The organism is Myxococcus sp. CA023, assembly GCF_010998615.1.
Classification (GTDB): Bacteria; Myxococcota; Myxococcia; order Myxococcales; family Myxococcaceae; genus Myxococcus.
In genome coordinates, this window is the sequence record NZ_JAAEAH010000068.1 from 1 (window position 1) to 52,915 (window position 52,915).

The 52,915-nt window shown below is 68.3% G+C and carries 38 protein-coding genes, 1 tRNA gene and 1 pseudogene; 38 read left to right on the top strand and 2 right to left on the bottom strand.

What is annotated here, in order from left to right:
- The 25 genes and pseudogenes from tuf to F8M74_RS26975 all read left to right on the top strand — a co-directional run.
- A pseudogene (gene tuf / locus F8M74_RS26855) lies at positions 1-167 on the top strand (elongation factor Tu); the annotation flags it as partial.
- Positions 168-266: 99 nt separating this feature from the next.
- The gene (gene rpmG, locus F8M74_RS26860; protein ID WP_011553120.1) at positions 267-431 is read left to right on the top strand and encodes a 50S ribosomal protein L33; all 165 of its coding nucleotides are present in this window, start codon (positions 267-269) and stop codon (positions 429-431) included.
- A gap of 23 nt (positions 432-454) precedes the next feature.
- Positions 455-530 (top strand) — tRNA-Trp (locus F8M74_RS26865).
- A gap of 100 nt (positions 531-630) precedes the next feature.
- Complete coding sequence (gene secE, locus F8M74_RS26870; RefSeq protein WP_011553121.1) at positions 631-1,074, top strand: preprotein translocase subunit SecE; 444 nt, start codon at positions 631-633, stop codon at positions 1,072-1,074.
- On the top strand, positions 1,074-1,616 hold the full coding sequence (gene nusG / locus F8M74_RS26875; RefSeq protein WP_090494984.1) for a transcription termination/antitermination protein NusG: 543 nt from the start codon (positions 1,074-1,076) through the stop codon (positions 1,614-1,616). Before secE ends, nusG begins: the two co-directional genes overlap by 1 nt.
- Before the next feature lie 146 nt (positions 1,617-1,762).
- Positions 1,763-2,209 (top strand): 50S ribosomal protein L11, encoded by a 447-nt coding sequence (gene rplK, locus F8M74_RS26880; protein ID WP_090494983.1) that lies wholly within the window; start codon positions 1,763-1,765, stop codon positions 2,207-2,209.
- Positions 2,210-2,245: 36 nt separating this feature from the next.
- Entirely contained in the window at positions 2,246-2,959 is a 714-nt protein-coding gene (gene rplA / locus F8M74_RS26885) for a 50S ribosomal protein L1 (RefSeq protein ID WP_141258435.1), read from the top strand.
- A gap of 397 nt (positions 2,960-3,356) precedes the next feature.
- Positions 3,357-3,878, top strand: a complete 522-nt coding sequence (rplJ, locus tag F8M74_RS26890; protein WP_141258436.1) for a 50S ribosomal protein L10 — start codon at positions 3,357-3,359, stop codon at positions 3,876-3,878.
- Between the two features lie 102 nt (positions 3,879-3,980).
- Positions 3,981-4,349 carry a 50S ribosomal protein L7/L12 gene (gene rplL, locus F8M74_RS26895; protein ID WP_011553126.1) on the top strand — a complete coding sequence of 123 codons (369 nt, stop codon included), beginning with the start codon at positions 3,981-3,983 and terminating at the stop codon, positions 4,347-4,349.
- Positions 4,350-4,526: 177 nt separating this feature from the next.
- Positions 4,527-8,753, top strand: a complete 4,227-nt coding sequence (gene rpoB / locus F8M74_RS26900) for a DNA-directed RNA polymerase subunit beta (protein ID WP_141258437.1) — start codon at positions 4,527-4,529, stop codon at positions 8,751-8,753.
- Between the two features lie 135 nt (positions 8,754-8,888).
- Positions 8,889-13,100, top strand: a complete 4,212-nt coding sequence (rpoC, locus tag F8M74_RS26905) for a DNA-directed RNA polymerase subunit beta' (RefSeq protein ID WP_141258438.1) — start codon at positions 8,889-8,891, stop codon at positions 13,098-13,100.
- 210 nt (positions 13,101-13,310) lie between these two features.
- Positions 13,311-13,838 carry a hypothetical protein gene (locus tag F8M74_RS26910; protein ID WP_171410530.1) on the top strand — a complete coding sequence of 176 codons (528 nt, stop codon included), beginning with the start codon at positions 13,311-13,313 and terminating at the stop codon, positions 13,836-13,838.
- A 172-nt stretch (positions 13,839-14,010) separates the two neighbouring features.
- A complete protein-coding gene (locus F8M74_RS26915; protein ID WP_140862317.1) occupies positions 14,011-14,361 on the top strand; it encodes a phasin family protein in 351 nt (116 codons plus the stop codon).
- Complete coding sequence (locus F8M74_RS26920; RefSeq protein WP_011553131.1) at positions 14,358-15,098, top strand: lytic transglycosylase domain-containing protein; 741 nt, start codon at positions 14,358-14,360, stop codon at positions 15,096-15,098. The genes F8M74_RS26915 and F8M74_RS26920 overlap by 4 nt, the downstream gene beginning before the upstream one ends.
- A 131-nt stretch (positions 15,099-15,229) precedes the next feature.
- Entirely contained in the window at positions 15,230-15,919 is a 690-nt protein-coding gene (locus F8M74_RS26925; RefSeq protein WP_194858735.1) for a hypothetical protein, read from the top strand.
- Between the two features lie 32 nt (positions 15,920-15,951).
- Positions 15,952-16,419 carry a social motility and stimulation tgl protein gene (locus F8M74_RS26930; protein WP_141257390.1) on the top strand — a complete coding sequence of 156 codons (468 nt, stop codon included), beginning with the start codon at positions 15,952-15,954 and terminating at the stop codon, positions 16,417-16,419.
- A 37-nt stretch (positions 16,420-16,456) separates the two neighbouring features.
- Positions 16,457-17,218: a social motility TPR repeat lipoprotein Tgl gene (gene tgl, locus F8M74_RS26935; protein WP_141257391.1), complete on the top strand. Its 762-nt coding sequence runs from the start codon at positions 16,457-16,459 to the stop codon at positions 17,216-17,218.
- Positions 17,219-17,240: 22 nt separating this feature from the next.
- Positions 17,241-17,627, top strand: coding sequence for a RodZ family helix-turn-helix domain-containing protein (locus F8M74_RS26940; protein ID WP_011553135.1), 387 nt, complete (start codon positions 17,241-17,243; stop codon positions 17,625-17,627).
- A gap of 9 nt (positions 17,628-17,636) precedes the next feature.
- Entirely contained in the window at positions 17,637-18,371 is a 735-nt protein-coding gene (gene recO / locus F8M74_RS26945; protein WP_090494962.1) for a DNA repair protein RecO, read from the top strand.
- Positions 18,368-19,390, top strand: a complete 1,023-nt coding sequence (locus F8M74_RS26950; protein ID WP_141257392.1) for a carbohydrate kinase — start codon at positions 18,368-18,370, stop codon at positions 19,388-19,390. The genes recO and F8M74_RS26950 overlap by 4 nt, the downstream gene beginning before the upstream one ends.
- Before the next feature lie 45 nt (positions 19,391-19,435).
- Positions 19,436-19,903: a hypothetical protein gene (locus F8M74_RS26955; protein WP_228560373.1), complete on the top strand. Its 468-nt coding sequence runs from the start codon at positions 19,436-19,438 to the stop codon at positions 19,901-19,903.
- Between the two features lie 16 nt (positions 19,904-19,919).
- Positions 19,920-21,776: an OPT family oligopeptide transporter gene (locus F8M74_RS26960; protein WP_163884579.1), complete on the top strand. Its 1,857-nt coding sequence runs from the start codon at positions 19,920-19,922 to the stop codon at positions 21,774-21,776.
- Between the two features lie 15 nt (positions 21,777-21,791).
- A complete protein-coding gene (locus tag F8M74_RS26965) occupies positions 21,792-25,616 on the top strand; it encodes a serine/threonine-protein kinase (RefSeq protein WP_141257394.1) in 3,825 nt (1,274 codons plus the stop codon).
- A gap of 161 nt (positions 25,617-25,777) precedes the next feature.
- Complete coding sequence (locus F8M74_RS26970) at positions 25,778-27,322, top strand: hypothetical protein (protein WP_141257395.1); 1,545 nt, start codon at positions 25,778-25,780, stop codon at positions 27,320-27,322.
- Between the two features lie 12 nt (positions 27,323-27,334).
- Positions 27,335-28,708 (top strand): serine/threonine-protein kinase, encoded by a 1,374-nt coding sequence (locus tag F8M74_RS26975; RefSeq protein ID WP_141257396.1) that lies wholly within the window; start codon positions 27,335-27,337, stop codon positions 28,706-28,708.
- A gap of 3 nt (positions 28,709-28,711) precedes the next feature.
- Here F8M74_RS26975 and F8M74_RS26980 read toward each other — a convergent pair whose 3' ends face one another.
- Positions 28,712-30,061 (bottom strand): sigma 54-interacting transcriptional regulator, encoded by a 1,350-nt coding sequence (locus F8M74_RS26980; protein WP_171410403.1) that lies wholly within the window; start codon positions 30,059-30,061, stop codon positions 28,712-28,714.
- A gap of 459 nt (positions 30,062-30,520) precedes the next feature.
- Here F8M74_RS26980 and F8M74_RS26985 point away from each other — a divergent pair, with 459 nt between their 5' ends.
- Both F8M74_RS26985 and F8M74_RS26990 read left to right on the top strand, forming a co-directional pair.
- Entirely contained in the window at positions 30,521-30,916 is a 396-nt protein-coding gene (locus tag F8M74_RS26985) for an MmcQ/YjbR family DNA-binding protein (protein WP_228560375.1), read from the top strand.
- Positions 30,917-31,054: 138 nt separating this feature from the next.
- Positions 31,055-32,254 (top strand): cyclic nucleotide-binding domain-containing protein, encoded by a 1,200-nt coding sequence (locus F8M74_RS26990; protein ID WP_141257398.1) that lies wholly within the window; start codon positions 31,055-31,057, stop codon positions 32,252-32,254.
- A gap of 23 nt (positions 32,255-32,277) precedes the next feature.
- Here F8M74_RS26990 and F8M74_RS26995 read toward each other — a convergent pair whose 3' ends face one another.
- Positions 32,278-33,450 (bottom strand): PAS domain-containing sensor histidine kinase, encoded by a 1,173-nt coding sequence (locus F8M74_RS26995; RefSeq protein WP_141257399.1) that lies wholly within the window; start codon positions 33,448-33,450, stop codon positions 32,278-32,280.
- A gap of 225 nt (positions 33,451-33,675) precedes the next feature.
- Between F8M74_RS26995 and F8M74_RS27000 the strand changes: the two genes are divergently transcribed.
- The 11 genes from F8M74_RS27000 to polA all read left to right on the top strand — a co-directional run bounded on the left by F8M74_RS27000 (position 33,676) and on the right by polA (position 52,825).
- Complete coding sequence (locus tag F8M74_RS27000; protein ID WP_141257406.1) at positions 33,676-35,982, top strand: serine/threonine-protein kinase; 2,307 nt, start codon at positions 33,676-33,678, stop codon at positions 35,980-35,982.
- 47 nt (positions 35,983-36,029) lie between these two features.
- The gene (glyQ, locus tag F8M74_RS27005) at positions 36,030-37,022 is read left to right on the top strand and encodes a glycine--tRNA ligase subunit alpha (protein ID WP_140862329.1); all 993 of its coding nucleotides are present in this window, start codon (positions 36,030-36,032) and stop codon (positions 37,020-37,022) included.
- Positions 37,012-39,123, top strand: a complete 2,112-nt coding sequence (glyS, locus tag F8M74_RS27010) for a glycine--tRNA ligase subunit beta (protein ID WP_141257400.1) — start codon at positions 37,012-37,014, stop codon at positions 39,121-39,123. The genes glyQ and glyS overlap by 11 nt, the downstream gene beginning before the upstream one ends.
- A 137-nt stretch (positions 39,124-39,260) precedes the next feature.
- Positions 39,261-40,739: a YncE family protein gene (locus F8M74_RS27015; RefSeq protein WP_228560377.1), complete on the top strand. Its 1,479-nt coding sequence runs from the start codon at positions 39,261-39,263 to the stop codon at positions 40,737-40,739.
- Complete coding sequence (locus tag F8M74_RS27020) at positions 40,736-42,802, top strand: hypothetical protein (protein WP_228560379.1); 2,067 nt, start codon at positions 40,736-40,738, stop codon at positions 42,800-42,802. Before F8M74_RS27015 ends, F8M74_RS27020 begins: the two co-directional genes overlap by 4 nt.
- 63 nt (positions 42,803-42,865) lie before the next feature.
- Entirely contained in the window at positions 42,866-43,732 is an 867-nt protein-coding gene (locus F8M74_RS27025) for an FHA domain-containing protein (protein WP_141257403.1), read from the top strand.
- 107 nt (positions 43,733-43,839) lie between these two features.
- Positions 43,840-44,379 carry a prepilin peptidase gene (locus tag F8M74_RS27030; RefSeq protein WP_141279633.1) on the top strand — a complete coding sequence of 180 codons (540 nt, stop codon included), beginning with the start codon at positions 43,840-43,842 and terminating at the stop codon, positions 44,377-44,379.
- Positions 44,380-44,414: 35 nt separating this feature from the next.
- Complete coding sequence (locus F8M74_RS27035) at positions 44,415-45,863, top strand: type II and III secretion system protein family protein (RefSeq protein WP_011553156.1); 1,449 nt, start codon at positions 44,415-44,417, stop codon at positions 45,861-45,863.
- Between the two features lie 163 nt (positions 45,864-46,026).
- Positions 46,027-47,814 (top strand): ATPase, T2SS/T4P/T4SS family, encoded by a 1,788-nt coding sequence (locus F8M74_RS27040; RefSeq protein ID WP_141258870.1) that lies wholly within the window; start codon positions 46,027-46,029, stop codon positions 47,812-47,814.
- A 7-nt stretch (positions 47,815-47,821) separates the two neighbouring features.
- Positions 47,822-50,053 (top strand): FHA domain-containing protein, encoded by a 2,232-nt coding sequence (locus F8M74_RS27045; protein WP_141258869.1) that lies wholly within the window; start codon positions 47,822-47,824, stop codon positions 50,051-50,053.
- 45 nt (positions 50,054-50,098) lie between these two features.
- Entirely contained in the window at positions 50,099-52,825 is a 2,727-nt protein-coding gene (gene polA, locus F8M74_RS27050) for a DNA polymerase I (RefSeq protein ID WP_141258868.1), read from the top strand.
- Positions 52,826-52,915 lie beyond the last annotated feature (90 nt).

Genomic DNA, 52,915 nt, shown 5'->3' on the forward strand with positions numbered 1-52,915 from the left:
GCTCGGTGAAGCTGCCGGAGAACGTCGAAATGGTGATGCCGGGCGACAACATCGCCATCGAGGTGGAGCTCATCACCCCCGTGGCCATGGAGAAGGAGCTGCGCTTCGCTGTTCGCGAGGGTGGCCGTACCGTGGGCGCCGGCGTCGTGGCGGAAATCATCGAGTAATGCCGGGTCGGCCGTAAGGCCGCCGGGCTCACTGTCCCGATTCCGAGGGGAGGGCTGCGTTGTGGTAGCCTTCCCCTCTCGTATCTGGTGAGGTAGGTCATGCCGAAGGGCAATCGTTCTATTATTTCGCTCGAGTGCACTGTGTGCAAAGAGCGGAACTACACGACCACGAAGAACAAGCGGAAGAGCCAGGACAAGCTCGAGCTGAGCAAGTTCTGCCCTCGTTGCCGCAAGCATCAGGACCACAAGGAAGGTAAGGTCTAGGTCGGTAGTTCAGGGAAGGTTCTAGGCCAGTAGCTCCAACGGTAGAGCAGCGGTCTCCAAATCCGCGTGTTGGGGGTTCGAATCCCTCCTGGCCTGCCAACTCTCAGTAGTCGCGGGGCCCCCGGTACCTGGAGGTGCCGGGGGTTCCTGTGTTTTCGCAGTTCCGCGAATTCGCATCCGCAGTACCTCGTGAGGCACCATGGCGACGGCATCAGAGGCCAGCCAGCAGGCTAACCGCTCGGCGATGGATCCGAAGCGGCTCGTGGTCATCTTCTATCTTCTCGTCGGCATCGTCCTGGCCCTCTTCCTGGAGCGCCTGCTCGGGTTGCTGTGGGCGCGGTTCAGCTGGAGCGACCCGGTCCTTATCGAGGGCTTGGACTGGAAGGTCTCCACCCTGGTGAGCTACGTGCTGGCCGTGGGATTGGCTGTGGGTGCGTACTTCCACCCGCGCACCCATGCGCTGTCCATCGACGTGGCTTCGGAGTTGATGAAGGTCACCTGGCCCACCTGGTCGGAGACCAAGGCGTCGACCATGGCCGTCGTCGTGGCGTCCCTGGTTGCCGCCGTCATCCTCTTCTGCATCGATACCGCCGCCTACAACCTGATGGTGGAGTGGCTGCCGGCCATGTGGGGGAAGCTGTAATGGCGATGAAATGGTACGTGGTCCACACCTACTCGAACTTCGAGAACCAGGCGAAGAAGAGCCTGGAAGAGAAGGTCCGTCTGGAGGGCCTTCAGGACCAGTTCGGTGAAATCCTGATTCCGATGGAACAGGTCGTCGAAATGGTGAAAGGCGAGAAGAAGACCTCTCGTCGCAAGTTCTTCCCCGGCTACATCTTCGTGCAGATGGAGCTGAACGACCGCACGCTCCACCTGGTGAAGAACACGCCGAAGATCACGGGGTTCCCGGGAACGGCGCAGCACCAGAATCCGTTGCCCATCTCCGATCAGGAAGTGGCGCGGCTGACGTCGCAGATCTCTGAAGGCACGCTCAAGCCGAAGCCCAAGGTGCAGTTCGACGACGGCGACACGGTGCGCGTCATCGACGGTCCGTTCGCGAACTTCAACGGGACCGTGGAAGAGGTCAATGCGGAAAAGGGCAGGGTGAAGGTGCTGGTCAGCATCTTCGGCCGTGCCACCCCGGTGGAGCTGGACTTCATGCAGGTGGAGAAGACCACCGGCTAGCAGTTGATGCCGCGCCGTGCACCCCTGTATGGCGTGCGCGGCGTTCGCATTTCTGGTCCCCGGATTGGGGCCGGACTCATGGGTGGGAGGGCTTCCCCGTCTGGTAGCCCGCTCGCACCACCCACTCGAAAGGCAGTAGTCGTTCGATGAAGAAGATCACAGGTCAGGTCAAGCTGCAGATCCCCGCCGGCAAGGCGAACCCCGCTCCGCCGATCGGCCCCGCGCTCGGTCAGCAGGGCGTGAACATCATGGAGTTCTGCAAGCAGTTCAACGCGAAGACCCAGGCGGAGGCCAAGGAAGGTCTCATCATCCCGGTGGTCATCACCGTGTATGCGGACCGCTCCTTCACCTTCATCCTGAAGACCCCGCCCGCCGCCGTCCTCATCAAGAAGGCCGCGGGTCTCCACACGGAGAAGAAGAAGGGTTCGGGCGCGAAGAAGCCGGGCAAGGAGAAGGTCGGGCAGATCACCCGCGCTCAGCTCGAGGAAATCGCGAAGAAGAAGATCCAGGACACCACCGCCGCGTCGCTCGAGGCCTGCATGAGCACCATTGCTGGCACCGCACGCTCCATGGGCATCGACGTCGTCGGCTAGGCCGCCGCGCACCCACTCACGACAAGGATTTCTGTCATGGCTAAGACTGGGAAGAAGTTCCGTGCGGCCGCCGCTCTGGTTGACCGCGATAAGCGCTACACCATCGGCGAGGGCTTTCAGCTCCTGAAGAAGACGGTGGAGGCTCGCTCCACCAAGTACGACCAGACGGTCGACGTCTCCATCAACCTGGGCGTGGACCCGAAGCACGCGGACCAGATGGTCCGTGGCGCCGTGGTGCTCCCGCACGGCACCGGCGCCACCGTGCGCGTGGCCGTGTTCGCCAAGGGCGAGAAGGCCACCGACGCGACCAACGCCGGCGCGGACGTGGTCGGCGCCGAGGACCTCCAGAAGCGCATCGAGGAGGGCTTCCTCGATTTCGACACCGTCATCGCCACCCCGGACATGATGGGTGTCGTCGGTCGCCTCGGTAAGGTGCTCGGTCCTCGTGGCCTGATGCCGAACCCGAAGGTCGGCACGGTGACCATGGATGTCGCGAAGGCCATTCGCGACGCCAAGGGCGGTAAGGTCGACTTCCGCGCCGAGAAGGCCGGTATCGTCCACGCGAAGCTGGGCAAGTCCTCCTTCGAGGTCGAGAAGCTCGAGGCCAACTTCAACGCGCTGGTGGACCTGGTGATGAAGCTGAAGCCGGCCGCCGCGAAGGGCGTGTACCTCCAGGGCATCGCCATCTCGTCCTCCATGGGGCCGGGCATCAAGCTCGACACCATGGAGATCAAGACGCGCCACGGCTAATCGCCGTCCGGCCGCACGGACAGGGGGGCGCAGCCCTGACTTCGAGTCGGGGCTGTCACCTGTCTGACGTCACAGGTTCGAAAGTTCTGGATCTTTGCTGAAGCCGGGGGTATAGGCCCCCGGCTTTTGCAATTGGGGCGCCACGTCGTGAGGCGCGGCGTCCCGACACCTGGTTCATGACAGCAGGGACCTGGGCGGAGAGGGTGCATGTTCCGTTGGCAGCCGGGCAACCGGCCGGACGGCGCCTTCGACCCCTGGTTCAAACGACCGCAAGGTCAGCCCTGCCGAGACTGGAGGTGCGGTGTGGTGCCTCTCGAAGGCTCCTCTCGCTCTGCCACTTTGGCCCAGGCATCACGCCCGTCCTGAAAAGGCGGGCCCAGTAAGGAGGTGAGTCAAAGTGCTGAAGAGCGAGAAGGAAGAGATGATCAAGGAGCTCCACGAGAAGTTCTCGAGGACGACCTCCGCCGTCGTCGCCGAGTTCACCAAGGTGGACGTGGAGACGGTGACCAAGCTCCGCAAGAAGTTCCGCGAGGGCAACGTCGAGTACAAGGTCATCAAGAACACGCTGGCGCGCCGTGCCGCGCAGGGCACGTCCGTGTCGGTCATCGCTGATGACTTCACGGGCCCCGTGGCCCTGTGCATCAGCTACGGCGACGTGGTGGCTCCCGCGAAGATCCTGGTCGAGTTCGCGAAGGACATCGAGGACAAGATCAAGATCCGCACTGCCGTTGTCGAAGGCCGCAAGGTCGACGTCGCCGGCGTGAAGGCCCTGGCGAAGCTGCCGGGTCTGCCCGAGCTTCGCGCGCAGCTGCTGGGTGTCATCAGCCAGCCCGCGAGCAAGCTGGTTCGGACCATCGCGGCTCCGGGTTCGCAGCTCGCCCGAGTCATCCAGGCCAACGCGGACAAGGCGCAGGGCTGAGAAGCCCTCATCTGTTCGAGAAGTTTTTCTACCGCAACCTCTCCGGCCGGAACTCTCCAAAGGGGAGTCGGCCGTTAGTCGAAACCAGAAGGACACATTTCAATGGCTGACCTGAACGCGATTGTTGACCAGCTCTCCTCCCTGACCGTCCTCGAGGCGGCCGAGCTCGTGAAGCAGCTCGAGAGCAAGTGGGGCGTCTCCGCCGCCGCCGTGGCCGTTGCCGCGGGCCCGGCCGCCGCCGCCGCTCCTGTCGAGGAGAAGACGGAGTTCACGGTGGTGCTGGCCAACGCCGGCGCCAACAAGATCAACGTCATCAAGGAGATCCGCGCGATCACCGGCCTGGGCCTGAAGGAGGCCAAGGACCTGGTCGAGGGCGCTCCGAAGAACGTCAAGGAAGGCGTCAACAAGGACGACGCCAAGAAGATCAAGGACCAGCTCACCGCGGCTGGTGCGACCGTCGACATCAAGTAGTTTCTACAGGGACTGTCCGGTTTTCCGGGAAATTTCGGGCAGCCTCCTGACCGGATGTGCAGGCCGGCGCTCCCTGAGTGGGGGCGCCGGCTTTGCCCATTTGACCGTTGCAAATTTCCCGGCGCCGCCGCGCGTTACTGAAGTTTGCCCGCCCGAGCAGTCGTCCCCGGAGCCAGAATGCCGACGCAGATCCAGAACAATTTCCGCGTGCGGAAGACCTTCGCGAAGATCGCGAAGATCATCGACATTCCCAATCTTATCAACATCCAGAAGCAGTCCTACGAGAAGTTCCTCCAGGCGGACATTGCCGCCGACAAGCGCGAGGACCTCGGTCTTCAGGGCGTCTTCAAGTCGGTGTTCCCCATCCGCGACTTCAACGAGACCTCCTCGCTGGAGTTCGTGAGCTACCACCTGGAGCGCCCGAAGTACGACGTGGATGAGTGCCACCAGCGTGGCATGACGTATTCGGCGCCCATCAAGGTCGTCGTGCGCCTGGTCGTGTGGGACAAGGACGAGGAGACCGGCGCCCAGTCCATTCGCGACGTGAAGGAGCAGGAGGTCTACTTCGGCGAAATCCCGCTGATGACCCAGAACGGCACCTTCATCATCAACGGTACCGAGCGCGTCGTCGTCAGCCAGCTGCACCGAAGCCCCGGCGCCTTCTTTGACCATGACAAGGGCAAGAGCCACTCGTCTGGCAAGCTGCTCTACAACGCCCGCATCATTCCCTACCGCGGTTCGTGGATCGACTTCGAGTTCGACCACAAGGACCTGCTGTACGTGCGCATCGACCGCCGCCGCAAGCTGCCGGCTACGGTGCTCATCCGCGCGCTCGGCGCCGTCTCGGACACCGCGAAGAAGAACCCGCTGGAGTTCAAGGGCTCCACCGAGGAAATCCTCAACTACTACTACGCGACGGAAACGATCTACCTCCACAGCGCGGAGGAGTTCGAGAAGAGCGTCGAGCTCGAGCTGCTGCCCGGTCAGCGCGCGACCCGCGACATCAAGGCCAAGACGGGCGAGCTGATCGTCAAGAAGAACCGCAAGTTCACCCGCGCCGCCATCAAGAAGCTCGAAGCGGCGAAGATGAAGACGCTCCCGATCGATGCGGACGAGCTCTTCACCAAGGTGTCCGCCTACGACGTGGTCGAAGAGACCAACGGCGTGGTGCTCCTCGAGTGCAACGAGGAAGTCACCCAGGAGAAGGTCGACGAGCTCCTCAAGCACGGCATCAAGGAGTTCAAGGTCCTCTTCATCGACAACCTCAACGTGGGCCCGTACCTGCGTGAGACGTTGATGCTGGACAAGCTCGAGACCCCCGAGCAGTCCATCATGGAGATCTACCGCCGCCTGCGCCCTGGCGATCCGCCGACGCCGGAGACGGCCATCAACCTGTTCACCAACCTGTTCTTCAACCCGGAGCGCTACGACCTCTCCAAGGTCGGCCGCCTCAAGCTGAACTTCAAGTTCGGCCTCGAGGAGCCGCTCGACGGGCAGATCCTCACCAAGCGGGACATCCTCGAGGTGATCCGCTACCTGATCGATCTGAAGAACGGCAAGGGGACCATCGACGACATCGACCACCTGGGCAACCGCCGCGTCCGCGCGGTGGGCGAGCTGCTGGAGAACCAGTACCGCATCGGCCTGGTGCGCATGGAGCGGGCGATCAAGGAGCGCATGAGCCTCCAGGAGATCGAGACGCTCATGCCGCACGATCTCATCAACGCCAAGCCCGTCACGGCGGTCATCAAGGAGTTCTTCGGGTCCAGCCAGCTGTCGCAGTTCATGGACCAGACGAACCCCCTGTCCGAGGTCACGCACAAGCGGCGCCTGTCGGCGCTCGGGCCCGGCGGCCTCACCCGCGAGCGCGCCGGCTTCGAGGTGCGCGACGTGCACCCGACGCACTACGGCCGCATCTGCCCCATCGAGACGCCGGAAGGTCCGAACATCGGCCTCATCGCGTCGCTGTCCACCTACGCGCGCGTCAACGAGTTCGGCTTCGTGGAGACGCCGTACCGCAAGGTTGAGGCGGGCGTGGTGACGAACGACGTGGCCTTCTACTCCGCACTCGAGGAGGAGAAGCACACGATCGCCCAGGCGAACGCGGAGACGGACAAGAAGGGCAAGTTCGCCAACGCGCTGGTGTCCAGCCGCCGGGGTGGTGAGTTCGTCCAGGCTCGCGCCGAGGACGTGGACCTGATGGACGTGTCCCCGAAGCAGCTGGTGTCGGTGGCCGCGTCGCTCATCCCGTTCCTGGAGAACGACGACGCCAACCGCGCGCTCATGGGCTCCAACATGCAGCGTCAGGCCGTTCCGCTGCTGCGCACCGCGGCGCCGCTGGTGGGCACGGGCATTGAGTCCATCGTCGCCCGCGACTCCGGCGTCACCTGCGTGGCCCGGCGCGACGGCATCGTGGAGAGCGTGGACGCCGGCCGCATCGTGGTGAAGGCGGACGTGCCGGCCTCGCTGAGCGATGTCACGAGCGAGGTCGACATCTACAACCTGCTCAAGTACCAGCGCTCCAACCAGAACACCTGCCTCAACCAGAAGCCCATCATCAGCAAGGGCGACCGGGTGATGAAGGGTGACGTCATCGCCGACGGTCCCGCCACCGAGACGGGCGAGCTGGCGCTGGGCCAGAACGTGGTCGTCGCGTTCATGCCGTGGCAGGGCTACAACTTCGAGGACTCCATCCTCATCAGCGAGCGCATCCTCAAGGACGACGTCTTCACGTCGATCCACATCGAGGAGTTCGAGTGCATCGCGCGCGACACCAAGCTGGGCAAGGAGGAGATCACCCGCGACATCCCGAACGTGGGTGAGGAGGCCCTCAAGGACCTCGACGAGAGCGGCATCATCCGCATCGGCGCCGAGGTGAAGCCCGGCGACGTGCTGGTGGGCAAGATCACCCCGAAGGGCGAGACGCAGCTGTCTCCCGAAGAGAAGCTGCTGCGCGCCATCTTCGGCGAGAAGGCCGGCGACGTGCGTGACAGCTCGCTGCGCGTCCCGCCGGGCGTGGTGGGCACCGTCATCAACGCCAAGGTGTTCAGCCGCAAGGGCGTGGAGAAGGACGAGCGCGCCAAGCAGATCGAGTCCATGGAGGAGGCGAAGCTCCTCAAGGACCAGAACGACGAGATCAAGGTCCTCCAGGACAGCGCGTTCGGCCGCATCCGCGGCCTGGTGCGCACCAAGGAGGTCCAGGGCAAGCTCGTGGACGACAAGGGGAAGATCCTCCTGAAGAAGGGGGACATCCTCGACGACGAGCTGCTGTCCACGGTGCCCTACAAGTACTGGGGTGAGATCTCCGTCGGCGACCCGCTGGACTCGCGCCTGCGCGACATCCTCCGCAACCTGGAGGAGACGAAGGAGGCCGTGAAGCTGGCCTTCGGCGAGAAGATCGCCCGCATCAAGAAGGGCGACGAGCTGCCGCCGGGCGTCATCAAGATGGTGAAGGTGTACGTCGCCATCAAGCGCAAGCTGGCCGTGGGCGACAAGATGGCCGGTCGCCACGGAAACAAGGGCGTCGTGTCCCGCATCCTCCCCGAGGAGGACATGCCGTACCTGGAGGACGGGCGTCCGGTGGACATCGTCCTCAACCCGCTGGGCGTGCCCTCGCGCATGAACATCGGGCAGATTCTTGAGACGCACCTGGGCTGGGCCGCCAAGGGCACCGGCGAAGCGCTGCAGCGCTACGTCGAGGCCAACTGGAGCTCGGACGCCATCAAGGAGCGCCTCAAGGTCATCTACAGCGACCCGGCGTTCGGCGAGTTCCTCGACAAGCTCGACGACGAGGAGATCAAGCAGCTGTGCCGCCGCTCCAAGCGGGGCATCCACGTCGCCACGCCCGTCTTCGACGGCGCACAGGAGACGGAGATCCACGCCCTGCTGGACGAGGGTCAGCTGCCCCGCACGGGCCAGATGGTGCTCTTCGACGGGCGCACCGGTGAGCCGTTCGACCAGAACGTCACCGTGGGCGTCATGTACATGCTGAAGCTGCACCACCTGGTGGACGAGAAGATCCACGCTCGCTCCATCGGGCCCTACTCGCTCGTTACGCAGCAGCCCCTGGGCGGCAAGGCGCAGTTCGGCGGTCAGCGTCTGGGCGAGATGGAAGTCTGGGCGATGGAGGCCTACGGCGCGGCGTACACGCTGCAGGAGTTCCTCACCGTCAAGTCGGACGACGTGGTGGGCCGCACGCGCATGTACGAGGCCATCGTCAAGGGCGACAACGTCCTGGAGAGCGGCCTTCCCGAGTCGTTCAACGTGCTCCTCAAGGAACTCCAGTCGCTCGCGCTCGACGTGGAGCTGCTGGAGAGCGCCCCGCCGGAGCGGCAGCGCAGCTTCGGAGGCGACTTCCTCGGCGGTGGTGACGGCGAGGAGCGCAAGACGGGAACCGAGGCCTGATTGCACGGAGCGCCCGCCTGACCGGCCGCCCGCCGTCCCGAAAGGGGCGGGCGCGGCCGGAACGGGGCGGGGGCCCGAATCAGCTGGCGGCCCCCCTTGAAAGTGGGGGGCGCCCAACGAGATTTCGGAGGCAACGTGAAGGACATTTTCAACTTCTTCGAGAAGCCGAAGGACCCGCTGTCGTTCAACGCCATCCGCATCGCCCTGGCGTCGCCCGACAAGATTCGCCAGTGGTCCCATGGCGAGGTGAAGAAGCCGGAGACGATCAACTACCGCACGTTCAAGCCGGAGCGGGACGGGCTCTTCTGCGCCCGCATCTTCGGGCCGGTGAAGGACTACGAGTGCAACTGCGGCAAGTACAAGCGCATGAAGCACCGCGGCGTGGTGTGCGAGAAGTGCGGCGTGGAGGTCATCCAGTCCAAGGTGCGCCGTGAGCGCCTGGGCCACATCACCCTGGCCACACCGGTGGCCCACATCTGGTTCCTCAAGTCGCTGCCGAGCCGCATCGGCAACCTGCTCGACATCACGCTGAAGGAGCTGGAGAAGGTCCTCTACTGCGAGAGCTACATCGTCCTCGATCCGAAGGCGACGCCGCTGCAGAAGGGCGAGCTCATCAGCGAGGACAAGATGCACCGGCTCTACCAGGAGCACGGTGAGGACTCCTTCACCACGGGCATGGGCGGCGAGGCCGTCCGCGAGATGCTCAAGTCGCTGGACGTGGAGAAGCTGTCCGAAGAGCTGCGCAAGGACATGCGCGAGACCACCAGCGAGGCGAAGCGGAAGAAGTACGCCAAGCGCCTGAAGGTGGCCGAGGCGTTCCGCGTCTCCGGCAACAAGCCAGAGTGGATGATGCTGGACGTGATTCCGGTGATTCCGCCGGACCTGCGCCCGCTCGTTCCCCTGGACGGTGGCCGCTTCGCGACCTCCGACCTGAACGACCTGTACCGCCGCGTCATCAACCGCAACAACCGTCTGAAGCGCCTCCAGGAGCTGAACGCTCCGGACATCATCATCCGCAACGAGAAGCGGATGCTGCAGGAGGCCGTGGACGCGCTGTTCGACAACGGCCGCCGCGGGAAGACCATCACGGGCCCCAACAAGCGCCCGCTGAAGTCGCTGTCCGACATGCTCAAGGGCAAGCAGGGCCGGTTCCGCCAGAACCTGCTCGGCAAGCGCGTGGACTACTCGGGCCGCTCCGTCATCGTGGTGGGCCCCGAGCTGCGCCTGCACCAGTGCGGTCTGCCGAAGATCATGGCGCTCGAGCTCTTCAAGCCGTTCATCTACAACAAGCTCGAAGAGAAGGGTTACGTCACCACCATCAAGTCCGCGAAGAAGATGGTGGAGAAGGAGCGTCCCGAGGTCTGGGACATCCTCGAGGACGTCATCCGCGAGCACCCGGTGCTCCTCAACCGCGCCCCCACGCTGCACCGTCTGGGCATGCAGGCCTTCGAGCCCGTGCTGATTGAAGGCAAGGCCATCCAGCTTCACCCGCTGGTGTGTGCCGCCTTCAACGCCGACTTCGACGGCGACCAGATGGCCGTGCACGTGCCGCTCTCCATCGAGGCTCAGATGGAGGCCCGCGTGCTGATGATGTCGACGAACAACATCCTCAGCCCCGCGAACGGCAAGCCCATCATCGTCCCGACGCAGGACATGGTGCTCGGCATCTACTACATGACCCGCGCCCGCGAGTTCGCCGGCGGCGAGGGCCGCGTGTTCGCCTCGCCCGACGAGGTGCGTGCCGCGTACGACCACGGCGAAGTGCACCTCCAGGCGAAGGTCGTCTGCCGCATCGACGGCAAGCGCAAGGAGACCACCGTCGGCCGCGTCCTCCTGTGGGAGGTCGTCCCGCGCGCGGTGGGCTTCGACGCCATCAACAAGGTGCTCGACAAGAAGTCGCTCGGCGGCCTCATCGACCTCTGCTACCGCCTCACGGGTGAGAAGGAGACGGTGCTGCTCGCGGACCGCGTGCGCAGCCTCGGCTACTACAACGCCACCCGCGCCGGTATCTCCATCGCGCTCAAGGACATGATCATCCCTGCGAAGAAGCAGGAGTTCCTGGACTTCGCGCGCAAGGAAGTGTCGGAGATCGAGAACCAGTACCTCGAGGGCCTCATCACCGACGGCGAGCGCTACAACAAGGTCATCGATATCTGGGCGGAGATCACCGAGAAGGTCGCCCAGGAGATGATGCAGCAGATCTCCCAGGAGGAGACGTCCGGGGACCGCGACGGCAAGCGCGAGACGCGCAAGCAGCCGTCCTTCAACCCCATCTACATCATGGCCGACTCGGGCGCGCGTGGTAGCGCCCAGCAGATCCGTCAGCTGGCGGGTATGCGTGGCCTGATGGCGAAGCCCTCCGGCGAAATCATCGAGACGCCCATCACGGCCAACTTCCGTGAAGGCCTCTCCGTGCTGCAGTACTTCATCTCCACGCACGGCGCCCGTAAGGGTCTGGCGGACACGGCGCTCAAGACGGCCAACTCCGGTTACCTCACCCGCCGTCTCGTGGACGTGGCGCAGGACGCCATCATCAACGAGTACGACTGCGGCACCATGGACGGCCTGTTCATCGGCGCCCTGGTGGAGGGCGGCGAGATCATCGAGCCGCTCGGCGAGCGCATCCTGGGCCGCGTGGCCCTGGATGACATCCTCGACCCTGTGACGGGCGAGGTGCTGGTGCGCGCCAACGAGGAGATCGACGAGGACCGCGTCCGCCGCATCGAGAACAGCGGCATGGACAAGGTGAAGATCCGCTCGGTGCTCACCTGCCAGGCCAAGCGCGGCATCTGCGTGGAGTGCTACGGCCGTGACCTGGCCCGCGGCCGCAAGGTGTCCGTGGGTGAGGCGGTCGGCGTCATCGCGGCGCAGTCCATCGGTGAGCCGGGTACCCAGCTCACGATGCGCACCTTCCACATCGGTGGTGCGGCGACGCGGCGCGCGGAGCAGTCCAGCCTGGAGAACCGCTACGCGGGTAGCGTGAAGTTCGCGGGCCTCACCACCGTGCAGAAGACGGACGGCACGCTGGTGGCCATGAACCGCAACGGCGAAATCGTCGTCGTGGACGACTCGGGCCGCGAGCGCGAGCGTTACCAGGTCATCTACGGTGCCCGCATCCTCGTGAAGGAAGGCCAGCGCATCGAGCCGGGCGTCCTCATGGCGGAGTGGGACCCGTTCGCGATTCCGCTGCTGACCGAGGTCGGCGGTGTCGTGCGCTACGAGGACATCATCGAAGGCGTGACGATGTCCGAGGCGCTGGACGAGGTGACCGGTCTGTCGCGTAAGACGGTCATCGAGTCCAAGGACCCGGAGGCGCGTCCGCGCGTCACGATCCGCGATGCCAACGGCAACGTGAAGGACCTGCCCAGCTCCCGCAACCCGGCGAGCTACTTCCTGCCGCAGGGCTCCATCATCACCGTCAACGACGGCGATGAGATCCACCCGGGCGAGGTCATCGCCAAGGTGCCGCGCGAGACGACGAAGACCAAGGACATCACGGGCGGTCTGCCCCGCGTGGCCGAGCTCTTCGAGGCGCGCAAGCCGAAGGACGCGGCGGCGATCGCGGAGATCGACGGCGTGGTGTCGTTCGGCAAGGACACCAAGGGCAAGCGCAAGCTCATCATCACCCCCGAGGTGAACGGCGAGCAGCGCACGGACCTGGCCAAGGAGTATTTGATCTCCAAGGGCAAGAACATCAGCGTCCACTCCGGCGACCGCGTGAAGGCCGGCGAGGCGATGATGGACGGCTCGGCCAACCCGCACGACATCCTCAAGGTGCTCGGCGAGAAGGAACTCGCGCGCTACCTGGTGGACGAAGTGCAGGAGGTCTACCGACTGCAGGGCGTGAAGATCAACGACAAGCACATCGAGACCATCGTGCGGCAGATGCTCCGCCGCGTGCGCGTCACCGATGTGGGCGACACCAACTTCCTGGTCGACGAGCAGGTCGAGAAGTGGGTGTTCGAGGAGGAGAACGAGAAGGTCATGTCGGAAGGCAAGCGTCCCGCCGTTGGCGAGCCGCTGCTGCTCGGCATCACCAAGGCCTCGCTCTCCACTGAGTCCTTCATCTCCGCGTCGTCCTTCCAGGAGACCACCAAGGTGCTCACCGAGGCCGCCATCAACGGCAAGGTGGACTACCTGCGCGGCCTCAAGGAGAACGTCATCATGGGCCGGCTCATCCCCGCCGGCACGGGTCTGCCGAACTACAAGCACCTGGACATCGCGGTGGAGAGCCCCACCGACGAGGTCAACGAGATGGAGGCCGCCCTGGCGGCCACTCACGGCGACACCGGCCCCCTGGGCGAGCCTTCCCGCCCGGTAGGCACGCAGACGACCGGCGCGGCCTAAGCCGCGCCCCAGCCGTCCTCAAAGCGTTCGCTGAAAGACAACCGCCGCTCCCAGAGCTTTCTCTGGGGCGGCGGTTTTCCTTTGTTTATGGCTAATCGCGTTATGGGCTCGTCGTTGGCTTGACGCTTATGGCGCGCTGCGTTAGCTGTTGAACGTTGTAGTGACGCACCTGGTTACCGCCCGGTGAAAGCCGGGATAGGGGAGGACGGTATGGCCACGACGAAGACCGAGACCGAGGCGACGCAGAACGAAGTTCAGAGCTCCGAGGCCGCTGCGAAGAGCGGACTGGCGCAGAATGTGGAGAGCTTTCTGAAGGCCCAGCTTTCCCAGGCGCAGAAGCGCATTGAGGAACTGGAAGGCGAAGCAGGCAAGGTCGTGAAGACCTTGGAGACCCGTGGGCAGGAGGCCGCCAAGGAGGCCCAGGCGCTGTGGGGGAAGTTCCAGGCCGGTGAGCTGCTGACGGACCCCCGCGTGCAGGAGCTGAGCAAGCGCGCCAACGAGGCCAGCACCGAGCTGAGCCGGCGCGTGGACGCCGCGGGCACCGAGCTGCGCAAGCGCTTTGACGGTATCCAGACGCGCGTCGTCGAGGCCGTGGGCGTGGCCAGCCAGGCGCAGCTGAAGGACCTCAACAAGGAGCTGGCGAAGCTGTCCCGCAAGGTGGACTCGCTGCTGAAGCCCGTCCGTCGGGTAAACGGCGCGAAGCCCGCGAGTAGCCCCGCGTCCTCGCCGCGCGCCTGAAGTCCCGCCGAATCCCGACAGGCAGTGCGACCTCTCCCTTTCTCGGAGTACGAAAGAGAAGGGGGAGGCACATCGCCGTCGTTCCCTTCACGTCGGGGGTGTGCTTATTTCGGCCGTTCCCCGACCGGGTCGGGCCTGAACGTCTGGCCTGTACACCTCCCGGAGAGACCCCATGGACAACAAGCCCGAGGCCCCCCGAGAGAAGCACTCCGTGACGGAGACGTTCGAGCGTCTCTGGAGCCAGGCCCTGCTGGCGGTGAACACGGCCGAGGAAGAAGCCTCGCGGGCCGTGCAGCGCGTGGCCGCGGTGGCGGGTTGGAGCCAGGACGAGGTGAAGCGCCAGGCCCGGGAGTTCAGTGAGCGGCTGGTGGGCCACCGCAAGGACCTGGAGCACAACGTGGAAGAGCGGGTGCGCCAGGCCCTGACGAAGATGAAGCTGCCCCGCCGCGAGGAACTGGCGGCGTTTGGAACCCGGCTGGACAAGCTGGCCGAGCGCATCCAGGCCCTGGAGCACCGGAAGTGAAAGCCCCCGCCCCTTCGGGCGGGAGGTCTTTCGGTACGCGGCTCTTCGAACGTCTCCACGCCTTCAGCTCGGGTTGTTCCCGGCTCCCGCTGCTCGCGGGGGCGGCGCTCGTCGTGTCGGCGCGGCTGGTGCCGTTGCTGGAAGAGCGGCCGGTGCAGCCCGTCGTCCCAGGCGTCGTGGCGGCGGAGGTCATCTCCCCCGAGGCGTCGCTCATCGACGCGGTGTTGGCGCGCCGAGCCCCGGACCTGGGCCTGACGCTGCGCCGGCAGCTCATCCAGGCCATCGCCGAGGAGGCCGGGCGGCTCGCGTATGATCCGCTGCTGATCCTGGCCATCATCGACGTGGAGTCGGACTTCACGGAAGATGCAGTGTCCGTGAAGGGCGCGCGTGGGTTGATGCAGATCAAACCCAGCACGCTGCACTTCCTGGCGGAGAAGGAAGGACTGCGCCTGTCCCGCGAGGAAGTGACCGCGGACACCGCGCTCTGCGTGCGGCTGGGCATCCGCTACCTGCGCTCGTTACAGGAGCGCTTCGGTGGGGACCTGGACCTGGCCCTGATGGCCTACAACGCCGGCCCCACCCGCATCCGCAACGCCATCAAGCAGGGTGAATTGGAGCGCTTCCGGCGCTATCCGCGCGCGGTCCGCCGGGACTTCCGGCGCTTCCGTGAGGGCCACGGGCTGGGCGGTGACTGGGCCTTGGCGCAGCGCGAGGTGCCTCCCGAGCCCATGCCCTGAGTGGGCTCGGGGTGAATCTCCGGGCGGCTGGGACGCTCCAACGGGGTGTACGCGCGCCTTGTTCCGTTCCGCCGGGTGCGCTAAGCGTTCCAAGTGCCCGGGACTGTTGGAGATTCTCAGGAGTGACCCGCATGAAGAACCCCCTGTTCCCCAGCGCCGCGCTCGCCGCCGCCCTGGCCCTGGCCCCGTTCGGGGCGCACGCAGGCTCCGTCTTCCTCAACGGCGTCAAGATTGACGGCGTCACCAACCAGAAGTTCGAGAAGGCCACCGTCCGCATCGACGAGGCCGGCAACGTGCACATCGACGCGCCGGGCTACGCGGCCCGCGTGACGGCGGTGACGCCTCCGGCCCCCGCCGCGTCGCCCCAGGCACCGGCACCCGCCACCCCGGGGCCGGCCGCCCCCGCCGAGAAGGCGCCTCCCGCGGCGCAGCAGGCGCCTGGCGCGCCCACGGCCCCCGGGCGCCTCACCCAGCGCTACTGGCTGGTGACGGAGCAGACGGTGCCGGGGATGACGGGGTACGACATCGACGTGTTCATCAATTCCACGTGGCTGCGCAAGCTGCGAGGCAACGAGGACCAGGTGGTGGTGGACATCACCCGCAACCTGCGGCCGGGTGCGAACAAGGTGACGTTCATCGCGCGGAAGGGAAACGCCGCGGACGCGCGCAGCAGTTCGCCTGCCCACGTGTTTCGGGTCATTATTGGCGAGGGGAACGAGGGCGGCGGGAACGTGATGATCGACAATCCCATCCTCCGCTTCCAGAAGACGGCGGCGGACACGCAGGATGCGACGCAGGAGTTCACCCTCACCACGCGCTGACGGGTGCGGGGCTTCGGGTAACGGAGACAACCGTGTTCAACCTCGACGAGCGCTACCGCGGGCTGCCCGCCACGCGGGAACAAATCCTGGCGCTGCATACCTCCCTCAACGCGCCGCACGTGGCCATTCCGGGCAAGCAGGCCGGTCCGGCGCAGGCCTTCGTCGTGGGCCTCCGGGGAGGGCAGGGGACCGCGGCTGTCTTCGTGTACCTGTACCTGGCGGAGGCCGCGGACTGCGCGGTGTACCTGTCCGGCCGGCGCAACGTGTCAGCGGATGAGTACCGCGACGACGAGGGGGACGCGCTGGCCTTCGTGGAGTCGCTCGGGTTCATGATGGACGACGCCAACTGGCGCGCGATGGCCCCCGAGCAGCAGGACGAGCAGCTCAAGACGTTGCCGGTGTTCTTCAAGGACCCGACGCTCGTACCCTCCGTGGTGGCGCGCGCCGAGGAGAAGAAGAACGTCACCACCACCCTGGGCCGCTTCCTGGCCGCCTTCTGAGTCACCGCCCCCTCACCCTCGTCGAGAGCCGCTCCCCATGTTCCGCCTTTCCACCGCGTCCTGTTCGCTCGCGCTGCTGCTGGTGTCCTCCGGTTGCTCCCACACGCCCACGGAGAAGGAGAAGCGGAGCGCCGAGATTCACTACGACCTGGCGCTGCAGGCCCAGCAGGCCGGCGAGCTCCAGGATGCGCTGCGCGAGCTGCAGGTGTCGCTGAAGAACGACCCGAACTACCCCGACGCGAACAACGCCATGGGCATCCTGCTGCACCTGGCGTTTCGCCGTCCCGACGAGGCCGTCAAGCACTACAGCAAGGCGCTGGAGGTTCGCCCCGACTTCTCCGAGGCGCGCACCAACCTCGCCAACGTGCACCTGGACCAGGGCCGCTACGACGACGCCATCAAGCTCTATGAGCTGGTCCTCAACGACATGCTCTACCCGACGCCCTTCATCGCCCAGGGAAACCTGGGGTGGGCGTACTACAAGAAGGGCGAGCCGGACCGCGCGGTGGAGAGCATCAAGGCCGCGGTGACGACCAACCCCAACTTCTGTTTGGGCTACAAGAACCTGGGGCTCATCTACGACGAGACGGGGCGTACCTCCGAGGCGTGCCGCCAGTTCACGCACTACCGCGAGAATTGCCCGGACGTGGCGGAAGCGTACATGCGTGAGGGCGTCTGTCAGGCGAAGCTGGGGCAGGTCGATGCGGCGAAGGCAGCCTTCGCTACCTGTGAGACCAAGGCGAAAGCTGGTGAACAGGTGCTGAAGGACGACTGCCGGAGGCTGCTGGAAAAGCTCTAGCGCGTTGGGTATCTGGGGACCCGTGGACCACGTCGATTTCGGCAAATACCTGAGCCAGCAGCGAGAGCTCCGAGGGCTCTCGCGTGACGACGTCGCGCGGGAGACCAAGATTCCTCCCACGCTCATCACCGCGCTCGAGGCCGGTCAGGTGGAACGGCTTCCCTCGCGCATCTTCGTGGTGAACTACATCCGCGCGTACGCGCAGGTCATCGGCATGTCTCCGGAAGAGGCCGTCCTGCGCTACGAGGAGGTGGACAAGTCCGTCCCGGCGCCATCTCCCGTGCAGTTGGAGCAGGAGCGGCGCAAGCGGGCCTACGTGGGGCTGTCCGTGCTGCTGGCGGCCCTGCTCCTGGGCGTGTACCTGTTCCTGGTGCTGAGCGGAAAGCTTCCCAATCCGCTCGCGCGTTGAAGCATCTCCATGGAGCGATACGACGACGACGCGCTCGTGCTGTCCTCGGTGGACTATGGCGAGTCCGACCGGCTCGTCACCTTGCTGACTCGCGAGCATGGGAAGCTGACGGCCTTCGCCGCGGGCGCACGCAAGAGCAAGCGGCGCTTCGCCGGCGCGCTGGAGCCGTTCATGCGGCTTCGTGTGCACATCGTGGAGACGCGTGGCAGCACGGTGCGGCTGGACGGCACGGACATCGTCGCGGGCTTCTATGCGGCGCGCGAGGACCTGTCCCTGATTGCCCGGGCCTTGTACGCGGTCGAGCTGTGCCGCGAGCTGACGCGGGACCATGAGCCGCAGCCGGAGCTGTTCGCCCTGCTGGAGTCGTACCTGACGCGACTGGATGCGAAGGAGGCCGGGCCCACGTCGCTCCTGGCTTTCGAGCTGTCCGCGCTGGCGCACGCGGGGTTGATGCCTCGGTTTGATTCGTGCTCGCTGTGTGGCGGCGCTCCGGGCGAGCGGCCTCGTTTCGACCAGGCCCATGGCGGCGCGGTGTGTGAGCCGTGTGGAGCCCGTGCTCGCGAGTCCGTGGCGGTGCCGGTGGCGCTGCTGTCGGGCCTGCGCGCGCTCCAGGAAGGGGCGCGCACGCCGCTGCCGCCGGATCTGCGCGCGCGTGCTCGCGGCCTGCTCAACGTCTTCATTGCCCATCACCTGGGTCGCCGCCTCAAGAGCGTGGACTTCATGGCTCAGGTGGGCCTGGATTGACGAAGTTCGGAAGCGAGGGGCTCATGCCGCCGCTGGATGTCGTGTGCTTTGGCGAGACGTTGGTGGACTTCCTCCCGGCGGCTCCCGGGCACCGCGTGCGCGATGTACCCGCGTGGCATCCGTGCCCCGGTGGCTCGCCGGCGAATGTCGCGGTGGGGCTGGCCCGGTTGGGGCTGCGTCCGGCCATGCTGGGCGTGGTGGGCGCGGATGAGTTCGGGCACTTCCTTCGCGAGCGATTGGCGGCGGAAGGCGTGGACGTGAGTCACCTTCGCCAGACGGCGGAGGCTCGTACCGGGCTGGTATTCATCTCCCTGGATGGGAAGGGCGAGCGCAGCTTCACCTTCTTCCGGACACGCTCCGCTGAGTTCCTGCTGGGACAGGCGGATGTCGACGCGGCGTTCCTGTCGGGGGCGAAGGCAGTGCACTGTGGTTCCAACTCGCTCCAGTGGCCGGAGGCGCAGGAGGCCGCGGTGAGGATGCTGGGGCTGGCGCGCGACGCGGGGCTCATCGTGAGCTGTGACCCCAACTTGCGGCTGCATGCATGGGAGGACACGTCTCTCCTGAAGGGCCTGCTGGCGCGGATGCTACCGCTGTGCACCGTGGTGAAGCTCTCCGAGGAGGAGATTGGCTTCGTCACGGGGACGGAGGTGCCCCACGAAGCGCTGACGCGACTGGCCGCGATGGGCGTGCCGCTGCCCGTGGTGACGCTGGGCGAGCGTGGCGCGCTGCTGCTGTGGAAGGGGGAGCGCATCCACGTCGCGGCGCCGCAGACGCACGTCGTCGACACCACCGGTGCTGGCGATGGTTTCGTCGCGGGCCTGCTGCAGGGGCTGGTGCGCTGGTACGGCGGCGCTGAGGCCCTGGGCGATGCAACCGGGGCGGAACTGACGGCGCTGGCCACGTTCGCGTGTGAGGTCGGGGCCCGTGTCGTGGAGAAGCTCGGTGCGGTGGATGGGCTTCCCCGGGCGGAAGTGCTGGCTCAGGTCATGCCGTCGCGTCCGGACAGTTCTCGCGCATAGCGCTGTGACGGTGGTGTCGTCGCGTCCGACGAACAATCGTCTGTCGTGTCGTGCACACGGTTTGACGCGGGCACTTGCACGGTGCCCGCGCCCGCGCTCCTCGTTGACGGTGCGTTCCGCGCCGCGGTGCCGGGGTGGAAGAAGGAACTCGAGCGCCGCGGCATCCCCGTGCTGACGAGTGGTTACGTCCGCACGCTCGACGTGGTGGACGGGCAGCTCCTGGGCGAGGTGGGCTTCCGCATCAAACCCTGCAGGCGGCTGCCTCCCGGGAGCCGGCGGCAGGAGATGGCGCCGACCTTGTTCGCGACGCTGGAGTGCGCCGTCCGCGATGACCAGGCCGCGCATCGTGTGTTCCGCTTCCTGGCCGAATTGGGATTCCGTCCCGATGGGCTTCACCTGGAGCGCTCCCTGTCCGGTGTCGCCGACCGGTACCTCCTGATGCTGGGCGTACAGCGCCTGCGTCTCGCGGTGACGAATGGGGAAGGGGGCTCGTCCCCGATGGCCTCGGAATGAAAAGATGGAACGGCCCATGTCTCAGCCCGTTCCCCAAGCTGCCTCCGAGGAAGTGACACCGGCGCAGGCACCGCTGACGCTGCTGCGAATCCCGGGGGACTCCCCCGAGGCCCTGGACACCTTCTGGCTGCGCGAGGTCTTCCAGGGGGACCGGGTGCCGCAGCTCACCCTGCGGGCGGTGCTGCTCGGAAGTGGCATTGGTGCCATCACCTGCGCGACCAACCTCTACGCGGGCCTGAAGATGGCCGTGGCCTTTCCCGTGGCCATCACCGCCGCGTTGCTCACGCATACGGCACACGGAGCGATGCGGCGCGTGGCGCCGGGCGTCGCGGGAGCTCCGCTTTCGCCGCTGGAGACGTGCTCCGCGCAGGCCGTGGCTTCGTCCGCGGGCTATGCGACGGGCGGCGCCCTGGTGTCCGTTCAGGGCGCGTGGTTGCTCACAACGGGCAGTCATCCCCCCGGGTGGGCGTTGCTCGCGTGGACCTTCCTCCTGTCCTCGCTGGGCGTGCTCTTCGCGGTGCCCCTCAAGCGCAAGTTGGTGGACCATGAGCAGCTTCCGTTCGCCACGGGCACGGCCGCGGCGGCGACCATCCGTGCTCTTCACACCACGGGCGCGTCGTCCCGTCCGCGGCTGTCGATGCTGGGACTGGGCGGAGGTATTGCCGCGCTCGTCACCCTGGTGCGGGATGGGCTGGGCCGCCTTCCCTATGTGTTTCCATTCCCCGGAACGCTGAGCGGGATGTCGCTGGAGCGCCTGGGCTTCGGCTTCGAGATGAGTCTGCTTCCGCTGGGCGCGGGCGCGCTGCTGGGACTGCGGCTCACGGCGTCCTGGTTCCTGGGCGCGCTGCTCATCCACGGAGTCGTGGCACCGCGCGTGTTCGCTTCGGGGCTGCTGCTTCCAGATGGAGACTTCCTCGCCTGGAGTCTCTGGCCCGGGACGGCGGCGCTCACCACCGCGTCGTTGTTGCACTTCGCGCTGGAGGGCCGCGTCCTGGGGCGCGCATTGAAGGGACTCTTCAAACGTCCCTCCGTGGCGCCCCATCCGGTGGATGCGCTTCAGGTTCCGGGACGCTGGCTGCTGGCGGGCCTGGTCGTGTTGACGCCCGCCACGCTCGCCGTGGCCAAGGTGGGCTTTGGCGTTCCGCTGCCACACGCCGCGCTCGCGGTGGCGTTGTCATTCGTGCTGTGTCTCATCGCCTGCCGCGTCACGGGGGAGACGGATGTTACGCCCGTGGGCCCGCTGGGGCAGGTGACGCAGATGACCTATGGCGTGCTGCTGCCGCGCAACGTGGAGGCGAACCTCGCCACCGCGGGCATCACCGTCAACGCGGCGTCGTCCGCGGCGGACCTCCTCAGTGACGTGAAGACGGGACACCTGCTGGGGGCCCATCCCCGCCGCGTGTTCCTGGCGCAGCTCGTGGGTTGCGCGGTGGGGGCCGCCGCGGTGGTGCCGCTGTTCTTCCTGTTGGTGCCGGACCGTTCGGCGCTGGGGGGCGAGCGCTTCCCCGCACCCGCCGCCACGGTCACCGCCAGCATCGCCCAGGTGCTGGCTTCGGGCTTCTCGGGGTTGGCGCCGGGCACGCGCGCTGCGCTTGGTTGGGCCGCGCTCGCCGCCGCTGTCCTCACACTGACGGAGCGACTGCTTCCCGAACGGGTGCGACACTGGGTGCCGTCACCCCTGGGCATGGGCCTGGCCTGTCTGTTGCCGGCGTCCACCGCGCTGGGGTTCTTCCTGGGCGGGGTGGCGGCGGCGTTGGCCCGCCGGGCGAGCCCAGAGGCTCAGGAGGGGCGGGTGGTGACGCTGGCCGCCGGCCTCATCGCGGGCGAAGGGTTGATGGGGGTTGTCGTCGTCCTGAGCCAGTCGCTCTGGTAACGTTCGTTTCACCCCATGCGCTGTCCGGTCTGCCACCGCCGTCTCGCCACCGGCGCGGTGTGTCCTGTGCATGGCCAGCGCGCTTCGTCGCCTGGCCCTGACGCCGAGCCCTTTCCGCTCCCCGACGTGCCAGGTTTGAGCCCCGCGGCCTTGCTGGGCTCGGGTGGCTTCTCACACGTCTTCACCGCCTACCGCGAGGAGGATGGCCGTGAGGTCGCGCTCAAGGTGGGACGGCCGCCTCACCGCGACCGCTTCGCTCGGGAGGCCGCCGCGCTCCGCCGCATCGGCGCGCCGACGACGCCCACGCTCCACCACTCGGGGGTTGTCCGAGGGCGGCCGTTCCTCGTCATGGAGCGGCTGCATGGCCAGACGCTCGCCGCGTGGATGGCGGCGTTGCCGGGCTCGGGCGCGGCGTCCGTGCCCCGCGTGCGCGAATTGCTCAGTGGCCTCTGCGCCGCCTTGGAGCGCGTCCATGCCGCGGGTGTGGCCCACCGCGACCTCAAGCCGGAGAACATCTTCCTGCGTGAGGGTGGGGCGCTCAGCCTGCTGGACCTCGGGCTCGCGCGCTTTCTGGACGCACCTGACGACGGAGAGCGCCCGGAGTCCGAGGGCTTGACGCTCGTAGGGCAGCGGCTGGGCACGCCGTATTACATGGCACCTGAGCAGTGCCTGGACGCGCGCGAGGCCGGGGCCGCCGCGGATGTCTACGCGCTGGGCGTCCTCCTGTACGAGTTGCTCACTGGCGCGCCGCCTTTCATCGGCGGCGCCGAGGAGATTCGCCACGGGCACGTCAGCCTTCGCCCAGCCCGGGTGTCGGAGCGCGCGCCCGCGCCGGCGGCGCTCGACGCGGTGCTGTCGAGGTGTCTGGCGAAGGCGCCCTCCGAACGTTTCTCGCGGGCTTCGGATGTGCTCGCCGCTTTCGATGCCGCGTGCAGCCAGTCCCTGTCCATGGCTCCGCCGGAGGGCGCGCCCGCCGCGGTGCCCACGTCGTCCGGGCCGGGGGCCGGCAAGCGGTGGGTCGCGCTGCTGGGCGTCCGCGCGGACATACCGGTCGATGTGCTTCGGCTGACCTTCGAGCCTCAGGGCGGCACGCTCGCGCGCGTCCGCGCACGGGGCTATCTGGTCGCGTTCTCCGAGTCCCTGTCCGCCGAGGCCAACCTTCGCGCAGGCGCACTGGTGGCGCGCAAGCTGATGGAGGAGGGCAAGGCCGCCACCGTCCTGCACCTGTCGCGGCTGCACGTCCTTCCGGGCGCCACGACCACGCGGGTCGCGGGGCCCGCCTTGGAGTCCGCGGGAGACTGGTGGCCGGAAGACCTCGCCCTGGGAGAAGCCCGCGTCACTGCCTCCGCCGCGGCGAGGTTGGGGCCGGGCGCCACGGAGCACTCGCCCGATGGCGCGCGCCTGCGATTGCACGACGGGGGCGCGGCCACGTCCTCCGCGGATGCACCGCCCCTGTCGGGCCGCGAGGCCGTCCTGGCGGCGCTGGAGGCCGAGGCATCACGCTGCATCGAGGAGGGTGTCCCAGGGTTGTGCGTCCTCACGGGTGACGTGGGGCACGGCACGTCCCGCGTCCTGGAGGCACTGTCCACCCGGCTGGAGGCCGCGGGGCGGTGTCTCGTGGTGCGGCTCCGCGCGCCCTCGCCGGACGCCGCGTCCTCGGAGTCGCTGCTGGACGCGCTGAGGGCCACCGCCGAGCCGGCCCGTGTTGTCCAGGCACCAACGCTTCCACTCGCGGATGAGCGACACGCAGCCGCGCGCTGCCTCGCCGAGGGACTCCAGCGGCAGGCCCAGGCCGCCCCTCGCGTGTTGCTCGTCGACGACGCGCACCTGGCGGACCCCACCAGCCTGGATGCCCTGGAGGTCGCCACCTTGGCGGGTGTGCGTGCACCGCTCTGGGTCTGCGTCGCCGCGAGGCCCGCGTTGCTCGGGTTGCGACCGCACCTGGGCGAGCGCAGCGCCCGCGTCGCGCGAATCACACTGCCGCCGCTGACACCCGAGGCGAGCCGTTCCCTGTTGCTGCATCTGCTGCGCCCCGCCGAGCACGTCCCCGAGCCGGTGCTGGCGCGGCTGGAACAGCTGGCGCAAGGCGTCCCCCTGTCGTTGGTGGAACTCGCGGGCGCGCTGCGGGCCGCGGGGGCCCTGCGGGCGGCTCCAGGAGGCGGGTGGTACATCGCGCCGGACGCGTTGCTGGACGTCTCCGTGACGCCGCTCTTCGAGCGACTCGCCGCGCGGGCGTTGGCCGGGCTCCCCGCGGCACACCGAATCCTGGCGCGGTTGTGCGCGGTGCTGGGCACGGAAGTGGAGGTGTCCCGCGTGGATGCCGCCCTGCGACACCTGGAGCCGAGCGAGGAGATGGCGCGCGTGACGTCGCTCGACGCGGGGGCCGGACTCCATCGGCTGGCGCGCTCGGGGCTGTTGCGGCCCACGGCTCCGGGCCACTTCGCCTTCCGTCACCCCTTGCTGCGCGAGGCGCTGGAGGCGTTGCTTCCGGCTTCCTCACGTCGCGTCCTCCACGCCGCGGCGCTGCGTGCCACGCCCCGGGACGGGATGGCCGAGCGCCGTCGCTGGGCCCACCATGCCGCGGCCTGTGGTGCTCATGCGGAGGCCATCTCCGCGTTCCTCTCGCTCGCGGAGTCCGCGCGCCGTGCGCACCTGTCCGTCGAGGCGGAGCAGCACTACACGCGCGCGCTCGCGTTGTTGCCGGAGGGAGATGTGGCGCGCCGGGCCCTGGCGTTGTCGGGGCGTGGGCGCGTCCGTCACCGGCTTCAGCGCTTCCGGGAGGGGCTGGCGGACCTGGGCGCGGCGCGGGCACTGGCCGTGGCCCGCGGTGACGAGGCCCAGCAGGTGGAGTTGCTGCTGGAGGAAGCCACCGCCCGCGACTGGATGGAGGACGTGGAGGGCTCGTCGGCCTGTACACGTGAGGCTTTGGAACGCATCGAGCGGCTGGATGAGCCTCGCCTGTCCCTGCGCTGCTCGCTGGCCCGGGGCCGGCTCCACGTCCGGCTGGGGGAGTGGGGCGCCGCCGTGCGCGTTCTTACCGGCGTGGTGGACGGCGCGGAGCGGGCGCATGACCACGAGACGCTCGTGGTGTCGCTGGCGCTGCTGGGCTCGGCGCTCACGTTCCTGGACCGGACCGACGAAGCCGCGACCCGCTTCGACATGGCACTGCTGCGCTGCGAGCAGGCCGGGGACGCACTGCACCGGGCCGCTACGCTCATCAACCGTGTGCTGCTGTGGTTGCGCCTGGGGAACGTGGCTCGGATGGAAGAGGACCTGCGCCGCGCGATGGCGCTGGGCCGGGAGCTGGGCCATGCGCAAGTGGAGCGCTGGTCCACCTTCAACCTCGCCGAGGTGCTCTACATGCAAGGCCGTCTAGAGGAGGCGCTGCCGCTGGCCCGGCGTGTTCACGAACTGGGCGTGCGTTTCTTCCGTGAGCACCCTGTCCCGGTGGATGCGTTGCTGCTCGCGCGCATGGCCGCCGCGCTGGGCGACCTGGAGGAGGCGACGCGGCAGCTCCGGTGGATTGGCTCCCACTGTCCGCCCGAATCGTTGCCGCCCACCGCCGTCATGCGGAGGCTGGTGGAGCTACAGGTCCAGGACGCACGGGGCGGCGGCTCGGCGCGGGAGGCGTGGCTGGCCCTGGCGGACGACGCGGACACCCTGGCTTCGGCGGATGAGAAGGCGGAGATTCTCCTCCAGGCTGCCCGGGGCGCGCTCCAGGCGGGACGTGCCGACGAGGCGCGCACCTGGGTGGTCCGGGCCGAGCGCGCGGTGGAGGAGGGCGCTCCCCTGTGGCGAGCCCGCCTGGAGTCTCTGCGGGCTGCCCTTTTCGGCGTGTAGCGAGACATGTCACAGTCCGGCGGCGGTGTGACGTGAAGCGCTACGCGAATGCTGCGTGCAGATCTGCTCTCATGGCACCGCATACAACCTCCCAGGCTGGCTCGGCACATGCTTGCTGGGAGGCAGCTCTCCTTCCTTCCGTCGTTCTTGGAGGACGTCTCATGGCCCTTGGTTCGCCTCGCCTGTTGGCGGTTTCCTCGCTCGTGTTTTTCGCCCTGTCGGGCTGCGGAACCGGGCCTCATGAAGAGGAGACGCCCACGGTAGGGACGCAGGCGTCGGAGATTCGCATCGCCAACTCGCTCACGACGCAGGCGCTAGTGCTCAACGCCATCTCCACCAACGCCGACTCCAACCAGTTGCTGGGGACCTCGGCGCTTGTGCAGCTGTTCCACCCCACGCTGGGCGACGCGAACACGCGCCGACGGCTGCATGACCCCAATGCACAGCGGTTCATGGAGTACCTGGTGGGCTGCGCGCTGACGGTCGAACAGGAGATTGCCTATTACGACCCGCGGGACCCCAGCCCCGGCGTCCGGAAATGGCTTGGACAGGCGGGGCTCTGCCCGGATTGGGCCAACTCCCCGCCGACCCAGAGCTGCCTGGAGCGTGTCTCCGCCTGTGTGCTGGCGCGCAACAACGCGGAGGGTCGGCGCGTGGAACTGTCCATGCGCGGCGAGCACCAGTTCTCCTCGTCGGGACCCAACATCTACACGCTGGATGCGAAGACGCGCCCGGCCGCGCACCTCCCCATCACGGGCACTGCGCTGGCCAGCTTCGGAGACTGTGTCCTGGGCGAATCAGGCGAGCAGCGTGACTGCGGTTGGACGCCGGATGGCATTGGCGGCTGCACGCCTTCCACGACCGTCGCGGTGGGGGCGGGTGGTCCGCTGTCCTGCGCGGGGCTGTCTCCCATACTGGGCTCCAGTGTGAATGGGCCCACGGTCCTGCGGGTGTGCGAGGGAATCGCGGGGTGTGACCATTTCGACGCGCGCAACCTGGGTGAGGCGACAGGGACCTGCGCGGGGTCGCCCGCCGTTCCGGTGGTCTCCTTCACCTGCCCGGGAGGGGGCTACTACAGCGTGATGACCGCGCCGGCTTCGAGCACGACCGTGGAATGGCTGGCGAACGTCGAGGCGCATCCGGACTCCGCGTCCACCTATGGCCTGTCCGAGCAGCAGGTCTATTCCGTGCGCGAGGGCGCATTCTACGGAAACATCTTCCTGCCGAACGAGCTGAGGGCGGAGGTGGACGTCGTGGAAGTCGGTGAGGGGGATAAGAAGAAGTACGTGGTGGTGGGCGCCGACGTCATCGTGCGCGGCTCCATCTACCGGAAGATGTTCTCCTGCTACGACCCGGCCTGGTCGAGTGGGGCGGCGTACGCGGCGAACCGCGTCTGCGCGCTGCCCTCGTCGGGCTCCAACTGCGCCGCGCGCGTGACGGGGCCCTGCTTCACGTCCCTCAGTCCGCCCGTGGCCGGTATGTGCGCGATCCAGGAAGGGCCCCTCACGCCGAGGGATGGCGACTACGAGGAGTGCCGCGACCATTCCAACGTGCTGTGGACGCAGTCGGTGACCACCTATCTCCATGCCCCGTGCGACACGGTGGCGAAGGAGCAGCGCACCCAGTCCTGTGGGCGTGCATCGGTGCCCGTCAAACCGCTACCTTCGGGGGAGGAGCTGCCCTTTCCCTTCCCTCGGAAGAAGTAGGCCTTCTGCCGCATGGCGTCGGGTGACGAAGAGGCCCTCTATGGCGAGGAGTTGGGCGTCGGTGCCCTGGTATCGGACTGGCTGGTGGAGCAGGTCCATTACCGGGGGCCTGTCTCCACGCTCTACCGTGCCCGACATGTCCGCACGGGTGCGCTCGCTGCGCTGAAGGTCCTGCTCCCGCAGCCCTCGGATGTCGCCCTGCGGCGCTTCCGTCGGGAGGCGGAGACGCTCCAGCGGTTGAGCCATCCGCACATCGTCGACGTGCTTGGCTACGGCACGCTCGCGGACGGGCGGCCCTTCATCGCGATGGAGTGGTTGGAGGGGAGGGACCTCGCGGCGGAACTGACTTCGCGCGGGCCGCTGTCGCCGGGAGAGGCGCTGGAGGTGCTGGAGCAGGTGGGCGGCGCGCTGCGCACCGCGCACCAGGCCGGTGTCGTGCACCGGGACTTGAAGGCCCAGAACGTGGTGCGCTTGGGCACGGGCGGTGGAGCGCCGCGCGTGAAGCTGGTGGACTTCGGCGTGGCGAAGGGGCTGACGCCGGATGCGCCGGGCGCGTCCACGCTCACGCTGACGGGCGTCTCCTTGGGCACGCCGTTGTCCATGGCGCCCGAGCAGATTCGTGGCGAGCCGCCCGACGCCCGCACGGACCTGTACGCGATGGGCGTGCTGCTCTTCCAGCTCGTCACCGGGCAGCCGCCCTTCCAGGGCGCCACCCGGCATGAGGTGGAGGACCTGCACCTGAATGCGCCGCCCCCTCGGCCCAGTGAGCGCGCCCCGGTGCCTGCCGCACTGGATGCCGTGGTGCTGCGCAGCATGGGGAAGCGGCGCGAGGACCGATACCCGGACATCGATGCGTGGCTCGAAGCGCTCCGGCGCGCGGTGAAGGGCAGTCCCACGGAGGACCAGCCCACGCTCGCCGTGGCGCTGTACGCGGAAGCCCGGCTCCACGGCGCGGTGGAACCTTCTTCCTTGGAGCGGCTGGATGCGTTGCTGGAGCGCGTGGGGGGGACCGCGCGCGCCGCGGGGTTGGACGTGCGGCTGGAGGGGAGCGGTTGCCTGCTGGCCTTCGCGCCGCTGCCGCCGGAAGTAGGGGCGGAGCAGGCCGCGCGAGCGCGAGTGCTGCACGCCGCGCTGGCCCTGGTGGAGTTCGTGGCGGCGAGCGAGGCGCCGCGCCCGGTGGACCTGGCCATCACCGTTCACGTCGCGGAGCTGCCTCGCGAGGACAGCGGCGGCGGGTTGTTGCACCTGCCGGGCTGGGTCGCGGAGCCACCAGGAACGGACCTGGTGGCGACCGCGCGTGCGCTCGAGGGCCTGGAAACGGGCTTCCTGGCGACACCCGTGTCCGCCGCGGGACTGGGGTGCTGGCGCGTCAGCCGCCCGCGGTGAGGCTCACGGCTTGATGCCGTGGCGTCGCAGCAGGCGGTAGAGGTGGACGCGGTCCATGCCAGCGGTGACGGCTGCCTGGGCCACCTTGCCCTGGTGCTTCTCCAGCAGCGCGCGCAGGTAGCGGCGCTCGAAGTCGTCGACGACGTGACGGCGCTGGTCGGCGTACGGCTGCGAGGGGTCCACCTTGGGTGGGCCGGAGCGATGGGCTTCTTCCTCGGAGAGCTCTACAGCTTCCTCGAAGACGAGGCAGCGCTCCAGGTAGTTGCGCAGCTCGCGCACGTTGCCGGGCCACGCCGCGTGCCGCAACCTGGCCAGGAAGTCCTGCGTGCGCAGCGCGCCCGTGCGCTCGCGGTCCGCGCCGAGCAGGTCGAGGATGCCTTCCACCAACATGGGCAGGTCCTCCGGACGCTGACGCAGCGGTGGAAGCAGCAAGCGCAGCACCGCGAGCCGGAAGAAGAGGTCGGAGCGGAACCGGCCCGCGTTGACCTCCGCGCGGAGGTCCCGGTGCGTGGCGGCGAGGAGGCGCACGTTCACCGGCTGATACGTGTTGCTGCCCACTCGGCGAATCTCGCGGTTCTCCAGCACGCGCAGCAGCTTGGGCTGCAGCTCCGCGGGCAGCTCGCCAATCTCGTCCAGGAAGACGGTGCCTCCGTCGGCTTCCTCGAAGACGCCCGCGCGCCGATGGACGGCGCCGGTGAACGCGCCCTTCTCGTGGCCGAACAGCTCGCTCTCCAACAGGTGCGCGGGGATGGCGCCGCAGTCCACGATGAGGAAGGGCGCGTCGCGCCGGGGACTGGCCTGGTGGATGGCCAGCGCGGCCTGGCTCTTGCCGGTGCCCGTCTCGCCTTCGAGCAGCACCGTCACGTCGCGGCCCGCCGCGCGCTCCATCATCGCGAAGCAGCCGCGCATGGCCACGGAGGCGCCCACCAGCGTGCCGAAGCGAGAGTTCTCCGACAGCGGCAGACGGTTGTTCTCCGCGCTGAAGTCGAAGCGCAGCACCACGCGGCCCAGGCGCAGCAGGCTGCCACTGCGCAGCACGCCCTCCACCACCTGCACCCCGTCGACGATGACGCCGTTGAGGCTGTCCAGGTCCTTCACCTGGGGGCCCCGAGGTCCGATGCGCACCTCGCAGTGGAACCGGGACACCGTGGAGTCCTCCACGGCGAAGTCGTTCAGCGGGTGCGAGCCCACCGAGCAGGTGTCACCCGTGGACTCCCACGTCGTCCCCATGTTCGGACCTTCCGCCACCGTGAGCCGGAACCGGCGCACCGTGGAGGCGTCATAGCCCCGGCGTGCGTGCTCGTAGGGCAGCGTGACGTGCAGCGGCGTGTCCCCCCCACCTTCGACTTCCATCCTCCATTGCGATTCGCCCTTCACGTCCGGCGAGGAGGGTGCGGCTCGAGCCCGGTCCAGTGCAGACATGGAAGTCAAGATATCACGGGAGCCGACATCCGAACGGTTCTCTCCCGGGCTCATTCTTCTTGGGGGGGTGGTTGTTGGCCGCTCGCTCTGGGAGCGAGGCAGGTCCCGCGCGGAGGCGCGGCGTCTCCGGGATTTCCGCTGGTCGAGGCTGTCTGGACCTTCTCGGCTGAGAGGTGCTGTGTCACAGCGGACTCGGAGTGTCGCGGACCCCACATGTCGGCGCGGGCGGTCGTGCTGATGAAATCACAGACATGGCACCGCGGGTCATCACATCGCGCATCCGCTCGGGGATGAAATCATGTCTGTCATTCCGCGGTGCGGTTCGTTCGCGGAGTTTCAACATGGCGCGCTACCTGCCGTGTTTGCCTGGGCTTCTGGTAGGAATGCGCCATGGCGACACGGGGTAGGCGCCGCGCGATGCGCGGTGGGGGTACGCAGGGGCTGACGTTCGACGCGGTGCGCGCGCTGGCGCTGTCCCTACCGGGGATGGAGGAGGGCACGTCCTTCGGGACGCCCGCGTTCCGCGTGCGCAAGAAGTTCATCGCCCGCTTCCATGATGACGGCGAGTCGCTGGTGGTGAAGGTGGAGCCCGGCGTGCGGGACGTCCTCATGCAGGCCGAGCCAGACAGTTGCTACATCACCGAACATTACGCGGGGTACCCCGAGTACCTGCTCGTGCGCGTTGCCGCGGCGCGTCCGGCGCTGGTCCGCCAGCTGTTGGAGGACGCGTGGCGGAGGAGTGCCTCCCAGCGGCAGTTGGCGGAGCGGGCGCGGGGCGCGGACTGACGCCCGCGTTTTCGCGGCAGGCGTTGGCAGGCCCGGCATTCAATGCGAGGCTATGGGAGAAGGGGGGCAGGCCGGGAAGGGGCGCAACGCTTTGGCAGCGCTCCTGCTGGCCGGTCTCACCGGAACGGGAGACCCAACATGTCAGAGTCAGCAGGTGGCCAGGGCGAGGGGAGCGGGCGGCTGCGCACGCCCGTGGAGGGTGCCCTCCGCGCGGTGCGCTCTCTGGTCGAGTTGGAGGACACGGACCGGGCGGCACAGCTCTACGAGGAGCTGGGCGATGCGCAGCGCGAGCGCATCCGTCACGAAGCTGAACAGGGGCCGGCGAAGGAGCGCCGTGGCTTCGTCGAGGTGCTGCGGCGCGCGCGGGACTTCCTGGGCGCGGCCCGGCTGATGGACGGCCAGGGCGAGGACGCCACCGCCGGGGACCTCTACTTCCAGAGTGGCAAGTACATGGCCGCTGCGGAGAGCTACCTCCGAGCGGGTGATGCCGAGCGCGCCGCCGCCGCCTTCGAGCGAGGTGGTGCGCTGGAACGCGCGCTGGCCATCTATCGGGAGCTGGGCTCGCGCGAAGCCATGGCGCAGTGCCTGGTGCGCCTGGACCGTCCCTTCGAGGCGGCCACGCTCTACCAGGAACTGGGGCAGGCGCACGCGGAGGTAGAGGCGCTCGGAGGCGTGCGCGCGGAGGACCTGCGCTTCGTGGAGGCGGTGCTGCGCATCTGCCAGTTGCTGGACGCGGAGGGCTTCACGCACCGGGCGCTGGCGGTGCTCGCGGACGCGGTGAGCAGCTCGGAGGAAGCACGCGGGGACCCGGCGCTGGTGACGGAGAAGGCCCGGCTGCTGCGCCGCATGGGGATGGAGGCAGAAGCGGAGGCCATGCTCATTCGCCGTTCCGGAGGCGCGTCGGCGCCCGCGGCGAACGGGTACCGGTTCCTCAAGGCCATCCCCATCTTCGGCGAGCTGTCCCTGGAGGACATGAAGGACCTCTACCGGCTGGCGCGTCAGGTCGTCATCGCGCCCGGCGCCGTGTTGCTGGAGAAGGGCGCGCCCGGCCTGGGGCTCTTCGTCCTGATGGACGGCTCCGTGGACGTCTTCAGCGGCCCCGAGGAGGACGCCCGGCACCTCAACACGTTGGGGCCAGGGGCGTACCTGGGGGAAATCTCCCTGGTGCAGGACGGGCCCGTGTCCGCCCATGTCCGTGCGCGAACCTCCGTACGGGCGCTGCGCATCAGCCGTGTCGACTTCGAACGCTTCGTGGATACGCACGAGGCGGCGGCGCTGCGCATCTTCCGCCTCTTCACCCAGAACCTCGCGGGCCGGGTGCGCGCGCTGAGCACGTGACAGGGATGCCCCATGGCGTGTGTCTACGTGGGGCCGAGCGGGAGCCGGACGCTGAACGTGCTCCCTTTTTCCGGCACGCTGGACACCTGGATGTCGCCCCCGTGCGCCGAAACGACCTGGTGGGCGATGAAGAGGCCGAGCCCCAGGCCGCTGTAGTTGCGGCCGGACACGGCCCGCATGAACCGGTCGAAGACGTGGGGCAGTGCTTCCGGCGCGATGCCGATGCCCTCGTCGCGAACGTTCAGCAGCGCCATGCCGCCTTCCGCGCGCAGGCTGACGTGAATCGGCTTGCCCCCTCCGTACTTGAGTGCGTTGGAGAGGAGGTTGGTCATCACCTGCTCCACCCGGCGTGTGTCCCATTCGCCCTGCACGGGCGCCGGCGCGTCCAGTTCCACGGTGCTTCCCAGCTGGCTGGCTTGTGGCAGGTAGCGGGCGATGACCTCTCGAAGCAGCGCCGCGAGGTCCGCGGGCACGCGCTCCAGGGTCAGCTGGCCCACGCTGATGCGTGACACGTCAAGCAGGTCGTCCACCAGCTCCACCAGCTTGCGCACCTGGCGGACGGCGACGTCGAGGTCTCGCCCTACGCGCTCGCTCGGCAGCAAGCCTCCCGGGGCGCTGTCGACCGCGCGGCGCATGGCCGTCAGCTTCAGTTGCAGCGGGGTGAGCGGGGTGCGCAGCTCGTGGGACGCCACGGACAGGAAGTCGTCACGGATGCGAAGCGCCTCCCGCAGGCGCTCCATCTCCCGTTGTTCCTGGGCCTGGTAGCGGGCGGTGAAGTCGCGCGTCACCTTGCCGAAGCCACGCAGCTGCCCTGTCTCGTCATAGAGCGCGGTGATGACGACGTTGGCCCAGAAGCGGCTGCCGTCCTTGCGGACGCGCCAGCCGTCCTCCTCGAAGCGGCCCTCACGCTTCGCCACGTCGAGCCCGTGCCGCGGCCGGTTCCGCGCCACGGCTTCGGGCGGATAGAAGCGGCTGAAGTGCTCCCCCAGAATCTCGTCCGCGCGGTAGCCCTTGATGCGCTCGGCGCCCGGGTTCCAGCTCGCTACGTACCCGTCCAGGTCGAGCGTCAGGATGGCATGGTCAGTGACGCTCTCAATCAACAGCCGGAGCTGGTCCGCGGTGTCTTGCTTGGATTCGCCTTGCCCGGAGTATGCGATGCGCCTGGTACGTCCGGGGCAGCCGTTGGTGTCTTCCATGGGCCTCCTGCTCTGACTAGCTGGTATGAGAACACGCCCCCCTTCGCCACGGGGAATCGCGCGATGTGGCCATCGGCCATCGGACACTCCGGTCGGCGCACGGGCTGGCGGCCAGCCGGTGCCAGTCCCCCACGCGGTGTGCCGGAGCCCCCCTCCAGCCCGTCGAGGATGGGGGCGTCACGAAGGTCGACTCGGACCCATGCGGGAGATAACATGCCGCGCCGAATGTCCATGCAGGGTGGCGCCGGTGACGATCCCGATCAGGGGCGGCGCATCGGGAAATACGAAATCCTCACGCGCCTCTCCATGGGAGGGATGGCGGAGCTGTTCCTGGCCTACACCTCGGGGCCTGGGGGATTTCGCAAGTTCGTCGCGGTGAAGCAGATTCTCCCGGACATCAAGAAGGACGAGCAATTCGTCCAGATGTTCCTGGACGAGGCGCGCATCACCGCGGCCTTCTCGCACGCGAACATCGGTCAGGTGTTCGACCTGGGCGAGGAGGGCGGCGAGCTGTACCTCGCCATGGAGTTCCTGCCCGGGCAGAACCTGGAGCAGGTGGTGAAGGCCTCCACGCGCCAGGGCTACCCGTTGCCGCTCGGCTTCGTCGGGCGGGTGATTCGCGATACCTGCCTGGGCCTGCACTACGCGCACCACTTCACGGACCCGTCGGGCCGGCCCGCGGTGGTGGTGCACCGCGACGTGTCTCCGAAGAACGTGATGCTCACCTACGACGGCGTCGTGAAGGTGATCGACTTCGGCATCGCCAAGGCGCGCGGACGGTTGGGGCGCACTCAGGTGGGGACGGTGAAGGGGACCAGTGGCTACATGTCCCCGGAGCAGGTGCGAGGCGTGGCCACCCTGGATGGCCGCAGTGACTTGTTCTCCGTGGGCGTCATGCTGCACGAGCTGCTGAGTGGCCAGCGGTTGTTCAGCGGGCCGCACGAAGCGGCGGTGATGATGCAGATCGTGGAGGCCGACGTGCCTCCGCTGCGCGGCATCAACCCGGACGTCCCCGAAGCCTTGGAAGCCGTGGCGACGCGAGCGCTGTCCCGGGACGTGTCCCAGCGCTTCACCAACTGCCGGGAGATGGCGCGCGCCATTGAAGCGGCGCTCGGCTCGGAGCTCTTCGACGAGGACGGCATGACCGCCGTCATGGGCGACCTCTTCGCCGACAAGCGCCAGAAGACGCGCACGCTGTTGGAGCTGGCCAGTCGCGCGGAGGATGCCCGCGTCAGCGAGGCGGCGGGTGCCCTCCAGCAGGAGGACAGCGCGGACTCCGCCCCCACGTCGCAGGTACCGGCCCCGCGCGCCCGGCCTGGCTCGCCCTCGGCCCCGTCCTCGAGCGCGCCCAAGCCCGTGCCCCAGCGCCGTCCGGCGGAGGGCGGCGTGCCTTTGCGTGGCCCCTCAGTCGCCGGCAACGGGAGCGCGCCCAAGCCCGCCCCTCAGCGCCGGACCAGTGAGGTGGCTCCTCCGGCTTCGCGCACACCGCGCGGAGGTCAGGACAGCGCGCCGGCCGCGCGTACACCTCGGCCACGGCCCACTGCCCGGCAGGAGGTCCCGGCCGAGTCCGAGTCCTTCGACGAGCCGAGCGATCTCCAGACGCAGCGCTTCCGTTCCCGGCCCCAGCGGCCCGGCGCGGACGGTGCTCGGGGCTCCGGACGGTCGGCGCGCCCCGATACGTCCCGGGCCTCGGACACGCCGGTGGAGACGCCCGCCGCCCGTCCGCCGTCGCGCTGGGCCAGCCGGCTGTTCCTGCTCCTTCTGCTGGGAGGCCTCGGTTGGGCTGCGACGCTGCCTGCCGTGCGTGCGCAGCTCCTGCCGGGCTTCGAAGCCGCCAAGGCGTGGGTGAGCGCGGAGTTGAATCCGCCGCCGGCGGAGGACCCCGCGAACCAGCCCTGGCCACCGCAGCAGGCGGGCCCGCCGCCCGGCTTCCGTCGGGCCGAGCCCTCCGAGGCTGTCGCCCAGGCCGAGCAGGCCGCTGGCGGCGAAGGCTCGGACGAAGAGGCGGTGGAAGGCGCGCCGGAAGCCAAGGCTCCGACAAAGGCCCCGCCCGGGCAGAAGGCGAAGGAAGGTGCCTCTTCGCCGTCGCGCCGGGCGGCCGCCCCGAAGGCCGAGGCCGAACCTGTCAGTGCCAGGGCCGCACCTCCCGCGCAGGCCAGCCCACCTCCGCGTGAGCCAGCGCCTCGCGTGGCGGCGGCCCAGCCGGCAGCCGAGCCCGTCACCACGGTGACGCAGGATCCCGAGGGAATGGCGGAGGTGCTGGATACCAGCACTGCGAAGGGGGCCGCGAAGGCGGGCCTGGGGTGGATGACCCTCTACACGGTGCCGCGGGCGGCCGTGTTCGACGGCGCCACGGAGCTGGGCACCACGCCCCTGAAGAAATTCCCGCTGCCCGTGGGGGTCTACCGCCTGCGCGTGGTGGACCCGACGGGGGTGGAGTCGGTGAGCCGGCTCCTGTCGGCTCCCATCAAGCCGGGCGAGGAGACGAAGATTCAAATCCGGCTGGCGGATCTCCCACCGTACAAGGAGTGAGCGCCGTCCTTGACGCTCCGGACCCCCGTCACTAGGGTCCGCGCGCTATGTATTTTCAGGACCTTATCTTCACGCTCCAGAAGCACTGGGCCGACCAGGGGTGCATCAACACGCAGCCCTACGATGTCGAGGTCGGCGCGGGCACGATGGCCCCGTACACCTTCCTGCGTGCCCTGGGCCCGGAACCCTGGAACGTGGCGTATGTGCAGCCCTCGCGGCGTCCCGCGGACGGCCGGTTCGGAGAGAATCCCAACCGCCTGTTCCAGCACCACCAGTTCCAGGTCATCCTCAAGCCGGCGCCGAAGAACGTCCAGGAGCTGTACCTGGAGTCGCTGCGGAAGATTGGCATCGACCCGTTGGCGCACGACATCCGGTTCGTCGAGGACGACTGGGAGTCGCCCACGCTCGGCGCCTGGGGCCTGGGCTGGGAAGTGTGGTGTGACGGCATGGAGGTGACGCAGTTCACCTACTTCCAGCAGTGCGGCGGCTTCGACTGCAAGCCCGTCTCCGCGGAGCTCACCTACGGGTTGGAGCGCATCTGCATGTACCTGCAGAACGTGGAGAACGTCTTCGACATCGAATGGGTCAAGGGCGTGAAGTACCGCGAGGTGTTCCACCCCAACGAGGTGGAGATGAGCAAGTACGCGCTCCAGGAGTCGGACGCGCAGATGCTCTTCGCGCTCTTCGACGCGTACGAGAAGGAGTGCAAGCGCCTCATCGAGCGCCAGTTGCCGCTGCCAGCGTACGACTTCGCGCTGAAGTGCTCGCACGCGTTCAACCTGCTGGACGCGCGCGGCGCCATCTCCGTCACGGAGCGCGCCAACTTCATCAAGCGCGTGCGCGACAACGCCAGGCTGTGCGCGGAGGGCTACCTCCAGATGCGTGAGCGGCTGGGCTACCCGCTGCTCAAGTCGCCGTGGACGGTGGGTGAGCAGCCCCCGGTGTTGGAGGGCAAGCCGGCCAGCGACTACTGGAAGACGGTCGTCCTCAACAAGCCCGTGGAGAAGAAGCAGAAGGCGGAGGTGGCCCATGGCGCGTGACCTGCTCCTGGAAGTGGGCGCGGAAGAGATTCCGGCGTCGTTCATCGGCCCCGCGCTGGACGACCTGAAGCGCGTCATCACCGAGCGCATGGCGGACGCCCGCCTGAAGCACGGCGAGGTGCGGACCTTCGGTACGCCGCGGCGGCTCGCGGTGTGGGTGAAGGACGTGGCGGACGCGGGCGAGGACATCATCAAGGAGGTGCTTGGCCCCAGCGCCAAGGCGGCCTTCGACGCGCAGGGCAAGCCCACCAAGGCGGCGGAGAAGTTCGCCGAGGGCCTCAAGCTCGCGGTGGACCAGCTGGGCCGCGCCACCACCGCCAAGGGCGAGTACCTGTCCGCGCGCGTGGAGGAGAAGGGCCGCCCGGCGGCGGACATCCTGAAGGACACGCTGCACGCGGCGGTGCATGGCATCAACTTTCGCAAGTCCATGCGCTGGGGTGACGTGGACACGTCCTTCGCGCGCCCGGTGCAGTGGCTGGTGGCGCTGCTGGGGAGCGATGTGCTGCCCGTGGTGTTCGGTGACGTGACGAGCGGCCGGACCACGCGGGGTCACCGCTTCCTGTCGCCCGACGCCATCGAGCTGAAGGCTCCGGCGGAGTACGAGGCGGCGCTGGAGAAGGCGCACGTGGTGGCCGACATCACGAAGCGCCGCGCGCAGTTGGTGGAGAAGGTGAGGGCGGCCGCGAGCAAGGCCGGCGCCCAACTGCTGGAGGACGAGTCGCTGGTGGACCAGGTGACGAACCTGGTCGAGCTGCCCAGCCCGGTGGTGGGCACCTTCGAGGAGCGCCACCTGGACCTGCCTCCGGAGGTGCTGGTGCAGGAGATGAAGAGCCACCAGCGCTACTTCTCGCTGGTGGACAGCGCGGGCAAGCTGCAGCCGAAGTTCATCGCCGTGTCCAACACGCCGGTGCGCGACGAGCAGCTCAGCCTGCGCGGCTACCAGCGCGTGCTGCGCGCGCGGCTGGCGGATGGCCGCTTCTTCTTCGACGAGGACCGGAAGACGCCGCTCATCGACCGCGTGGAGAAGCTGGGCCGCGTGGTGTGGCAGGGGCAGCTGGGGAGCTACCTGGAGAAGGTGGAGCGCTTCCGCTCGCTGGCGGTGTGGCTGGGCCAGCAGGCGGGACGGGCAGGGGATGCGGCCACCATCGAGCGCGCCGCCACCCTGGCCAAGGCGGACCTCGTCACCGGCATGGTGGGCGAGTTCCCCGAGCTCCAGGGCATCATGGGCCGGGAGTACGCCCGCGCGGGCGGTGAGCCGGACGCGGTGGCCCTGGCCATCGCGGAGCACTACCTGCCGCGTGGCGCCGAGGACGCGCTGCCCACGCAGGACCCGGGCGCGCTCATCGGCATCGCGGACAGGCTGGACTCGCTGTGCGGCATCTTCGCCATCGGCAAGGCGCCTACGGGCGCGGCGGACCCATTCGCCCTGCGCCGCGCGTGCATCGCCATCATCCGGTTGGTGCTGGGGCGGGGTTACCGCTTCAGCCTGTCGGCCGCGGTGGACGAGTCGCTCCGGTTGCTGGCTCCAAAGATTGCCAACGCCAAGCGCAAGGCCGGCGAGCCCGCGCCGCGTGAGCAGGTGCTGGAGTTCTTCCGCGGCCGCCTCAAGGCGCTGTGGGGTGAGCAGCACCGCACGGACGTCGTGGAGGCGGTGCTGTCCGCCGGCTTCGACGACCTGGTGGCCACGCAGAAGCGCCTGGAGGCCCTGAGCCACATCGTGGGCCGGGCGGACTTCCAGCCCCTGGCCGTGGCCTTCAAGCGCGTGGTCAACATCGTGGAGAAGCAGGGCCGCGACGTGCAGGGGGGGGAGACCAACCCCCAGAAGCTGGTGGACGAGCCGGAGCGGAACCTCCACATCGCCTTCACCCAGGCCCGGAGCACGGTGTCGGGGTTGGTGCGCGTGGATGACTTCTCCGGTGCTCTCCGGGAAATCACGGGCCTGAAGCCCGCCGTGGACACCTTCTTCGACAAGGTGATGGTCATGGCCGAGGACAAGGCCCTGAGGGAAAACCGCATCCGCCTGCTCGTGGAGATTGGCGCCCTGTTCAACCAGGTGGCCGACTTCTCGAAGATCCAGGCTGAAACGGCCGCCGCGGCCTGATGCGTGGCCTGCCTGCCCTCCGGGGGATGAAGCACCCCGGGGGGCACGGCTGCGTCGGGCGCAAGGCGCATGGGAATGGCGCGCCGCGTTTCCGGTTGCCCGGGGGGAGACCGCTTCCTACACTCCGCCCCCCTCCGATGCGCGCCTACCTTCTTACCTCCGCGCTGCTCCTCGTGTCCTGCAACGTTGGCACCGAGAGCAAGCCCCCTCCATCCACCCGGCTCGTGTACCCGAGCGGTCTTGCCTTCTGGCGCCCCGAAGCGGGTCCGTCCACCAACGGGTACCTCTACGTAGCGAGCGCCAACTTCGACAAGTGCTACGACTCGGGTTCGGTCGTCGCGCTGGATTTGGACGCCGTGGGGGTGCGGCCCTTCGGCACGGACTTCGACCCCGGGGAGTCGCTGCCCAACGACGTCACGTCGCTTGGCATCGGCGCCCAGTCCTACGTGCAGATTCAGAGCTTCGCCGGGGAGATGGCCATGTGGAGCCCTCCGGGGCGGCCACCGCGGCTGTTCGTCCCGGCGCGGGCGGAGGGCAGTCTGCTTCACGCCATCGACGTGGGCGATGACGGCCTCAGCCTGAGCTGCGTGCAGGGCGGCGAGCGCGACTGCCGCGTCAATGCGCTGTCGCTGCTGGATGTCCCAGGCGCCTCCAACGGATTGCCTTCGGCTCCCGGGCCGCTGGGGGTCAGCGTCGCCGGCAACGGCGAGGACGCTCGCGTCTGGGTGACGCACACGGAACTGGCCGGGCCGCCGACGACCTTCACCGAAGCGGACCTGGCGGGCTACGTGCTCCACCTCCCCGCGGCGAACCCCACGCGCGACGCGCTGAACACCAGCGAGTTCGTGGCGCTGGGGACCAATGACCGGCTCTCCGGCGTCGCGCACGCGACGGCCATTGGCAGCCGGTATGTGTACGCCTCGGGGCGCAACTCTTCCTCCGCACAGATGGGGGCGCTGCCGGCGCGCTTCATCCTGCGGCTGGTGGACCGGACCGTCGCGGGCCGCGTGCTGGAGACCGACCTGGAGCTGTCGTACTCGGTGCGTGAGGCGCGCGGCGTGGCGGTGGTCCCGTCGGCCACGCGCGTGCCCGACCCGGCGTCGCCCGAGCTCACCATCGTGGACGAGCGCGTCTACCTGCTGGCGCGCGGTCCGGACACGTTGCTCATCCTGGACGTCCTGAACGCGGCGGGCACGGCGCCCGACGCGGGGACGACCCCCAGCGTGCGCATCGTGTCGGCGCTGCCGGTGCCCGCGGGCGCCAGCGAGCTGGAAGTCATTCCTCGCGGCCCTGGTCGCGGCAACCTGGTGGCGGTGACGGGCAGCGGCGACGAAGCCGTGGCCATCTTCGACGAAGAAGTGGGGCAGCTCATCGCCCAGGTGCAGGTGGGCGACAACGACCCGAACCAGCCCAGCCAGCCCTTTGGCCTGGCCGCGGACGTCCGCGGCAATAGCGCTCGCATCTTCACCAGCACCTTTGGTGACGGCCGCGTGGCCATCATCGACATTCCCGACCTCGACCGGCCGCAGAACGCCCGGTTGGTGGCGCGGCTCGGCGCCCGGCAGGGAAGAGACCCGCGCCAGGGCACCAGCCTGTGCCAGGAGACCTCACCGTGAAGCGCGGTACCCTTGCTCTGCTCCTCGCGAGCGCCGGCCTGTCCGGCAGTTGCTCCTCCACCGACGTGACGACGGGCTTCGCTGGCCTGTCCGGCACTTTCGACGTGACGCTGGCCAACAACCTCGTCTTCGTCACGTCGTCGGACCGGGACGAGCTGCGCGTGCTCGACCTGGCGTCGAACCCCCGCACCTTCGTCCCCGCGCCCAACCCGCTGGAGGCGTTGTCCATCCCCGTGCTGGACCGGCCGGACGCGCTCACTCGCGACGTGGCGTACAACGCGGAAGGCAACGACGTCCCGGGGCCGTACATCTACGCGCGCAGCTCGGGCTCGTCGGAGGTTTCGGTGGTGGCGTCCGCGCGCGACCAGCTCCGGCAGGTCGCCCGGCTCCAGGCGCCGAGCATCGTCACGGCCTTCGCGGCGCGCTCGCCCGCCGAGGGCAGCGGCGGACCCAGCACGCTGTACTACGCCATCCAGGACCCCGACGGCATCTTCAGCGCGGACACCGGTGGTGCCCGGGTGCTGCGGCAGGAGATTCCGGGGCCAGACGCACTGCAGGCCGCGGAGCCCGCGGCGATTCCCGAACCGGTGACGGTGTTCTGTCTCCAGCCCGGTGAGTCCATCCTGTCCATGACGATGCTGGCGGGCCAGGGCCAGTTCGCGGTGGCCACGCGGCAGGCGTCGGGCCGGTCGGGCCGCACGCTGCTCGTCACCGATTCGGGGCCGGTCGCGGACTGCCTTCAGCCTTCCGCGCCCACCGTGGATTTGTCCGAGGGCTTCGGCAACGTGCCGGTGCGGCTCCTGGTGAGCCACCCCCGAATCGTCATCCCCGACGTCGAGGCCATCAACGCGGGTCGCTACATCTTCGGCGTCCGTGACGAGGCCTCTTGCTCCGCCGCGCGCGAGTGTTCCGGAGTGCTCGCGGTGGACACCGAGTCATCCCCCCCCGGGCAGACGGCGCGGGACCTCAGCGGTGCGCCGATGCTGCCCATCTTCCCCGCGGGCGGCTTGCCGACGGGACTGGCCCTGGTTCCGGACGCGCCGCTCCGCATCGTGCTCGACGATGGCTCGGCGACCGAGGTGCGGGTGCCGCTCCTGGGCGTCATGCCGTCCTCCAACGGCTACATCTCGTTGTTCTCCGCGAGCGACCTGCGCCAGTTCGACCTGTCGGGGGCGAGCGCACGCTCCTCGGTGGCGCTGCTGGACAGCAACGAGCAGTCGCTCGTCATCGAGACGGCGGACCTGGTGACGGTGACCCAGGACCAGACGCTCCAGTCGACGGTGCTCTACGAGGGCTCCGTACCGAACGGCTTCTACCGGATCATCTACCAGGGCGCGTTGCCAGGGCTGAGCGGCCTGCCTCGGGAGCTCTCCACCCCGCGGCTCTTCGAGGTCGAGGCCACCGCGGCCGCTTCGGCGCGGGCCGGGGACATCATCGTCCTGGAGGGCACGGATGTCCTGTGCGCCGTCGACCTGCCCATCGCGTCAGTGGAGCCCGTTGCGGGGACCACCCGGGTGCGCTTCGCCATCGCGGACTCGCAGGAGATTCCGACGGACTGCGCCAGCCTGCCGCGTTTCACCGTCCGTGCGGGGGGAGACCAGCCCTTCGTCCTCTTCAACGAGGCGGGCACCTTCCTGTCCCGCGATGTGACGGGGGCCTCGAGCTACAGCATCCCCACGGAGTACTTCTTCCACCCCGACACCTTCTACTTCGACGACGACTCCAACCCTCAAACGCCGCCAGTGCCGAACCTGTCCAAGTTCCCCCAGCCGCCGCCGCCGCTGCGCATCCGGGTGGCGGCCGTGGGCCGCGAGGTGCGTCGGGGAGACCGCTACGCGGTGTCAGTGATTTCCGGCATCCGCAACTACATCTTCACGCCGGACGTCACGGCGGGGACGGGGCTGGCCTTCTACACGCTGCCTGGGCCTGTGGTGGCCGCCCAGGACCGCAGCGCGACGTTCGCCTACATCGCCTACCCGTCGGCGGACGGTATCCTCCAGGTCGGCTTTCAGGGGCTCACCGACAACCGGGCGCAGTCATTGGCACTGGTTCCCTTCGAGTAACTGGGCGGGAGTGGAGGCCTCTGCTATCGTCCGGGGCTTCCTGGTTCACGCGAGTCAAGACCGATGATCGATCAGAACTCCCGTCCTGCCCGCAAGGTTGGCATCGCCGACCACCTGTGGGAGGCGTTCGAAGACATGGCCCAGCAGATGGGCTCGGATCGCGATGCCCTGATCAACCAGGCGCTCTTCATGTTCGCGCGCCTGAACGGCTTCCTCGAGGTGAAGTCCCGCTCCGAGGCCGCCGTGGCACCCGTGGCCGCTGCGCCGGTGAAGCCCGTGCAGGCCGCTGCCGCCGCGCCGCCGCGTCCGTCCGCGCCGCCGGTGCTGGCGCCCGCGCCTCGTCCAGAGTCCACGCCCGCGCCCGCGCGTCCTCCCGTGCGCGCCACGCCCGAAGAGCGGGCCCCCGCCAATGGCCTGGACAATGACCCGGTGCGCCGCGAGGTGGCCGAGCGCGTCCTGGAGACCGCCGCGGAGCTGGAGCGCCTCATCAAGGGCAAGAACAGCGAGCCGCCCCCTCCCGCCGACGACATGGTGGAGGAGGACGAGGAGCCGCTGCCCGAGGCCGAGGATCCGGGCCTCATGGACGAGGAGCCGCCCCCCGATGAGGCCGAGGAAGAGCCCGCCGACGACCTCGCCGAGGAGGAGGAGGCCGGCGCGCTGTACCTGGTGACCGAGTCCGGCGATCAGGAGCAGATCGTCAAGGAGCGCTTCGTCATCGGCCGCGGCAAGCACTGCGACTTCGTCATCAACTCCGGCAAGGTCTCCCGTGAGCACGCTGTCATCGTCCACGAGGGCGACGACTGGATCATCGAAGACCTGGGCTCGTCCAACGGCACCTGGTTCAACAAGCAGCGCATCAAGCGCCGCAAGGTCGAGGACGGGGACGAGTATTTCATCTGCAGCGAGAAAATCCGTCTCTTGGTCCGATAATGAGGTGACCCAGGCTCCGTCCCGCGGGGCTTCTGGTTGTTCGCCAATTGACGGGCTCCAGGCGTCCCTGGTTTGATACCGGACGCCTGCCGCGAAGAGGACAGGCGATGATGACGCCTGTTCAAATCGCGTTGTGGACGGTTCTTGGAGTGGCCCTCGTGATCTCCGTGGTGACGGATGTGCTTCGCCGCGAGATCCTCGACGCGGTCACCTACCCGCTGATGGCGGTGGGCCTGGGCGTGCGCCTGGCCACCGAAGGGGTGGGGGACCTGGAGTATGGGCTCATCAGTGGTGTGGTGTCGGGGGTAGGGCTCGCGGTGATGCTGCTGCCAGCGGCGCTTCGCGGGCGGATGGGGTGGGGCGACGTGAAGTTGATGGGCGGGGTCGGAGCCGTGCTGGGCTTCCCGGCGGTGCTCGCGGCCGCGGCCTTCATCTCACTGGTGGGCGCGCTTCAAGCGGTGGTGACACTGCTCTGGCAAGGCGCGGTTTGGGACACGCTGGCGGCAGTGGTGCGCCGGTGGGCGGTGTGGGTGCGTTTGGCCAGCGCGGACGCGCAGCCGGCGCCCCAGCGCCACATTCCCTATGGAGTGGCCATCGCGCTCGGCACCGTCTGGGCGCTGTGGTGGCAGCACGGAACGTTGGGTTAGCTCGGACTTCTGGAAGAGAAGAGGGGACACGGACGATGTTCACACGCATCACGCATGCCGCGGCGCTAGGCGCCCTCATCGCACTGGTGGCGGGCGGCAGCGCCCTGGCGCAGGATGGCACCACCGTCAGCCTCGGCGTGGGTTCCCAGAAGGTGATCACCATCCCTGGCCTCAGCCGCGTGGCGCTCGGTGATCCGAGCGTCGCCGAGGTGAAGACGCTCGGCTCCGGCCAGCTGCTCATCACCGGTCAGGCTGAAGGCAAGACGACGCTGCTCGTCTGGAAGTCCTCGGGCCAGCGCGTCAGCTACCTGGTGGCGGTGCGCAAGCAGGATCCCAACGAGGTCATCTCCGAAATCAAGCGCCTGCTGGGTGAGATTGAAGGCGTCTCCGTCCGCATGGTGGGTGATCGCATCTACCTGGACGGTCAGGCCTACACCACGCAGGACGCCGACCGCATCGAGCAGGTGGTGGGCCTCTACCCGAACGTGAAGTCGTTCGTGAAGATTGCCCCCAACGCCAAGAAGCTGGTGGCCCAGAATCTCAACGCGGCCTTCCAGAAGGCGGGCCTGAAGAACGTCCAGGCCAACGTGGTGGGCGCCACCATCTTCCTGGAGGGCTCCGTGGAGAGCCAGCAGGACCTCCAGAAGGCGGAGCTCATCACCAAGGCCATCGGTGAGAAGGTGGAGAACCTCCTCGTCGTCGGCATCAAGCGGATGATCCTCTCCGAGGTCCAGTTCGTCGAAATCCGCCGCAACAGCCGCGACCGCTACGGCATCCGCTACCCGACGGACATCACGGGTACCGCGACGGCCATCGCCAGCATCTCCCAGGAGCTCTTCCCGGGCACCTTCGGCTCGGGCGTGTCCACGCTCACCCTCAACGCGAACGCGGACTTCTCCTTCGGATTCCAGGGCAACGACGGTTACGGCCGTCTGCTCGCGCAGCCCAAGCTGGTGTGCGCCAGCGGTGAGAAGGCGGAGTTCCTCGCCGGTGGCGAGGTTCCCATCCCGCTCATCACGAACAACCAGTTCACGGTGGAGTTCAAGAAGTACGGCGTCATCCTGAACCTGCGCCCCACCGCGGACCGCAACGGCAACATCCAGACGGAGATCGAGGCGGAGGCCTCCGAAATCGACACCTCCGTGGCGGTGTCCTTCGGTGGTTCGGCCTCCATTCCCGGCTTCCGGACCCGGAAGGTGAAGACGAACGTCACCGTGCGCCATGGTGAGACCATCGTCCTGTCCGGCGTGTTCAGCCACGACGAGCAGAAGTCCGTGTCGAAGCTCCCCGGCCTGGGTCACATCCCGATTATCGGTGAGCTCTTCAAGAGCCGCGGTTTCGACTCCACCAAGCGCGAGCTGGTCATCTTCGTCACCCCGCGCATCGTCAACCCGGACTCCGACAAGGTTCGCACCATCATCGAGGACGTGAAGAGCCGCTACAAGCAGGCCCGGTCCGAGGTGAACTTCAACATCTTCGACTGAGGCGAGCGCCCCGGGCGCCGTTTCAGGCGGGCCTTCCGGGCCCACGGCACGGGCCGGCTTCTTCCCTTCCGGGGGTGGTTGCCGGCCCGTCGCTTTGCGGGCAAGCATTCAACCCGGTTCTCACGCTTTGAGGACGAAGGGGGGCTTGCTAGCATCCGTCCCCATGTTTCTCATCACCCTCGCGGAAAAGGGCGGCGGGACCGAGCAGCGCGAGTATCACAAGAATGAAGTCACCATCGGCCGTCTGCCGGGCAATGACATCATCCTCGCGAAGGGCAACGTCTCCAAGTACCACTCGCGAATCGTTGCCAAGGACGGGAAGTTCATCATCGTGGACATGAAGTCCACGAATGGCACGTTCGTGAACGGCAAGAAGATTGCCGCGCCCCAGGTTCTCAAGCCGACCGACCAAGTCTACATCGGCGACTACATCCTCAACGTCGAGGCGCTCGCGGACGAGGGCCCGGTGATGACCCGCGCGGGTCAGCCCGAAGAGGAGTACTACGACGAGCAGGGCGAGGAGCCCTACGAGGACGAGGAAGGGGCTTACGAAGAAGACGAGCCCTACGAGGAGGAGGAGGAAGAAGCGCCGCCTCCCGCGCCCGCTCCCAAGGGCATGCCGGCGTCGCTGGCGTCCGCCCTGGCGAAGAACAAGCGCAAGGTGGATCCGCGTCAGGAGCGCTACACCCGGCTCCAGAAGGAAATCCATGACCGGCTCATCGAGTACCTCGATCTGCGCCGCATGGACATGGACCGGCTCGGCGACGACGAGCTGTGGCGCCGCACCGAGAAGGCCATCCGCGACATCATCGACCAGATGGAAGCGGACGGAGAGCTTCCGGAGGACGTGGACCGCGAGGAGCTGCTCACTGACGTCATCAACGAGGCGCTGGGGCTCGGGCCCCTCGAGGCGTTCCTCGCGTCGGATGACATCAGCGAGATCATGGTGAACCACGCCAACCAGATCTACATCGAGCGCAAGGGCAAGCTGACCCTGTCGGAGAAGACGTTCTCCTCCAACCAGGCGGTGCTCGGCGTCATCGAACGCATCGTGGCGCCCATTGGCCGCCGCATCGACGAGTCCAGCCCGCTGGTGGACGCGCGCCTCAAGGACGGCAGCCGCGTCAACGCCATCATCCCGCCGCTGGCGCTGAAGGGTCCCTGCATCACCATCCGCAAGTTCAAGAAGGACTCGCTGAAGATCGCGGACCTCATTAAGTACAAGACCGTCACGGCGCAGATGGCCGAGTTCCTGGAAATGTGCGTCAAGGCCCGGCGCAACATCGTCATCTCCGGCGGCACCGGTTCCGGGAAGACGACGACGCTGAACATCATCAGCTCCTTCATCCCGGAGGGTGAGCGCATCATCACCGTGGAGGACGCCGCCGAGCTGCAGCTGCCGCAGGACCACTGGGTGCAGTTGGAGAGCCGGCCGCCCAACCTGGAAGGCAAGGGCGCCATCACCATCCGCGAACTGGTGAAGAACTGCCTGCGCATGCGGCCCGACCGCATCGTCGTGGGTGAGTGCCGCTCCGGTGAGACGCTGGACATGCTCCAGGCCATGAACACCGGCCACGACGGTTCGCTCACCACGCTCCATGCGAATACGCCGCGAGACGCCATCGCCCGCCTGGAGACGATGGTGCTCATGTCCGGCATGGACCTGCCGGTGAAGGCCATCCGTGAGCAGATCGCCAGCGCGGTGCACATGATCGTGCAGCAGACGCGCTTCTCCGACGGCACGCGGAAGATCTGCTACATCACCGAGGTGTCTGGCATGGAGGTCGACATCGTGACCCTCCAGGACATCTTCTATTTCAAACAGGATGGCTTCACGGAGGACCACAAGGTCCGTGGCCGCTACGTCGCCTCCGGCTTCGTGCCGAAGTTCTACGACGAGCTGCAGCGTAAGGGCATCCCCGTCAACATGAGCATCTTCCGCGAGGACTGACGCGCCCATGGCCACCCTGGTCGTCCGTCACCCTGACGGCACTGAGAACGAATTCGCCATCACGGGCGAGCTGAAGATTGGCCGCCAGCAGGGCAGTGACATCCTCATCACCGAAGGGGGCGTGTCGCGTACGCATGCGCGCGTCTTCGACGAAGGCGGCACCGTCTTCATCGAGGACGTGGGCAGCGCCAACGGCACGTTCGTCGACGGCCAGCGCATCATGGACCCCACGGCCCTGACGCCGCAGTCGGAGGTCCTCCTCGGGGACTACGTGCTGCGTCTCAAGGCGGCCGCGGTGCGGGGCTCTGGGGCCCGGCGCGCGGCGGCCAGGCCCGCGGCGGGGGGCGATGAGCCCGTGCCGGTGGGCGACGAGGGCGGCGGTGCACGCGCCACCCGGGCCATGCCCAGCATCAAGAAGGGCCCGGGCGCGGCGAAGAGCGAGCCCGGCGCGGCGCTGGCGAAGCGGCCCGCGCGTCCGGTACGTCCCGCCCCGGGTGGCGGCGCACGTCCGGCGCCGGCGGGTGGCCCGGTGCTTCGCGGCATGGTCGGTCCCTGGGCCGGCCAGACGTATCCGCTCAAGGGCAAGGTGCTCGTGGGGCGACAGCCGCCCGCCGCCATCATGCTGGATGACGACTCCGTGAGCCGCCGCCACGCGGAGCTGGAAGCGACCAGCGCGGGCGTGACGGTGCGGGACCTGGGCAGCGCCAACGGGACGCTGCTCAACGGCGAGCCGTTGGACCAGACGCCGGTCCCGCTCGAGCCGGGGGATCAGCTCCAGTTCGGCGTGGTGGAGATGACCTTCGAGCCCGAACCGTCCGCGGCGCCCGTGCGCCGGGGCGCGGCGGGCGCGGCGCGTGGGGGCTCGGACGAGGATCCCGCCGCCAAGCGCAAGAAGCTCATCATGGTGGCGGCCGGGCTGGTGGGCGTGCTGCTGATGGTGGGCATGGTGTCCTCCATCCTGAACCCCAAGCCGGTGGATGTTCAGGGGGCGGGCGCGGCCGCGCAGATGGATCCGACGCAGAAGATCCAGGAGCTGCTGAGCGAGTGCCGCTCCTACGCATCCAGCGAGCTGGGCGCCCCCAACTGGGAGAAGGCCCACGAGGTCTGCACCCAGGCGTTGGACCTGGACCCCATCCACCCGGAGGCGAACACGCTCATCCGGCGCATCAAGCTGGAGAAGGAGTCCTTCGAGTACTACTCGCAGGGCGAGCGGCTCTTGCAGCGGCTCAAGCCGGAAGAGGCCCTGGAGTCGTTCCGGAAGATCCAGAAGGAGAGCGAGTACTTCCGCCGCGCCCGCGCCAAGGCGCGCGAGGCCGCCGAGGCGGTGACGAAGCGCGCACAGGAGGACTGCAAGCTGTACCTGCGTGACTCGCAGTGGAGCGCCGCCGTGTCTCGCTGCGAGGTGTACATGGCGGTGTGGTGCCAGTCGAAGCCGCGCGAGGACCTGGAGCCGCCCCTGGGCTTCACGCTGAAGCTGGAGGGCCGCCTGCGCCGCGACGAGTGGCGGCCGAAGGATCCGATGTTCGTGAAGTTCCTCATCGCGCGGCAGAAGATGGACGCCAACGCGGCGCCGTGGGTGTGCCCGGTGGCGGAGGTGCTGGCCGGTGACGAGCGGGCCGTGGACCCGCGCACCTTCGTCATGGAGGCGGCGAAGAAGCGCTTCCCCAACAAGCTGATGCAGGCCGCGCTCCTGGACTACTGGGGTGGCCGTGGCAGCGAGGCGTTGGCCACCATGCAGAAGCTGCGCGCCAACTACGAGGCCGCGCAGTACCACGCCGAGGCGGACGAGCTGATGAAGATCATGTCCACCGTGGATCAGCTCTTCAAGGTGGGCCAGAGCTACCTGGCCGCCGAGGATCCGGAGAAGGCCGCCGAGCCCTTCCGCGAGGCGCTGGCCACGGACAAGGCGGTGATGTTGGAGCTGGCCGAATCCAAGCCGTCCTTCTACCGGCGCAACATCCTCCAGGACATCGCGGAGAAGTCGTACCAGCGCGGCAAGCACTGGGCCGACCGCGAGGACCGCCGGCGCGCCTGCCGCGTGTGGAAGCTGGGCTTCAGCTTCTACGCGGGTAATCCGAACCTGAACAAGGCGGCGGCCTTCTGCTCCTCGCGGGCCCTGGAGGCCTTCCGTGCGGCGTCGGGCTGCGGCGACATGGCGGTGGCGCTGGACTACGCCGTCAAGGGCGACGGCGTGGAGGAGATGGTCGTCGCGAAGCAGGCGGAGCTGGGCTGCAAGTAGCACGCGTCGTGGACAGGGCCGGGCGGGCGCGCTAGGCACGGGGGCATGGTCGACACCAGCCCTTCGCGCTCAGCGCCCACCCTGGTCCTCATCGACGCGTCCGGCTTCATCTTCCGCGCCTATCACGCCATCCCTCCGCTCACGACGAGCAAGGGTGTGCAGACCAACGCGGTGCTGGGCTTCACGCGCATGGTGCTCAAGGCCCTGCGCGAGCTGAAGCCCACGCACGTGGCGCTCGCCTTCGACAAGGAGAGCCGCACCGAGCGCCAGAAGATTGATCCGACGTACAAGGCGAACCGCGAGGGTCCCCCGGAGGACCTGGTTCCCCAGTTCGCCCTCATCCGCCGCGTGGTGGAAGCCATCAACGTGCCCGTGCTGGAGGTGGCCGGCTGGGAAGCCGACGACGTCATCGGCACCCTGGCCGTGAAGGCGAAGCAGGAGGGGTTCTGCGTCCAGGTCGTCACCGGCGACAAGGACTTCGTGCAGATTGTCGACGACGACGTGCGCCTGTACGACCCGATGAAGGACGTGCACACGCTGCCCGCGGACGTGAAGGCGCGGCTGGGCATCGAGCCGGGGCAGATGCGGGACTACCTGGCCCTCATCGGCGACGCGGTGGACAACGTCCCCAAGGTGCCGGGCATCGGTCCGAAGACGGCCACCGAGCTCATCCAGCAGTTCGGTGACGTGGAGACGTTGCTCTCTCGCCTGGATGAGGTGAAGAAGCCGAAGATCCGGGAGAACATCGCCTCGCACCGCGAGAGCCTCCTGCGCGCCAAGGTGCTCGTCACTTTCAAGACGGACCTGTCGCTGGACGTGCGCATGGCGGACCTGGCCCGCCGGCCGGTGGACGCGCAGCGCTCGCGCGAGCTGTTCACCGAGCTGGAGTTCTTCGCCCTCCTCAAGGAACTGCCCCAGCAGGACGGTGTCGCCGGGGCGCTCGAGGAGGTGAAGGAGAAGCCCGCGCCGCTGGCGGTGACGCCGCGGCTGGTGGGCGCGGACGCGGAGCTCGCCCAACTGGCTGGCGCCGTGCGCGAGGCGGGCGCCGTCACCCTGATTCCCGCTTACGAGGGCTCGCCTTTCGGCGCGAAGTTGGTGGGTCTGGGCGTGGCGCTGCCGGACGGGCAGACGGCGTATGTGCCGCTGCGGCACGCGCAGCTCGGCGTCACCCAGGTGCGGCCGGAGGCCTTCACCGCGGCCTTCCGCGAGGTGCTGGAGGACGCGGCGGTGAAGAAGGGCGGGCATGACCTCAAGGCGCTCAGCCTGGTGCTGGCCAACGACGGCATCACCCTGCACGGCGCGCACGACGACGTGGAGCTGCTCAGTTACCTGCTCAACCCGTCCCGCCGCGAGCACGCGCTGGTGGACCTGTCGCGCGAGCGGCTGAACACGGAGCTTCCGCTCCTGCCGCCCGCCGCCGAGGGCAAGCGCGGCAAGAAGGACCGCGCGCTGGCGGACCACACGGTGGAGGAGGTGGCCACCGGCTTCGCCATCCGCGCCGAGGCCGCGCGCCGGCTGGCGCCCGAGCTGTGGAAGGAACTGGAGGCGGCGAAGCTGGCGACGCTGGCTCGCGACATGGAGCTGCCGCTGTTGCCGCTGCTGGCGCAGATGGAGCGCAGGGGCGTGCTGCTGGACACCGCCGAGCTGTCGCGCACCTCCGTGAAGGTGGACGCCGCCGTCGAGGCGCAGGTGAAGGAGGTCTACCGGCACGCGGGCCGCGAGTTCAACATTGGCTCCAATCCGCAGCTGGTGGAGGTGCTCTTCACGGAGCTGAAGCTGCCCATCATCAAGCGGGGCAAGACGGGCCCGTCCGCGGACCAGGAGGTGCTGGAGAAACTGTCCGAGGAGCACCCGCTGCCGGGCGCCATCATCGAGTACCGCAGCCTGTCCAAGCTGAAGAGCACCTACCTGGACACGCTGCCCACGCTGGTGGCCGCCGACGGGCGCATTCACACCACCTACCACCAGGCGGCCACCGCCACCGGGCGCCTGTCGTCCACCGACCCGAACCTCCAGAACATCCCCGTCCGCACCGACCTGGGCCGGGAGATTCGTCGCGCCTTCGTGGCCGCGGAAGGGCACCAGCTGGTGAGCGCGGACTACAGCCAGGTGGAGCTGCGGCTGCTGGCGCACATCGCGGACGACCCCGTGCTCATCGAGGCCTTCCTCCATGACGAGGACATCCATACCCGCACCGCGGCCGAGGTGTTCGGCGTGGCCAAGGAGCAGGTGGACCGCGAGCAGCGCCGCGTCGCGAAGATGGTGAACTTCGGCATCGCCTACGGCCTGTCACCGCACGGCCTGGCGGCGCGGCTGGGCATTGCCCAGGACGTGGCCCGCGACATCATCGAGCGGTACTTCACGCGCTACGCCGGCATCCGGCGCTACCTGGAGGAGACCGTCGATAGGGCGCGCAAGACGGGCTACGTGGAGACGCTCTACGGCCGCCGCCGCTACATGGCGGACCTGAACTCCAAGAACCGCGGCGTGGCCCAGGCCGCCGAGCGCGCCGCCATCAACATGCCGATTCAAGGCACCGCCGCGGACCTCATCAAGAAGGCCATGTTGGCGGTGGACGAGGCGTTGACGGCCCAGAAGCTGCGCACGCGGATGCTGCTGCAGGTCCACGACGAACTCCTCTTCGAGGCGCCCGACGCGGAAGTGGAGCAGGTGAAGGTGCTGGCGGTGAAGGCCATGTCCTCGGTGGCCGACCTGAAGGTGCCGCTCAAGGTAGACGTGGGCGCGGGGCGCAGCTGGGCGGACGCGCACTGACGCACGGGCAGGGTGGGGCGGCGCGAAAAAATACGGGAGGAGCGCCCACCCCCTGCCTCTTATACACATCTCCGAGCCCACGAGACTACG

Excerpts from the sequence above, each read along its gene's own strand:
- glyQ (WP_140862329.1), top strand. The coding sequence starts at position 36,030 with ATGTATTTTCAGGACCTTATCTTCACGCTCCAGAAGCACTGGGCCGAC.
- F8M74_RS27000 (WP_141257406.1), top strand. The coding sequence starts at position 33,676 with ATGTCCATGCAGGGTGGCGCCGGTGACGATCCCGATCAGGGGCGGCGC.
- F8M74_RS26925 (WP_194858735.1), top strand. The coding sequence starts at position 15,230 with ATGAAGAACCCCCTGTTCCCCAGCGCCGCGCTCGCCGCCGCCCTGGCC.
- secE (WP_011553121.1), top strand. The coding sequence starts at position 631 with ATGGCGACGGCATCAGAGGCCAGCCAGCAGGCTAACCGCTCGGCGATG.
- F8M74_RS26980 (WP_171410403.1), bottom strand. The coding sequence starts at position 30,061 with ATGGAAGTCGAAGGTGGGGGGGACACGCCGCTGCACGTCACGCTGCCC.
- F8M74_RS26915 (WP_140862317.1), top strand. The coding sequence starts at position 14,011 with ATGGACAACAAGCCCGAGGCCCCCCGAGAGAAGCACTCCGTGACGGAG.
- F8M74_RS27030 (WP_141279633.1), top strand. The coding sequence starts at position 43,840 with ATGATGACGCCTGTTCAAATCGCGTTGTGGACGGTTCTTGGAGTGGCC.
- F8M74_RS27035 (WP_011553156.1), top strand. The coding sequence starts at position 44,415 with ATGTTCACACGCATCACGCATGCCGCGGCGCTAGGCGCCCTCATCGCA.
- rplK (WP_090494983.1), top strand. The coding sequence starts at position 1,763 with ATGAAGAAGATCACAGGTCAGGTCAAGCTGCAGATCCCCGCCGGCAAG.
- rpmG (WP_011553120.1), top strand. The coding sequence starts at position 267 with ATGCCGAAGGGCAATCGTTCTATTATTTCGCTCGAGTGCACTGTGTGC.
- polA (WP_141258868.1), top strand. The coding sequence starts at position 50,099 with ATGGTCGACACCAGCCCTTCGCGCTCAGCGCCCACCCTGGTCCTCATC.
- rplL (WP_011553126.1), top strand. The coding sequence starts at position 3,981 with ATGGCTGACCTGAACGCGATTGTTGACCAGCTCTCCTCCCTGACCGTC.
- nusG (WP_090494984.1), top strand. The coding sequence starts at position 1,074 with ATGGCGATGAAATGGTACGTGGTCCACACCTACTCGAACTTCGAGAAC.
- F8M74_RS26910 (WP_171410530.1), top strand. The coding sequence starts at position 13,311 with ATGGCCACGACGAAGACCGAGACCGAGGCGACGCAGAACGAAGTTCAG.
- F8M74_RS26960 (WP_163884579.1), top strand. The coding sequence starts at position 19,920 with ATGTCTCAGCCCGTTCCCCAAGCTGCCTCCGAGGAAGTGACACCGGCG.
- recO (WP_090494962.1), top strand. The coding sequence starts at position 17,637 with ATGGAGCGATACGACGACGACGCGCTCGTGCTGTCCTCGGTGGACTAT.
- F8M74_RS26990 (WP_141257398.1), top strand. The coding sequence starts at position 31,055 with ATGTCAGAGTCAGCAGGTGGCCAGGGCGAGGGGAGCGGGCGGCTGCGC.
- F8M74_RS27015 (WP_228560377.1), top strand. The coding sequence starts at position 39,261 with ATGCGCGCCTACCTTCTTACCTCCGCGCTGCTCCTCGTGTCCTGCAAC.
- glyS (WP_141257400.1), top strand. The coding sequence starts at position 37,012 with ATGGCGCGTGACCTGCTCCTGGAAGTGGGCGCGGAAGAGATTCCGGCG.
- F8M74_RS27045 (WP_141258869.1), top strand. The coding sequence starts at position 47,822 with ATGGCCACCCTGGTCGTCCGTCACCCTGACGGCACTGAGAACGAATTC.
- F8M74_RS26975 (WP_141257396.1), top strand. The coding sequence starts at position 27,335 with ATGGCGTCGGGTGACGAAGAGGCCCTCTATGGCGAGGAGTTGGGCGTC.
- F8M74_RS27040 (WP_141258870.1), top strand. The coding sequence starts at position 46,027 with ATGTTTCTCATCACCCTCGCGGAAAAGGGCGGCGGGACCGAGCAGCGC.
- rpoB (WP_141258437.1), top strand. The coding sequence starts at position 4,527 with ATGCCGACGCAGATCCAGAACAATTTCCGCGTGCGGAAGACCTTCGCG.
- F8M74_RS26985 (WP_228560375.1), top strand. The coding sequence starts at position 30,521 with ATGGCGACACGGGGTAGGCGCCGCGCGATGCGCGGTGGGGGTACGCAG.
- F8M74_RS27025 (WP_141257403.1), top strand. The coding sequence starts at position 42,866 with ATGATCGATCAGAACTCCCGTCCTGCCCGCAAGGTTGGCATCGCCGAC.
- tgl (WP_141257391.1), top strand. The coding sequence starts at position 16,457 with ATGTTCCGCCTTTCCACCGCGTCCTGTTCGCTCGCGCTGCTGCTGGTG.
- rplA (WP_141258435.1), top strand. The coding sequence starts at position 2,246 with ATGGCTAAGACTGGGAAGAAGTTCCGTGCGGCCGCCGCTCTGGTTGAC.
- F8M74_RS26995 (WP_141257399.1), bottom strand. The coding sequence starts at position 33,450 with ATGGAAGACACCAACGGCTGCCCCGGACGTACCAGGCGCATCGCATAC.
- F8M74_RS26970 (WP_141257395.1), top strand. The coding sequence starts at position 25,778 with ATGGCCCTTGGTTCGCCTCGCCTGTTGGCGGTTTCCTCGCTCGTGTTT.
- F8M74_RS26965 (WP_141257394.1), top strand. The coding sequence starts at position 21,792 with ATGCGCTGTCCGGTCTGCCACCGCCGTCTCGCCACCGGCGCGGTGTGT.